Source organism: Mucilaginibacter sp. FW306-07-L (assembly GCF_058782065.1).
In genome coordinates this window covers 842,086-899,756 of the sequence record NZ_JBYSXI010000002.1, presented here as the reverse complement: position 1 = coordinate 899,756, position 57,671 = coordinate 842,086, and the positions used below count along the sequence as shown (strand labels likewise).

At 41.5% G+C, this 57,671-nt stretch carries 44 protein-coding genes and 5 tRNA genes (1 of these 49 running past the window's edge); 45 read left to right on the top strand and 4 right to left on the bottom strand.

The window, feature by feature from the left end:
* Both AC3WJC_RS14160 and AC3WJC_RS14155 read left to right on the top strand, forming a co-directional pair.
* Positions 1-733 carry the 3' portion of a DUF3108 domain-containing protein gene (locus AC3WJC_RS14160; protein WP_492399755.1) on the top strand. 47 nt of this gene lie to the left of the window's left edge, so 733 of the gene's 780 nt are visible here — the last part of the coding sequence; its start codon lies beyond the left edge, outside the window; the stop codon is at positions 731-733.
* 9 nt (positions 734-742) lie between these two features.
* Positions 743-1,309, top strand: coding sequence for a DUF3109 family protein (locus tag AC3WJC_RS14155; RefSeq protein ID WP_492399924.1), 567 nt, complete (start codon positions 743-745; stop codon positions 1,307-1,309).
* A gap of 43 nt (positions 1,310-1,352) precedes the next feature.
* Here the strand turns inward: AC3WJC_RS14155 and AC3WJC_RS14150 are convergent, their stop codons facing one another.
* Positions 1,353-1,571 (bottom strand): PLDc N-terminal domain-containing protein, encoded by a 219-nt coding sequence (locus AC3WJC_RS14150; RefSeq protein WP_492399754.1) that lies wholly within the window; start codon positions 1,569-1,571, stop codon positions 1,353-1,355.
* 167 nt (positions 1,572-1,738) lie between these two features.
* Here AC3WJC_RS14150 and gmd point away from each other — a divergent pair, with 167 nt between their 5' ends.
* Both gmd and AC3WJC_RS14140 read left to right on the top strand, forming a co-directional pair.
* Positions 1,739-2,875: a GDP-mannose 4,6-dehydratase gene (gene gmd / locus AC3WJC_RS14145; RefSeq protein ID WP_492399753.1), complete on the top strand. Its 1,137-nt coding sequence runs from the start codon at positions 1,739-1,741 to the stop codon at positions 2,873-2,875.
* Positions 2,876-2,894: 19 nt separating this feature from the next.
* A complete protein-coding gene (locus AC3WJC_RS14140) occupies positions 2,895-4,532 on the top strand; it encodes a gliding motility protein RemB (protein ID WP_492399752.1) in 1,638 nt (545 codons plus the stop codon).
* A gap of 6 nt (positions 4,533-4,538) precedes the next feature.
* On the opposite strand, the gene AC3WJC_RS14135 is transcribed toward AC3WJC_RS14140, so the two are convergent.
* Positions 4,539-6,371 (bottom strand): glycoside hydrolase family 15 protein, encoded by a 1,833-nt coding sequence (locus tag AC3WJC_RS14135; RefSeq protein WP_492399751.1) that lies wholly within the window; start codon positions 6,369-6,371, stop codon positions 4,539-4,541.
* Between the two features lie 113 nt (positions 6,372-6,484).
* Positions 6,485-8,416: a 1-deoxy-D-xylulose-5-phosphate synthase gene (gene dxs, locus AC3WJC_RS14130; RefSeq protein WP_492399923.1), complete on the bottom strand. Its 1,932-nt coding sequence runs from the start codon at positions 8,414-8,416 to the stop codon at positions 6,485-6,487.
* A gap of 139 nt (positions 8,417-8,555) precedes the next feature.
* On the opposite strand from dxs, the gene AC3WJC_RS14125 reads away from it, so the two are divergent.
* From AC3WJC_RS14125 to AC3WJC_RS14080, 10 genes are all read left to right on the top strand, one after another.
* Positions 8,556-9,314, top strand: coding sequence for a segregation and condensation protein A (locus AC3WJC_RS14125; RefSeq protein ID WP_492399750.1), 759 nt, complete (start codon positions 8,556-8,558; stop codon positions 9,312-9,314).
* Between the two features lie 91 nt (positions 9,315-9,405).
* A complete protein-coding gene (gene glyA, locus AC3WJC_RS14120) occupies positions 9,406-10,692 on the top strand; it encodes a serine hydroxymethyltransferase (RefSeq protein WP_492399749.1) in 1,287 nt (428 codons plus the stop codon).
* Between the two features lie 7 nt (positions 10,693-10,699).
* Positions 10,700-13,828, top strand: a complete 3,129-nt coding sequence (locus AC3WJC_RS14115; protein WP_492399748.1) for a PAS domain S-box protein — start codon at positions 10,700-10,702, stop codon at positions 13,826-13,828.
* A gap of 106 nt (positions 13,829-13,934) precedes the next feature.
* On the top strand, positions 13,935-16,334 hold the full coding sequence (pheT, locus tag AC3WJC_RS14110) for a phenylalanine--tRNA ligase subunit beta (protein WP_492399747.1): 2,400 nt from the start codon (positions 13,935-13,937) through the stop codon (positions 16,332-16,334).
* 117 nt (positions 16,335-16,451) lie between these two features.
* Positions 16,452-16,742, top strand: a complete 291-nt coding sequence (locus AC3WJC_RS14105; RefSeq protein WP_492399746.1) for a hypothetical protein — start codon at positions 16,452-16,454, stop codon at positions 16,740-16,742.
* Positions 16,743-16,764: 22 nt separating this feature from the next.
* Positions 16,765-17,058: a cell division protein ZapA gene (locus AC3WJC_RS14100; RefSeq protein ID WP_492399745.1), complete on the top strand. Its 294-nt coding sequence runs from the start codon at positions 16,765-16,767 to the stop codon at positions 17,056-17,058.
* A gap of 219 nt (positions 17,059-17,277) precedes the next feature.
* Complete coding sequence (gene rny, locus AC3WJC_RS14095) at positions 17,278-18,840, top strand: ribonuclease Y (RefSeq protein ID WP_492399744.1); 1,563 nt, start codon at positions 17,278-17,280, stop codon at positions 18,838-18,840.
* Positions 18,841-18,882: 42 nt separating this feature from the next.
* A complete protein-coding gene (locus AC3WJC_RS14090; RefSeq protein ID WP_492399743.1) occupies positions 18,883-19,416 on the top strand; it encodes a DUF962 domain-containing protein in 534 nt (177 codons plus the stop codon).
* A 105-nt stretch (positions 19,417-19,521) separates the two neighbouring features.
* Positions 19,522-22,332: a TonB-dependent receptor gene (locus AC3WJC_RS14085; protein WP_492399742.1), complete on the top strand. Its 2,811-nt coding sequence runs from the start codon at positions 19,522-19,524 to the stop codon at positions 22,330-22,332.
* Positions 22,333-22,440: 108 nt separating this feature from the next.
* Positions 22,441-23,808, top strand: a complete 1,368-nt coding sequence (locus AC3WJC_RS14080) for a beta-helix domain-containing protein (protein WP_492399741.1) — start codon at positions 22,441-22,443, stop codon at positions 23,806-23,808.
* Between the two features lie 59 nt (positions 23,809-23,867).
* Here the strand turns inward: AC3WJC_RS14080 and AC3WJC_RS14075 are convergent, their stop codons facing one another.
* On the bottom strand, positions 23,868-25,622 hold the full coding sequence (locus tag AC3WJC_RS14075) for a bifunctional lysophospholipid acyltransferase family protein/GNAT family N-acetyltransferase (protein WP_492399740.1): 1,755 nt from the start codon (positions 25,620-25,622) through the stop codon (positions 23,868-23,870).
* An 87-nt stretch (positions 25,623-25,709) separates the two neighbouring features.
* Between AC3WJC_RS14075 and AC3WJC_RS14070 the strand changes: the two genes are divergently transcribed.
* From AC3WJC_RS14070 to AC3WJC_RS13920, 31 genes are all read left to right on the top strand, one after another.
* Positions 25,710-26,543, top strand: coding sequence for a ComEA family DNA-binding protein (locus AC3WJC_RS14070; protein WP_492399739.1), 834 nt, complete (start codon positions 25,710-25,712; stop codon positions 26,541-26,543).
* Positions 26,540-27,067 carry an adenine phosphoribosyltransferase gene (locus AC3WJC_RS14065; protein ID WP_492399738.1) on the top strand — a complete coding sequence of 176 codons (528 nt, stop codon included), beginning with the start codon at positions 26,540-26,542 and terminating at the stop codon, positions 27,065-27,067. The genes AC3WJC_RS14070 and AC3WJC_RS14065 overlap by 4 nt, the downstream gene beginning before the upstream one ends.
* A 107-nt stretch (positions 27,068-27,174) precedes the next feature.
* Entirely contained in the window at positions 27,175-27,369 is a 195-nt protein-coding gene (rpsU, locus tag AC3WJC_RS14060; protein WP_492399737.1) for a 30S ribosomal protein S21, read from the top strand.
* A 72-nt stretch (positions 27,370-27,441) separates the two neighbouring features.
* Entirely contained in the window at positions 27,442-28,353 is a 912-nt protein-coding gene (locus AC3WJC_RS14055; protein WP_492399736.1) for a tyrosine-type recombinase/integrase, read from the top strand.
* A gap of 12 nt (positions 28,354-28,365) precedes the next feature.
* Positions 28,366-28,713 (top strand): ribosome hibernation-promoting factor, HPF/YfiA family, encoded by a 348-nt coding sequence (hpf, locus tag AC3WJC_RS14050; RefSeq protein ID WP_492399735.1) that lies wholly within the window; start codon positions 28,366-28,368, stop codon positions 28,711-28,713.
* 255 nt (positions 28,714-28,968) lie between these two features.
* Positions 28,969-29,041 (top strand) — tRNA-Thr (locus AC3WJC_RS14045).
* Between the two features lie 31 nt (positions 29,042-29,072).
* Positions 29,073-29,153, top strand: a tRNA-Tyr gene (locus AC3WJC_RS14040).
* A gap of 84 nt (positions 29,154-29,237) precedes the next feature.
* A tRNA-Gly gene (locus AC3WJC_RS14035) sits at positions 29,238-29,310 on the top strand.
* 121 nt (positions 29,311-29,431) lie between these two features.
* Positions 29,432-29,503, top strand: a tRNA-Thr gene (locus AC3WJC_RS14030).
* Between the two features lie 52 nt (positions 29,504-29,555).
* Positions 29,556-30,743 carry an elongation factor Tu gene (gene tuf, locus AC3WJC_RS14025; RefSeq protein WP_492399734.1) on the top strand — a complete coding sequence of 396 codons (1,188 nt, stop codon included), beginning with the start codon at positions 29,556-29,558 and terminating at the stop codon, positions 30,741-30,743.
* Positions 30,744-30,845: 102 nt separating this feature from the next.
* Positions 30,846-30,916 (top strand) — tRNA-Trp (locus tag AC3WJC_RS14020).
* Between the two features lie 26 nt (positions 30,917-30,942).
* The gene (secE, locus tag AC3WJC_RS14015) at positions 30,943-31,137 is read left to right on the top strand and encodes a preprotein translocase subunit SecE (protein WP_228951084.1); all 195 of its coding nucleotides are present in this window, start codon (positions 30,943-30,945) and stop codon (positions 31,135-31,137) included.
* Between the two features lie 13 nt (positions 31,138-31,150).
* Positions 31,151-31,693 carry a transcription termination/antitermination protein NusG gene (gene nusG / locus AC3WJC_RS14010; protein WP_492399733.1) on the top strand — a complete coding sequence of 181 codons (543 nt, stop codon included), beginning with the start codon at positions 31,151-31,153 and terminating at the stop codon, positions 31,691-31,693.
* 185 nt (positions 31,694-31,878) lie between these two features.
* Entirely contained in the window at positions 31,879-32,322 is a 444-nt protein-coding gene (gene rplK, locus AC3WJC_RS14005; RefSeq protein WP_194102315.1) for a 50S ribosomal protein L11, read from the top strand.
* Positions 32,323-32,343: 21 nt separating this feature from the next.
* Positions 32,344-33,042, top strand: coding sequence for a 50S ribosomal protein L1 (gene rplA, locus AC3WJC_RS14000; protein ID WP_492399732.1), 699 nt, complete (start codon positions 32,344-32,346; stop codon positions 33,040-33,042).
* Positions 33,043-33,044: 2 nt separating this feature from the next.
* The gene (gene rplJ / locus AC3WJC_RS13995; protein WP_492399731.1) at positions 33,045-33,566 is read left to right on the top strand and encodes a 50S ribosomal protein L10; all 522 of its coding nucleotides are present in this window, start codon (positions 33,045-33,047) and stop codon (positions 33,564-33,566) included.
* Between the two features lie 63 nt (positions 33,567-33,629).
* The gene (gene rplL, locus AC3WJC_RS13990; RefSeq protein WP_492399730.1) at positions 33,630-34,013 is read left to right on the top strand and encodes a 50S ribosomal protein L7/L12; all 384 of its coding nucleotides are present in this window, start codon (positions 33,630-33,632) and stop codon (positions 34,011-34,013) included.
* A 171-nt stretch (positions 34,014-34,184) separates the two neighbouring features.
* Positions 34,185-37,988 (top strand): DNA-directed RNA polymerase subunit beta, encoded by a 3,804-nt coding sequence (gene rpoB / locus AC3WJC_RS13985; RefSeq protein WP_492399729.1) that lies wholly within the window; start codon positions 34,185-34,187, stop codon positions 37,986-37,988.
* A gap of 102 nt (positions 37,989-38,090) precedes the next feature.
* Complete coding sequence (gene rpoC / locus AC3WJC_RS13980; protein ID WP_492399728.1) at positions 38,091-42,377, top strand: DNA-directed RNA polymerase subunit beta'; 4,287 nt, start codon at positions 38,091-38,093, stop codon at positions 42,375-42,377.
* A gap of 108 nt (positions 42,378-42,485) precedes the next feature.
* Positions 42,486-43,232 (top strand): tyrosine-protein phosphatase, encoded by a 747-nt coding sequence (locus AC3WJC_RS13975; protein ID WP_492399727.1) that lies wholly within the window; start codon positions 42,486-42,488, stop codon positions 43,230-43,232.
* A 277-nt stretch (positions 43,233-43,509) separates the two neighbouring features.
* A complete protein-coding gene (locus tag AC3WJC_RS13970; protein ID WP_492399726.1) occupies positions 43,510-44,907 on the top strand; it encodes a UDP-glucose 6-dehydrogenase in 1,398 nt (465 codons plus the stop codon).
* A 197-nt stretch (positions 44,908-45,104) separates the two neighbouring features.
* Entirely contained in the window at positions 45,105-45,893 is a 789-nt protein-coding gene (locus tag AC3WJC_RS13965) for a polysaccharide biosynthesis/export family protein (RefSeq protein ID WP_492399725.1), read from the top strand.
* A 9-nt stretch (positions 45,894-45,902) separates the two neighbouring features.
* On the top strand, positions 45,903-48,296 hold the full coding sequence (locus AC3WJC_RS13960) for a GumC family protein (protein ID WP_492399724.1): 2,394 nt from the start codon (positions 45,903-45,905) through the stop codon (positions 48,294-48,296).
* 28 nt (positions 48,297-48,324) lie between these two features.
* On the top strand, positions 48,325-49,785 hold the full coding sequence (locus tag AC3WJC_RS13955) for a lipopolysaccharide biosynthesis protein (protein WP_492399723.1): 1,461 nt from the start codon (positions 48,325-48,327) through the stop codon (positions 49,783-49,785).
* Positions 49,782-50,843, top strand: coding sequence for a nitroreductase family protein (locus tag AC3WJC_RS13950; protein ID WP_492399722.1), 1,062 nt, complete (start codon positions 49,782-49,784; stop codon positions 50,841-50,843). The genes AC3WJC_RS13955 and AC3WJC_RS13950 overlap by 4 nt, the downstream gene beginning before the upstream one ends.
* A 5-nt stretch (positions 50,844-50,848) precedes the next feature.
* Complete coding sequence (locus AC3WJC_RS13945; RefSeq protein ID WP_492399721.1) at positions 50,849-52,012, top strand: polysaccharide pyruvyl transferase family protein; 1,164 nt, start codon at positions 50,849-50,851, stop codon at positions 52,010-52,012.
* Positions 52,012-52,875, top strand: coding sequence for a glycosyltransferase family 2 protein (locus AC3WJC_RS13940; RefSeq protein WP_492399720.1), 864 nt, complete (start codon positions 52,012-52,014; stop codon positions 52,873-52,875). The genes AC3WJC_RS13945 and AC3WJC_RS13940 overlap by 1 nt, the downstream gene beginning before the upstream one ends.
* A 156-nt stretch (positions 52,876-53,031) precedes the next feature.
* On the top strand, positions 53,032-54,114 hold the full coding sequence (locus AC3WJC_RS13935; RefSeq protein WP_492399719.1) for a hypothetical protein: 1,083 nt from the start codon (positions 53,032-53,034) through the stop codon (positions 54,112-54,114).
* A gap of 52 nt (positions 54,115-54,166) precedes the next feature.
* Positions 54,167-55,249 (top strand): glycosyltransferase, encoded by a 1,083-nt coding sequence (locus tag AC3WJC_RS13930; RefSeq protein WP_492399718.1) that lies wholly within the window; start codon positions 54,167-54,169, stop codon positions 55,247-55,249.
* 11 nt (positions 55,250-55,260) lie between these two features.
* Positions 55,261-55,968: an acyltransferase gene (locus AC3WJC_RS13925; protein ID WP_492399717.1), complete on the top strand. Its 708-nt coding sequence runs from the start codon at positions 55,261-55,263 to the stop codon at positions 55,966-55,968.
* Positions 55,961-57,085, top strand: a complete 1,125-nt coding sequence (locus tag AC3WJC_RS13920) for a DUF1972 domain-containing protein (protein ID WP_492399716.1) — start codon at positions 55,961-55,963, stop codon at positions 57,083-57,085. Before AC3WJC_RS13925 ends, AC3WJC_RS13920 begins: the two co-directional genes overlap by 8 nt.
* The last annotated feature ends 586 nt before the right edge of the window (positions 57,086-57,671 follow it).

Sequence of the window (57,671 nt, the reverse complement as noted above, 5' to 3'; positions counted from 1 at the left end):
TCCGGGTTACTCTCAAACGCTTAATAATTTGGATAAGGCCGTTTTTGGCGTAGGCGAGGAGTTGAACTACAAACTTAAATACGGCATTTTTACCGCTGCGGAGGCCAACTTAAAGGTTACGGAAAGTACCCAGAAGTTTGATGGCAAGCCCGCTTACCATATTATTGCCGATGGTAACACCGCCGGTACTTTTAATGTGTTTTACAAGGTACGCAACCGGTATGAAAGCTTTGTTGATAAAACAACGCTGATGCCTTATTACTACACCGAAACTCGTAAGGAAGGGAGTTACAAGCATACCGATAAGGTTACCTTTAACCATACAACCGGTAAAATAAAGGCTGATAAGGGCGAGTATGAATTTAAAGGGCAGATGTTTGATTTTGTATCAGCGTATTATTTTGCCCGTTCACTTGATATTTCAAAAATAAAGGTTGGCCAAACCATTGATATGCCTTACTTTTTAGAGGATGGCATACACAAGCTAAGCATAACCTACATGGGTAAGGAGCAGGTAAAATGCTCAATGGGTACGTTTAACTGTTTGAAGTTCAACCCAACTATTATTCCCGGTAAAATATTTAAAAAGAATAGTAAACTGTATCTTTGGATAACGGATGATGCCAACCGTATACCGGTAAGGGCGCATGTTGAAGTAATAGTAGGTAGCCTTACAATGGACCTCACCGGGGCAAAGGGGCTAAAATATCCGCTGAATCCTGTAAAGAAGTAATTAATAATGATGATTGAAGTTGGCAGCGTGCTGGTGCATGAGGATGTTGTGCGTGAGAATTTTGTTTGCAACCTGAACAAATGCAAAGGCGCGTGTTGTATTGAAGGCGATTCGGGTGCGCCGTTATTGAATGAGGAACGCGCTATACTGGATGAGATCTACCCGAAGGTAAAACCTTACATGACGGCCAAAGGCATTGCCACCGTTGAGCAGGATGGTACTTATGTAACCGATTTTGAGGGTGACTATACTACACCCTGCGTTGATACCAATAAGGAGTGCGCTTATGTGATCATGGAGAACGGCATAACCAAGTGCGCTATCGAAAAGGCTTATGAAGCCGGTGATATCGACTGGAAAAAACCTATCTCATGCCACCTGTACCCTATACGCATCACCGCTTACCCGGAGTTTGATGTGTTGCATTACGACCGCTGGAGTATTTGCAGCGATGCCTGCACCTTTGGCGATCAGCTTAAAGTACGTGTACATGAGTTTTTAAAAGGCCCGCTTATTCGTAAATATGGCGAGGTGTGGTACAAAGAGCTGGAAGAAGCTGTAGCTGCCGAAGTATAAAGATTAAACAAGAGCGATGAATAATATTTATCGCTCTTGTTGTTTACATGTACTTGCTTACCTTTTGGCTCCTGCCGATCGCAAAGTAAACTAAGCATCCTATAAAAGGGGCAAGCAATACGATCAGCACCCAAAGCAGCTTGGTAAACTGATCCTTAAAGTCTGACCGGACAATATCTATCAAGGTTAAAAACGGAATGATCACGGCAAAGAAGATCAGAATGATCTCTGGTGTACCAAGGTTTAAAAATGCGAGTTCCATAGGTTTGTAATTAATGTGATGTATTTATCTAAGATACAGCAAACTAAATATTGTTACACGCTACTCTAATCAGGATTGATTAATTTAATAAGATGAACGCTTAGCTGATGTTTACAGGGTTATTTACAATTAATTTAAATATTATTGTAGCATAATAGGCATATCGCATGAAAATAGCTTTGATTACTGGTATAACCGGGCAGGATGGCGCTTACTTAGCCGAATTTCTGCTAAAAAAGGGTTATACCGTGCATGGGCTAAAACGGCGGTCATCCTTATTTAATACCTCCCGTATTGATCATTTATATACTGATCCGCATGAGCGGGAAGTAAAGTTCAGGCTGCATTACGGTGATCTGACCGACTCAACCAACCTCATCCGCATTATTCAGGAGGTTCAGCCTGATGAGATCTATAACCTGGCTGCTATGAGCCACGTTAAGGTTAGTTTTGATACGCCCGAATATACGGCCAATGCCGATGGTATTGGCGTGCTGCGGGTGCTGGAGGCTGTGCGCCTTTTGGGTTTAACAAATAAAACCCGTGTTTACCAGGCATCCACATCCGAATTATATGGTTTGGTACAGGCGGTGCCGCAAAGTGAAACCACACCTTTTTATCCGCGTTCGCCTTATGCGGTGGCCAAGCTGTATGGTTACTGGATAACCGTAAACTATCGCGAAGCCTATAATATGTATGCCTGCAACGGCATTTTATTTAACCACGAAAGCCCTGTTCGCGGCGAAACCTTTGTTACCCGTAAAATAACCCGTGCCGCGGCACGCATAGCCATGGGATTGCAAAGCAGCCTGTATGTGGGCAACCTTTCGGCCCGGCGCGACTGGGGCCACGCTAAAGATTATGTAGAAGCTATGTGGCTGATGCTGCAGCAACCCCAACCGCAGGATTTTGTGATAGCTACCGGCGTTACCACCACCGTGCGCGACTTTATCAGGCTGGCTTTTGCCGAGCTGGGTATTGAAGTAGAATTTAGCGGCCGGAACGAAAACGAAAAGGGCGTTATTATTGATATAGATGAGGAGCGCCTTGCCGAATTAAATATTGACGCGGCCAAACTTAAATTCGGGCAAACGGTTGTAAAGGTTGATCCGAAATATTACCGCCCAACCGAGGTTGAATTGCTGATAGGCGATGCTACCAAAGCCCGTGAAGTACTGGGCTGGATACCAAAGTATGATTTAAATGCCTTAGTTGCCGATATGGTACAGGCCGATCTGCTTGAGGTTAAAAAGGACGATCACCTGAAAAAGGGTGGATTTAAAACACTGAATTATTTTGAATAGGTAATACAATAAACCTCAAATGAAAAAAATATTTACGCTTGTACTTTTTGTTGTTTCATCTGCTCTTATTACCAGGGGGCAATCAGTAATTCAGCCGTACTCCTACCAGTTTTATCAAAAGCTGAATGCTGATGTGTACTCCACTAAAACCCGTGTACATAGCGCCATGAAACCATTTATGGTTGATGACAGTCTGCTGCGCCGCAGTTACGATTCGCTGATGAATTATGGCAGCGATGGTGAGCACGGTGCCGCGTACCGTAAGCTATTTACCGAGCATCAGATTGATGTTAAGAGCCCGAATAGCACATTTTACGCTGACCTGCTGCCTGACCTGGTAATTGGCCGGGATGTGCGCCAGTTTAAGAGAACCACACGAATTACTTCTGTAGGTTTACAGGTAGGCGGTACTTTTGGCGATAAGGTATCATACAATGTAAGCGGGTTTTTAAACCGTGCCCTGTTCCCGGAGTACCTTAACACTTATATAAACCAGGTAGGTATTATACCCGGCCAGGCGTATGACCGCAGCCCGAACAGTGATACCAAGGATTGGTCGTACATTACAGCTAACGTATCCTACACACCCGTAAAATATCTGAATATATCTGCCGGGCGCGACCGTACTTTTATAGGCGACGGTTACCGGTCGTTATTATTGTCTGACTATTCTTCACCTGCCACTTATTTCAGGCTGACAGGTACACTGGGTAATGTGCGCTATATGTCTATGTGGACCAACATGAGCGACCCAATGAACCCTGATCTCAACAACTACACACATAACAGGCGCAAATGGGGTATTTATCACTTTTTAGACTGGAATGTAAGTAACCGCTTGTCGTTAGGATTTTTTGATGCTGTTGTTTGGGCCGGAGAAGATGACGCGGGCCACCAACGCGGATTTGATTTTAACTACATCAATCCCATTATATTTTTGCGCCCGCTCGAGGCATCCAGCGGCTCGCCGGATAATGCCGTTATCGGTTTAACCGGTAAATATAAGGTGAGTGACCACCTTACCGCCTACGGTCAGTTTATGCTGGATGAGTTTGAGGCTGATAATTTTTTCTCAGGCAATGGCAGCTCACGTAATAAATTCGGTTGGCAATTAGGCGTACGCGGCGCGAACCTGTTTAGCGTACAAGGATTAAATTACTTGTTAGAAACCAACACCATCAGTCCGTACACTTTCTCAGAACGTTCTGCTGCCATTAATTATACCAATAACAGCGAACCATTGGCGCATCCATGGGGCGCGAATTTCAGGGAAGTTGTGGGGATGCTTAACTATTCGTACAAGCGTTTTGATTTTTCGGGTGAGTTTGATTTTGGCCGGTATGGCCTGGATGAAAACGGCTTGAATTACGGTAAAAACCTATTTGATGATTATCGCCAGCCCGCGCGCCTTACCGGCAACTGGACAGGCCAGGGACTTACCACCAACATGCTGTTGTTTGAAGGTAAGGTCGCTTATCTGATCAACCCTAAATACAACCTTCGTATTGAACTTGGCGGCCTTATTCGTAATGACAAGAACGACCAGTTCAACAGCCGTACCGGCATGATCAGTATAGGCCTGCGCAGCTCGTTCCGTAGCCTGTATAATGATCTGGCCAGCTTTAAAAGCCGCAACACCGGTTTAGTTATCGATTAAAGGCGCTTACAGGTTAAGCCCCTTAACGCGGCCTAACTGTTTATCCAATTCAACCGCGGCGCTGATGAGTGCCAGGTGGGTGAACGCCTGCGGAAAATTGCCCAGGTGTTCGCCTCGCTTACCTAACTCCTCGCTGAACAAACCGAGGTGGTTGGCATAACCCATCATCTTTTCAAAGTTCTCTACCGCGCGGTCAATCTCGCCGCCTTTGGCCAGTGCCTCAATAAACCAGAAGGAGCACATGTTAAAAGTGCCTTCCTCGCCATCTAACCCGTCAATTTTTTCGAGGTGGTTGCGGTAACGGTAAATGAGTACATCTAAACGCAGATCACGGTCAATCACCTTCATGGTTGATTGCCAACGTGGCTCCAGCGGTGCTATAAAGTGGGTGAGCGGCATCAGTAAGGCACTCGCATCAACCGTACTGGCGCCTTTGTATTGTACCCAGGCCTGCAGATCCTCATTCCAGAAATTGTGATAGATATCTTTATAGATCTCGTCACGCACGGCTTTCCATTCTGCTTCCGGGTAAGGGAATGAACGGTTCTCGGCTATTTTTATCGCCCTGTCCATAGCTACCCAGCACATGAGGCGGGTATGTAAAAATTCGCGTTTCATATTGCGTATCTCCCATATACCATGATCGGGCTCATGCCAGCGCTCAATAACGTGCTGTACCTGTTTTTCGATGATCTCCCAAAAAGCGAATGTGATGGGTTTGTATGATTTATTGTAGATGTAAATCGTATCTATCAATTCTCCGTAAATGTCTAACTGCGTTTGGTTGGCGGCCTCGTTGCCTATGCGTACCGGCTTTGAGCTTTTGTAGCCGTCCAAATGCTCAAGTTCCTTTTCAGTTAACGAACGGTTGCCATCAATACCATACAACAGTTGCAGGTTATTGTCTTTGCAAAGCGCGTATATCCAATCTAAAAACTGGGTGGCTTCCTCATTCATGCCCAGCCTTAAAAAAGCGTACATGGTAAATGCCGCATCACGTATCCAGGTAAAGCGGTAATCCCAGTTGCGGTTGCCGCCCACGGTTTCAGGCAGCCCGAACGTAGGTGCCGCCACCACTGAGCCAAACTCGGCTGAGGTAAGGAGTTTCAGCGTTATGGCCGAGCGGTAGATCACCTCGCTGTAACGCCCTTTATATGAGGCCTTGTTAAGCCAGGTACGCCATTGGCTAACCGTTTCGTAATAAGTATGGTCTGTATAGTAGCTGATGTGTTTCAGCTCTTTTTCGTCGCCTGTTTTTATAGATTCGAGTATGATGAAAGCATCTTCCGATTCATTGAGGGTAATATCGGCGCAACCGCTCTGTTCATCAATAGTTAAATCAAAATTAGCCATCAGGCGCAGCTTTGCACCACCATCATTTATACTGTTAAAAACCAGTTCGTTTTTGCTTTTGGCTTCAACCTCATGGTTTGCCAGGGCATAATCAAACCGGGGCACACAATTTATACGGAAGCTGATATTACCCCTCACTGTTTTAATGCGACGCACAATAGCGCAAACTGAACTTTTAGGATCACGGGCTATGGGCATGTAGTCGGTAAGTTCGGCAATGCCATCTTCAGAAAAAAAGCGGGTAAGCAACACGGCCGTGCCCGGTATATAAAGCTGGCGTGTATTATAATCCTGAAGCTGAGGCTCGATAGAGAAGTAGCCGCCTTTGTTTTCATCAAGCATGGAGGCGAACACGGTAGGCGAATCAAACCTCGGGAACGACATGAAATCAATTGACCCGTTGAGCGACACCAGGGCTACGGTTTTCATATTGCCTATAATGCCGTAATTCTCTATAGGTTGGTAAGGGCGTTTTTCATGCTCCATGCTGTAGTATGGTTTTAATACCATACCATAACCCAACTTGGTTATAAAAGTTTACCAATACAACCTGCAGGCAGGTATAAAACAAAAACGGGCGGTAAAAACCGCCCGTTGTATTATGATGCTATGGTATGTGTCGCGTCTTTTTTAAGCCCCATTAGGCGTACCTGTGTGGCAATGGCCGCGGCATCGTAACCGCATTCGGCCCAAAGTTCGGGTTGTTCGCCATGTTCAATAACCGCGTCAGGCATACCCAGGCGTTTAATTTTGGCGCTATAGCCATTATCGGCCATAAACTCAAGCACCGCGCTGCCCATGCCGCCTTCAAGGCAACCATCTTCAACGGTAATTACCTTGTCGAACTTTTGGAATACATTATGTAATAAGGCCTCATCCAAGGGTTTAACAAAGCGCAGGTCATAATGGGCAGGGAAGTAGCCCTCATTATTCAGTTCATTGATCGCTTTCGCGGCTTCGTTACCTATGGTACCAATAGTTAAAATAGCCACATCCTCACCATCGGTAACTAAACGGCCTTTACCTACCGGGATAGCTTTCATAGGGCGCTGCCAGTCAACCATAACACCGTTGCCGCGTGGGTAACGGATGGTAAATGGCCCCATGTTTTCCTGCTGAGCAGTATACATCAGGTTGCGCAACTCTTCCTCGTTCATAGGTGCCGACACGATCATGTTTGGGATGCAGCGCATATAAGCCAGGTCGTAAGCGCCGTGATGTGTAGGCCCGTCAGCGCCTGCAATACCGGCACGGTCAAGGCAAAATACTACGTTCAGTTTCTGTATAGCTACATCATGCACCACCTGGTCAAACGCGCGCTGCATAAAACTCGAATAGATATTACAAAAAGGCGTTAAGCCCTGCGTAGCCAAACCTGCCGAAAAGGTGACGGCATGCTGCTCGGCAATACCTACGTCAAACGCGCGGTGCGGCATAGCCTTCATCATCAGGTTAAGCGAACAGCCCGACGGCATAGCCGGGGTAATACCCATTATTTTAGGGTTTTGCTCGGCCAGCTCAATAATGGTATGGCCAAACACATCCTGGTATTTAGGTGGCTGCGGCTTTTCGTGGTATGTTTTTTTGATCTCGCCGGTTATTTTATCGAACAAGCCGGGAGCGTGCCATTTGGTCTGGTCTTTTTCGGCCAGGGCATAACCTTTACCTTTTACGGTAACGCAATGCAACAGCTTAGGACCAGGTATATTACGCAGGTCGCGCAGTACTTTTGCCAGATGCTTAACATCGTGCCCGTCAATAGGGCCAAAATACCTGAATTTTAGCGCCTCAAAAAAGTTGCTTTTTTTAAGCAGCGTGCCCTTAATGCTTTTCTCCAGCTTTTTAGCCAGCTTAAAGGCATCAGGCCCAACTGATGATAGTTTTGAAAGTACACTGGCCACATCATCCCTAAAACGGTTGTAAGGTTTTGAGGTGGTAATGTCTGTCAGGTATTCCTTTAACGCCCCAACGTTAGGGTCGATAGACATGTTGTTATCATTCAGGATCACCAGCAGGTTTGAGTTTTCAATACCCGCATGGTTCAATGCCTCAAAGGCAAGCCCGGCTGTCATGGCGCCATCGCCAATAACGGCTACGTGCTGGCGGTCCGTTTCGCCTTTATAGTGCGAAGCCACAGCCATACCCAGCGCTGCCGAGATTGAGGTAGAAGAGTGGCCTACGCCAAAAGTATCGTACTCGCTTTCGCCACGTTTCGGGAAACCGCTGATGCCTTTATACACACGGTTGGTGTGAAAAATATCGCGGCGGCCGGTTAGTATTTTGTGGCCGTAAGCCTGGTGGCCAACGTCCCATACCAACTGGTCATAAGGGGTATTCATTACATAGTGCAGGGCAACCGTAAGCTCAACCACACCCAGGCTGGCCGCAAAGTGCCCGCCGTTTACTGATACTACATCAATAATATACTGACGAAGCTGCTGGCATACCTGTTCCAGTTCATCTTCGCTAAATTGCTTTAAATCAGAAGGATTGTTGATTTTATCCAACAAATTACCTGCCGGTACCTGCATCGACATCAATTAGAATATTTAACCTGCAAATTACGTGAAATAATATGATAAAAAACAGGACAAGCCGCAACATATAATTGTTTTAAATAATTTGGTGCCTATTCATCATACCATCAATTTAATTAATTTTGAGCAGGTTATGGCCGATGAATTTTTTGAAATAAAGCTCCCGCAGTTTGAAGGCCCCTTTGACCTGCTTTTATTTTTCATTGAGCGTGATGAGCTGAATATTCACGATATACCCATTGCCCGCATTACCAACGATTTTTTGCAGTATATACATCACCTTACCAGCATGAACATGGAGGTGGCCAGCGAATTTATTTTTGTGGCTGCCACACTAATGCGCATCAAGGCTAAAATGTTGCTGCCCCGTTATGAAACCGATGAGGACGGCAACGAGGTGGACACCAAGGAAGAGCTGATAAGAAAGCTTATTGAATACAAGCGCTTTAAGGATTTGTGCGAAGAATTGCGGCCTATTGAAGAAGAGCGCTTTAAGCAGGAAAAGCGCGGTAATATTAAAGCCGACCTTGAAGGGATGGAAAAAGCTGTGCTCCCGGGTGAAGAACTTTCTGAACTTACCTTATACCGGCTGATGGTGGTTTATGAGCGGGTAATCAAAAGCTTTATGAGCCGCAGTGAGGAGGTAAAGCACACGGTGGTGCAATACCCATACTCCATTGAGCAGCAAAAAAAAGCTATTGATGATCTGCTGCGGATCAACCAGCGGCTTGATTTTAGGGCAATGGCTGCCGGTTCAGAAAACAGGGTACATTTTGTTTACAACTTTTTGGCCATGCTGGAGATGCTGCAGCAGGAATTGATAGATATACAAATAGGTTTAGGATATAATAATTATTGGATATCGCCCAAAAGCAGGACGGATGCGGTATAAGCTTACAGGTTTAGCCTTAACGGGTTTATCAAAACTGAAAGCTCATATCTAACATCTTATACCTAACTTAGGGGCGTTTTTTAGTTAACACATGAAAAGAGACAAAATAATTTTTAAACTGCTGGATGATGAGCAGCAACGCCAGGAAGAAGGCATTGAACTTATCGCATCTGAAAATTTTGTGAGCCGCCAGGTAATGGAAGCCGCAGGTTCGGTAGCTACTAATAAATATGCCGAGGGCTTACCCGGCAAACGTTATTATGGTGGCTGCCAGATAGTGGATGAAATTGAAACTATCGCTATTGAACGCGCGAAACAATTGTTCAATGCCGAGTGGGTAAATGTTCAGCCGCACTCAGGCGCGCAAGCCAATGCCGCTGTAATGCTGGCCTGCCTGCAACCGGGCGATAAGATATTGGGTTTTGACCTTTCACATGGTGGTCACTTAACGCATGGTTCGCCGGTTAACTTTTCGGGTAAACTATATGAGTCGCACTTTTACGGTGTTGATAAAGAAACAGGTTTGATTGATTACGCCCAGCTTGAAAAAGTAGCGTTAGAGCAAAAACCAAAAATGATCATCTGCGGAGCATCTGCTTACTCACGTGATTGGGATTATGAATTTATCCGCAAGGTAGCCGACCAAGTAGGCGCGCTGGTATTGGCTGATATATCGCACCCATCAGGCTTAATAGCCCGTGGTTTACTGACTGACCCGCTTCCGCATTGCCATATTGTTACTACCACAACCCACAAAACATTACGCGGCCCGCGTGGCGGCCTGATTATGCTGGGTAAGGATTTTGAGAACCCATGGGGCCACAAAACACCCAAAGGCGAAGTGCGCATGATGTCGTCATTGCTGGATATGGCTGTATTTCCGGGTACACAAGGTGGGCCGTTGGAGCACATTATCGCCGCAAAGGCGGTAGCGTTTGGCGAGGCTTTGAGCGATAGCTACATGAAATATATTGTACAGGTTAAAAAGAATGCCGAGGCTATGGCCGCGGCATTTGTGGCCAAAGGATATCAGATCATATCAGGCGGTACGGATAACCACCTGATGCTTATTGATCTGCGTAATAAAAACATCACCGGTAAAGCTGCTGAAAATGCTTTGGTTGCTGCAGATATCACCGTAAATAAAAACATGGTGCCGTTTGATGATAAATCACCGTTTGTAACTTCGGGTATACGTGTTGGTACCGCTGCCATCACCACACGCGGGTTAAAAGAAAAACAAATGGAAGAGATTGTAGAACTTATAGATGCTGTAATTGTTAATCCGGAAGACGAACATTCTTTAAAGAAAGTACGTAAAAAGGTACACAAACTGATGGCGGATTATCCTTTATACCGCGAAAAAGGAGCAGATTAAACTATAAGTGACAGACAATAAACCATTTGCAGATAATGAAGACAGGCGGCTGTCGGCTTTAGCATCATACCAGATACTGGATACTTTACCAGAGAAGGAGTTTGATGCCATAACACGCCTGGCCTCCTATATATGCAATGCGCCGATGGCGCTCATCACCCTGATTGATGAGGAGCGGCAATGGTTTAAGTCAAAAGTAGGGATGGATAGTACCGAAACATTGCGTTCGGATGCTTTTTGCAACTATACCATCATGAGCGACGAGATACTCGAGATCAACGACGCTACTACCGACGAACGTTTTAAAGACAATATATTTGTAACCGGTGCGCCCAACGTAAAGTTTTACGCTGGCGCACCGCTTATTGATCCTGACGGATACCGTTTAGGTTCGCTTTGTGTTATTGACAGCGTTGCCCATACGCTGAATGATCAACAAAAGGAAGCACTTACCACACTGGCCGGCGAAGTTATTTCTCACCTTATTCTTCGTAAACAAAAAAAGGAACTTGAAAAAAGCCTTGAGGCACACCAGGAATTTTATGTCCTGTTCAATACCTCATCAGAGATCCATTGCATAATGGATAAGGATTTTCGGCTGCAACTAATTAACAAGGCTATTGAACCCATATTGGGCTACAAACCCGACGAAGCTACCGGCCGCCCTATCTGGGATTTTTTTGTTGAAGAAAGTAAAGAGCAATCACTCCGCGAGATAAAAAAGGCGTTAGGCAGGCAACAGCGGGGTATAACGGTAGAAACGCAGGTAGCTACCAAAGCCGGTGCCATTAAATGGTTAAGCTGGTCGCTCACCTTTAATCACGATAAATGGTATGCCAGCGGGCGCGATGTTACGCATCAAAAGCAAGTTAACCGCGAGTTGCAGGAGCTATCGCTGGTAGCTAATAAGGTAAGCAACGGTGTGGTGATCAGCGATGCCGAGGATAACGTAATATGGACAAACAGTGCCTTTGAGAAAATAACAGGCTTTAACCTGGTCGATGTTGAAGGCAAACCCTTGCGAAACGTTATCCTGAAAGGAGGCGAGAACCATCCGTCAATAGCCCAGCTTAATGAGTTGATGGACAAAAAGCAATCTTATGAAATAGATTTGCTGATGACCACCAAGCAGGGCGAGGATATATGGATAAAGGTTGCAAACTCCATTGTATATGATGCTGACGGAAATATTGAGAAATACATCCGCGTAATTATAAACATCAACACCCGTAAACGTGCCGAGCACGATCTGGAAATACTATCATTCGCGGCACGCAAATCTCCGGGCGGCATCCTGATACGCGATGCCAACGGCCATGTTATGTGGATGAACGAAACCATGGAAAACCTTACGGGCTATACTTTTGCCGAAATGGACGGCAAGCAGTTTGGTACCATGTTGTTGGGCGAGGATAGCGATCTGTCTGTTTTTAAAGCGGCTAAAAAAGCTATTGACGAAAACAAACCGTACGAGGTTGAAATAAAGATATATCGTAAGGATGGTACGCCGGTATGGGTGTGGATATCAAACAGCCCGCTGTTTAACCAGGTGGGCGAGCTTGACAGGCATGTTGGCGTAATGGTTGATATTACTGAGCGTAAAAAAACCGAGCAGCAGCTAAAATTGCTTTCGTTAGTGGCCAGCAGCATTACCAGCGGCGTAATTATAAATGATAGCGAGGGCAATGTAGAATGGGTGAATACCGGCTTTGAAAAAATAACCGGTTATACTATTAATGATATCCACGGAAAACACCTGGGAGATATTGTTAAAGGCGAACTTACTGATATCGGCATAATTGAACGTAGCCGCGAGCTGTCAAAAAATAAGCAATCTTTTGAGGTTGACCTTTTAATTTACCGTAAGGACGGCCAGCCGCTGTGGATCTCGGTGATCAACTCCGTAATACTGGATGAGTATGGCCGGGTTGAAAAATATATTGAGGTAATTATTGATATTACGGTTAAGAAAAAAGTTGAGCTTGAATTGATTGCCGCCAAAGAGGAGGCGATACAGCTTAACCGGGCTAAGGATATGTTTATATCCGTACTAAGCCATGAAATGCGCACACCGCTTAACGCGGTTATCGGTATGTCGCATTTACTGATCGAGGATAACCCTTCTGAGTCGCAGAAGGAAAACCTTAACATCCTGAAGTTTTCGGCAGAGAACCTGCTGCGGCTTATTAATGATGTTTTGGACTTTACCAAAATTGAAACCGGCAATGTTGAGCTTGAAAAGTCAAGCGTTAACATGCGCGAACTGGTAAAAAGTGTTACCAGTTCGGTACAATATAAAGCCAATGAGAAAGAGATCTACGTACGCGCTAAAATTGACGATGATGTACCGGATTTCATCCTGGGCGACCGTACCCGCCTTATCCAGATCTTGCTTAACCTGGTGGGTAACTCGCTTAAATTTACTTCAGAGGGCGGCATCAGTATTGATTTAAAGGTAATTGAGCAAAATCAAAAAACCGTACGCATACGTTTTGCCGTAATTGACACCGGTATAGGCATTGCAAGCGATAAAATAAGCACTATTTTTGAATCGTTTAAGCAGGCTGAAGCTGACACTACCCGTAAATACGGGGGTACAGGTTTAGGTTTGCCGATCACCAAAAGACTGATTGAACTGCACGACTCACGTATAAACGTTGACAGTACGCCGGGGCAGGGCTCAACCTTTTGGTTTACCATAACATTTGATAAGGCCGAAAGCCAACATAACACGATGAACAGCGCTGTGGAAACTGCATTAAGTATAAACGTATTGGTTGTTGATGATAATCAGATCAACAGGTTACTGGTTAACAAGGTGCTTAAAAAGTGGGGTGCCGATGCTGACTTTGCAGAGAATGGCCAGGAAGCACTGGACAAAATCGAATCAAGCACCAAGTATGATGCTGTTTTAATGGATATCCACATGCCGGTAATGGGTGGTTTGGAAGCTACGCAGATCATCCGTGCAAAAAACGAGCATTATTTCCAGCAGTTGCCTATTATCGCCCTAACGGCATCTATGCTGAATACCGAAATTGAGCGCATAAACGAGGCCGGTATGAACGATTATATCCTGAAGCCGTTTGACCCGAAAACACTTTACAACAAATTAAGCCGCTACCAAAAACAATAGTTGCGAATTTAAGCTGAATACCCATCTTTTTTCAAGAGCAGGCTAAAGCTACGCCCTTGCACTACCGAAATCTTTATATCTTTGCCGATTATCATTTTCAGGCATAATGAAGATATCGTACAACTGGCTCAAAAATTTCATAGATACAGATAAAACTCCCGAGGAAATATCGAGGATATTAACAGGCACCGGCCTTGAGGTGGAGAGCCTTGAAAAGGTGCAGGCCGTACCCGGTGGGTTAGAAGGCCTGGTTATCGGTTATGTTAAAACCTGTGTTGACCATACCAATTCAGACCACCTGCATGTAACTACTGTTGATGTTGGTGGTGCCGAAGACCTGCACATTGTTTGCGGCGCGACCAATGTTGCCGCCGGCCAAAAAGTGGTAGTGGCTACCGTGGGTACCACCGTATACCCAACATCAGGTGAGCCGTTTGCCATAAAAAAATCAAAGATACGCGGCGAACTTTCTGAAGGCATGATCTGTGCCGAGGATGAAATAGGCTTGGGCCAATCTCACGAGGGTATCATGATCCTGGGAGATGATGCCGTGGTAGGCACACCGGCTAAAGAGCATTTTAAACTGAATGACGATTACTTGTACGAAATTGGCTTGACCCCCAACCGTGCCGATGCCGCTTCGCACCTGGGTACCGCGCGGGATATTGCCGCCTTTTTAAATATCGGCTTAAAAAAACCTGATGTATCGGCATTTAAGCAAGATGATAGCGCGCTTACCATCAACGTAAGTGTTGATAACAGCGAAGCCGCGCCACGTTACAGTGGTGTAAGCATTACCGGTGTTCAAGTTAAGGAATCGCCAAAATGGTTAAAGGAAAAACTGGCGGTAATCGGCATCCGTAGTATCAATAACATTGTTGACGTTACCAATTACGTACTGCACGATCTGGGCCAGCCTTTACACGCTTTTGATGCGGATAAAATAGCCGGTGGCAAAGTTATCGTGAAAACTACGGCCGACGGCACCCTGTTTAAAACGCTTGACGGTGTTGAACGCAAACTGACTGCTGATGACTTGATGATTTGCAGTGAAACCGAGCCGATGTGTATTGCCGGTGTTTTTGGTGGTATTGATTCTGGCGTGAGCGAGAGTACGACAAACATATTTCTAGAGAGTGCTTACTTTAACCCGGTATGGGTGCGCAAAACAGCAAAAAGGCACGGCTTAAAAACGGACTCATCCTTCCGTTTTGAGCGTGGTACCGATCCTGACAACACGGTGTTCGCCCTTAAACGCGCGGCATTGCTGATACAGGAAGTAGCCGGTGGTAAAGTATCATCAGACATCATTGATATTTATCCCGCGCCTGTTGAACCTTTCGCGATGGAGTTATCCTACAAAAATACTACGAGGCTTATTGGTAAGGATATTCCGCATAGCGAGATCAAAAGCATTATTGAAGCGCTGGATATCGAGGTGGTTGCTGAAACAGTAGAAGGCCTATCGTTAAAAGTGCCGCCTTACCGTGTGGATGTTACCCGCGAGGTTGATGTGATCGAAGAGGTGTTACGTATCTATGGCTATAATAATATCGAGATACCTACACAGATCAGGGCTTCGCTTAATGGCTCACAACGCCCCGAGCGAGATACGGTGCAAAACCTGCTATCAGACTTACTAACTGCTAACGGTTTTAACGAGATATTATCTAACTCGCTAACCAAGTCTGCTTATGCTGATGACCTGGAAACCGCGGTGAAGATATTGAACCCGTTAAGCAGCGATCTGGATATTATGCGCCAGTCGCTCCTTTATTCAGGGCTTGAAGCTATCGCCTACAATCAAAACCGTAAAAATGCGGACTTGAAGATATATGAGTTTGGTAAGGTATACAGCGTAGCGGAGGATAAATATAACGAGGTGCAACGCTTCTCAGTATTTATTACCGGTGCAAAAACTGTTGAACAGTGGAATGGTAAGGTAACAGCGGTTTCATTTTATAACCTGAAAGCTATTGTTGACGGTATTGTTGAAAAACTCAATGTTAAGGATTTAACGGTAGCTGATGCTGAAGGCAACGAGTTTGCTTACGGATTGCGATACAATCGTGGTAACAAAACACTGGTTAAATTTGGCGCGGTAGCAGCATCGGCACTTAAAAAGGTTGATGTTGATAAGGAAGTATTTTATGCCGACTTTAATTTTGATATGATATTAACGCTGGCTCGCAAAAATATCATTGTTTACCAGGAAGTATCAAAATTCCCCGCTGTAAGGCGCGACTTATCCATGCTGGTTGATAAGGCGGTTACCTTTGAGCAAATTAAGTACATAGCACAAAAAACCGAACGTAAACTGCTGAAAGAAATAAATGTGTTCGACGTTTATGAAGGAGATAAGTTGCCGGCCGGCAAAAAATCGTACGCGGTAAGCTTTATTTTGCAGGATGCTGAAAAAACGCTTACTGACAAGGCTATTGATGCCATAATGCAGAAACTAATATTTAACTTAGGCAAAGAAGCCGGAGCGGAGATCAGGAAGTAAGAGTTGCAGTTATTGAGTTAATGATTTATTGAATTATTGATTTGTCTTCAATGCGTCAATCAATATTCCTCATTAATTCAATCCCTCAATAATTCATTAAATCAATAATTAAAACGGATGCCACAATTAGGCGAACAGTTAAATTCAATAATTGATAAAACCGAAAGGTTGATGGAGCTTTGCGCTGCTTTACAGGAGGAAAATGACCTGATGCGGCTTGAAAATCAGTCGTTAAGTGTGGCGTTAACAACCAGTAAAAATAAATCTGCAGAGCTGGAAGAGAAGCTTCGTGTATTGAAAGTGGCCAGGTCGTTTTCAGAAACAAATGAGAAAAGCCTTGACATTAAACAAAAAATTAACGACTTTGTGCAGGAAATTGACAAGTGTATTGTATTGCTGAAAAAGTAATGCATAAATGTGAATAGCTCAAATGGGAGAGATCTCAATAAAAATAAATATTGCTGACAGAGTTTACCCTTTAAAGGTGAACATGGAGGAAGAGGAAATAATAAGGCGGGCAGCGAAATTGATTAACGACCGTATAAAAGAATATCAGGAAAATTATGCGGTAAGGGATAAGCAGGATCTGCTGTCAATGTGTGTGCTGCATTACGCAACATCATCATTAAAAGCAGAGAAAAAGGTTACGGCGGAAGATACCGAAGTGGCCGACAAAGTTTATCAGCTTGATCAGTTACTGGCTGACTTTTTCTCGAAGCAGTAATACATGTTCTTTACATAACATGAGCGAATTAAGAGTTAACCGTGGTTAAATCTTGAGTTTCACTATTAAAACTTAACGCTTCAATATCAGGGCGCCAATGGAAGCAAACGTTACTTCGTGTATTTAACGATAGCACCGGCCAAACAATCTGATGAGAGGTTTTTCAATACATGACACTTGAGATTTAGTTGCGGTTTTTTTATTTTATAAACTTAAAAGATGGATTTTTTATATGTTATTATCGGTCTGCTGATCGGTACCGGTATAGGCATTGTGGTTGGCCGTTTCCTTTTGCGTAAGCTTTTCAAAGAGCAGGAATTATCGGCGCAAAATAAAGTTAAAAAGATTTTAAAGGATGCCGAGAACAATGCGGAGATCCTGAAAAAGAATAAACTGCTTGAAGCCAAAGAGAAGTTTTTGGTAATGAAGGCAGATCATGAGCACGAGGTAAATCAAAAAAACAACAACCTCTCACAGCGCGAAAACGGTATCAAGCAAAAGGAGCAATCACTCAATTCTAAGCTGGAAAATGCCAGCCGTAAGGAGCAGGAACTTGACAATGTGCGCAAGAACCTTGAAAAGCAAACCGAGATCGCTGTTAAAAAGCAGGAAGAAGTTGACCTTTTGAAACAGGAGCACGTAAAACAACTCGAATCAATAGCCGGTTTATCTGCCGAGGAAGCTAAAAACCAGTTGGTTGATAACCTGCGCGAAGAAGCACGCAGCAAGGCTATGGCCCAAATTAAGGATATTGTTGACGAGGCCAAGCTTACCGCTACTAAAGAAGCTAAGAAGATTGTTATCCAAACCATACAGCGTACCGCTACGGAGGCTGCTATTGAGAATACCGTATCAATTTTCAATATCGAGAATGATGAGATCAAGGGCCGCATCATTGGTCGCGAGGGGCGTAATATACGTGCGCTTGAAGCCGCTACCGGTATCGAGATCATTGTTGATGATACGCCGGAAGCCATCATTCTTTCGGGATTCGACCCGGTAAGGCGCGAGATTGCCCGTTTGGCTATGCACCGTTTGGTTACCGACGGCCGTATACACCCTGCCCGTATTGAAGAGGTGGTTGCCAAAACCAAAAAGCAAATTGAGGAAGAGATTGTTGAGATAGGTGAGCGCACCGTAATTGATTTAGGTATCAATGGCCTGCACCCGGAACTGATCCGTATGGTCGGCCGGATGCGTTACCGTTCATCATACGGGCAAAACCTGCTACAGCACTCGCGCGAGGTAGCTAATTTTTGCGCCACTATGGCTGCTGAATTGGGCTTGAACGTTAAACTGGCTAAACGTGCCGGCTTACTGCACGATATTGGTAAAGTACCTGATGATAACCCGGAACTGCCGCACGCTATTTTAGGTATGCAGTTGGCCGAAAAGTATAAGGAACATCCTGAAGTGTGCAACGCTATTGGTGCCCACCACGATGAAGTGGAGATGACCTCGATGTTATCGCCTATCATCCAGGTGTGTGATGCCATATCAGGTGCCCGCCCTGGGGCGCGCCGTGAGGTAGTTGAAAGCTACATCAAACGTTTAAAGGAACTGGAAGACCTGGCACTCTCTTACCCTGGTGTTGAAAAAACATTCGCTATACAGGCCGGCCGTGAACTACGTGTGGTTGTGGAGAGCGAAAAAATAACCGACGCGCAATCAGAAGTGCTGGCGGCAGATATTTCAAACCGCATACAAACCGAAATGACCTATCCGGGCCAGATCAAGGTAACCGTTATCCGGGAAACCCGCTCGGTATCATACGCAAAATAATAACAAGCCCTTCGTTTAACGGAGGGCTTTCGCTTTACTACGGTGGCTAATAACAACAGATCAGTTTCAAATAAAAGTAATCCGAACCCCCTGCGCACAGTTGATGTGCTTTTTGCGGAATACAAAGCGGCGCATCAGCATCCGGTAAATAAACTGGTAAGCCGGGTGGCAACACCCTTGCTGTTTTTCGCGGTGTTCGCGCTGGTATGGTCAGTGCCTTTTCCGTATATCACTTTTTTAGGTAAGTATAATGGCTTTGTTAACTGGGCATCATTCCTGCTTGCCCTTAGCGTATTCTATTATTACCGCATATCGCCTGTGCTTTCCTATTTTATTCTGTTCACCTATTTCGCGTTCAGCTATTTTATCATCAGGCTGGAACATTTGGAAAAAGCGGGTGGCCCTGCGCTCTATGTAATTCCGCTGGTTATATTTATAATAACTATGGCGGCTTTATTTATTACCCAACGGCTCGAAAAAGTCAACCTCAGCTTATCAAAGCAAGTTAGAAATTTGGTTATCGCCCCGATATACCTATGGCACCTCATTCTAAAGGGTTTGCCGCTGAAATTCTAATCTGTTAATATTTAATTAACATTTATATCGAATTAAGGTAATGTCCCTGTAACATGCAGCTAACATTGGGTTAATAGTTTTGCGCTTGATTAAAATCAAGATCAAGTGAAAAAACTATTATCATTATTGGTTATCCTGCTTGCATTAAGCGTATCAGCAGGCAACTTATTTGCACAATCAACCGGTAAAATAGCTGGTAAGATCATCGATCAAAAAACTAACGAAACACTTATCGGCGCAACCGTAATGGTACAGGGTACCACTAAAGGCGCGGCAGCCAATGTGGAGGGCCGTTATGTTTTAGGTGGTTTAACACCGGGTAAATATACCGTTGAGGTTAAATATGTGGGCTACCAGCCTAAATTAGTGTCGGATGTTATGGTTAAGGCCGACGGGGTTACTAATCTGGATGTTACCCTTACCGAATCATCATCAAACGCCCTGGGCGAGGTAGTTATTAAGGCTACTTACAGGCAGGAGTCTATAGCATCGTTATATTCCCGTCAAAAAAACAGTGTACAGGTTACCGATGGTATATCAGCCGATATTATTCGCCGTTCACCGGATCGTAACACAGGCGATGTGCTTAAACGTGTAAGCGGTACAAGCGTTCAGGATGGTAAATTCGTAGTAATACGTGGTTTGGCCGAACGCTATAACGTAAACTTGCTAAATGGTTCATTGCTGCCAAGTTCGGAGCCGGATAGAAAGGCGTTTTCGTTTGATATTATACCGGCTTCGCTTATTGATAACATTGTAGTTTATAAAACAGCAACTCCGGACCTTCCCGGCGATTTTGCCGGTGGTGCCATCAATACCATAACCCGCGATATACCTGACACTAAATTTATGGAAGGTACCGTGAGCTTTGGTTACAACAGTAAATCAACCTTTAAGGATAATTTTATTGATCCGCAGCCAAACGGAAAATATGACTTTTTGGGTTTTGACGATGGCTCACGTAAGTTGCCAAGCGCTTACAGCAATGTAAAATCAAACTATACATCAGGTACAAGCAGCTTGCAAAAAATTGAGATCGCCAAGCAGTTTCCAAATACTTTTGGTTCAAGGCTGCAAAATACCCTGCCAAATTTAGGGTTGCAATTTGCTACAGGTAATTCAAAAACCCTTAAAAACGAAAACAGGTTGGGTTATAACTTCGCGTTTAACTACAATTCTGGTTTCCGTATAAGCGATGGTGACCGTACGCAGTACAACATTACAGTACGTGATCAGTTACCTCCATATAGCTTTGACCGTAATGTATTCACAAATTATAAAACGCTGGGTGGCTTGTTCACCGTGGGCTACACTTATGGCAAAAACAAGCTTGCTTTACGTACCCTGTTTAATAACGATTTCAAGATCGACTACGAAGAAACTACAAACGGTTTGATCCGTGGTGGCGACGATGCAACCCCTACATTCTATCGTGGTTTCTCAAGCGAAAGCACACAAAATGGTGTTTTCAATTCATTACTTGAAGGCCAGCATACCCTTAGCGATAACAAGTTAACCATTGATTGGGCTACATCATACGGCTTATCATACCGTAACCAGCCGGATCAGCGCATTGTAACCGTATTTACGCCCGAAAACGCGCCTGAGTATATTTCATTCTCAAGTGAAAATAGTCCGCTGCCGAATACATTAGGCCGTGTATACTCTAAGCTGAATGAAAATATTTATCAGGCTAAAGCAAATGCTACCTATATATTTAAATGGCTTGATGAACAACAAAAACTTAAAATTGGTGGCTTAGGCTACCGTCGCGATCGTGATTTTACTATTGACGCTCTTGGTTACGTTGACATAGTAGGCAATGGTAAAAGCATCCCGTTAACTAATGGTGTTACTGTTGGTAATATTTTTAGCCCGGAGAGCATACAGCAAAATAATATCGCGTTTTCAAGACTTGACCTTTCATCTACAGATTATAAAGGTACGGCCAATCAGGGCGCAGGTTATGCCATGTTGGATAATAAGCTGACAGAAAAACTGCGCTTAGTTTGGGGTGCCCGTGTAGAATATTATAATCAGCAACTGGATGCTAAAGGTAAAGCAGTACGCAAATATGTAAATACCGACCTGTTGCCATCAGCTAATTTAACCTACTCATTAAGTGACAAATCAAACCTGCGTGCCAGCTTTTCACAAACAGTGAACAGGCCCGAGTTTAGGGAGCTTGCTGAGTTCAGGTACTTTGATTATCAAACAAACTTTAACATCATAGGTAACCCTAACTTAAAAAGGGCTGTTATTACCAACGCCGATTTACGTTTTGAGTACTTCCCTACAGGTGGAGAGGTAATTTCGGTTTCCGCATTCTACAAAAAGTTTAAGGACCCGATTGAACAGATCAACCTTGATAATGATATCTTATCTTATGCAAATGCTGAAAGCGCTAAGGATTTTGGTGCTGAAGTTGAACTAAGGAAGAAGCTGACCTTCATTAGTGATGCTAACTTTTTCCGCGACATTACATTTTACCTGAATGCATCATATATTAATGCTAAAGTGAAATTTGCTGACAGGGAAGTATCTACTCCATTACAGGGTCAATCACCTTACCTGATTAACTCAGGCTTATACTACTCGCCCGAAAATAATAGCTTTTCATTCAACGTATTGTATAACCGTATAGGTGAGCGTTTACGTTTCCGTGGTGTAACCGGCAGTATCGATATTTATGAGAAACCACGTGATGTGATTGATTTCCAGATCAGCAAACGTATTCTTAATAAACGTGCCGAGTTGAAATTAACCCTGTCAGACTTATTGGCTCAAACCAATGCGCTGTACTATAACTATGGCGATCAAAGTAAAACGGCTTACAATGCAAGTGAAGACAGGATCATTCAAAACCGCTATTACGGCTTCAGTTCAACCCTGTCATTTAAATACAACTTTAAATAATCTTTATTCAGTTAACCTCCAGTTGATCTAAGCATAACGTTAAGATCAACTGGTGTTTAAATTAACTTAACATACTACAGAGATATTTGCATTAAATAGAAATAGAAAATGAAAAAACACTTTTATTTATTCGGAATTGCGGGTTTGATGGCATTAGCATCTTGCTCAAGCAGTAATAATGACGATCCTACACCTACGCCTCCTGCTGGTGGCAACCGTGATGTAAGAGGTACAATTACTAAAGATACCCACTGGACTGCCGAAAATACTTACCGTTTAAGAGGTTATGTATATGTTGATAATGGTGCAACTTTAACTATTGACCCAGGAACTAAGATCGTAAGTAACAAGGATTCAGCCGGTGTATTGATCATCTACAAAGGCGCAAAAATTAAAGCTGCCGGTACGGTTGATAAACCAATTGTATTTACATCAAACGAAACCGAGAAAAAACCAGGTGACTTTGGTGGTTTAGTACTGGTAGGTACTGCTAAAGGTAACGGTAACCACGGTGTAATTGAAGGTGGTGTTGATATTAATCACCAGGCTTTTGGTGGCGATAAAGACGATGATAACTCAGGTATCTTACAATATGTACGTATTGAATATGCCGGTAAAGCGGTTAACCCAGGTGATGAGGTTAATGGTTTAAGTATGTATACTGTAGGTAGCGGCACTACTGTTGATCACGTGCAGATTGTACGTGGCTTGGATGATGCTTTTGAATTCTTTGGTGGTTCATTCAACGCTAAATATCTTATCGCTTACAATTGTGCTGATGATGATTTTGACTTTGATGACGGATATCATGGTAAAATTCAGTTTGCTGTATCGGTAAAAGATCCTGCATTTACTGATAACAAAGGTACAAGCGGTGATATTTCAAATAACTTTGAGTTTGATAATACAACTGATGCTAAAGGTTACATGTTAACACCTAACACCTTCCCGTTAATGTCAAACTTTACCGCTATCGGCCCTAACAATGCTGCCGGTACATCAACTGATTACGGTAACAATGCCCGTTTCAGAAGAGGTGCTAAATTTATCCTGGCTAACTCGGTTGTAATGGGTGGTCAAAAAGCAGGTATCGTTATTGACAACGATGTAACTGTAGGTTACTATATATCTGGCGAAAGTGGTTTTAAAAACAGCTTGCTGCAATCATACGGTGCCAATTACAAAGTTGATAAATTAACCAATGCAGCTTTACTTGATGCCGCTGGTTTAAAAGCGCTTGTTGAAGGCCGCGACGGTACAAAATCATACGCTGATGCTGCCGCTGTAGGTTTAACTGATCCATTTAACAATGCAACGCCTAACCTGGCTCCAAAAACAGGTACGCCAGCATTAACTACTGCTGCTAAATTTGAAGGCTCAATTAACGATGCTTTCTTTACCAAAGTAACTTACCTTGGTGCTGTTGATCCGGCAAACGACTGGACAAAAGCTGCATGGGTATCTTGGAGCAGATAATTAGTTTCAAACAATACTATAAATAAAAAGGGTTGGCAATTTGCCAACCCTTTTTTGTGTTATGAGCTTTTTGCCAGTTTCTCCAGCATTTCCTGCGGAACCTTTTCCAGGTCAAGCACCAGGAAGCCGTCGAGCGAGTCGGCAAACTTAGGGTCAATGTTAAAGCAAATGATCTTGGCATTTAAGCCGATGTACTGGCGCAGCAATACAGGCACCTTCATACTGCGTACCTCAATGTCCGATATGATACTGTCCAGCATCTTAAAATTATCTTCGCCACCTTTTAGTATATCGGTATCAACGCTCGAAAAATCTACCTTGAACTTTTTACGGGGCTTTACATATTGTGCCAATTCATGGTCGAAATGATTACGGTTGATGTAATCTACAATAAGTGATTTAGACAGCTTTGAAAACGAGTTGCTGATGCTTACCGGGCCAATAAGGTAACGGTAGCGCGGGTTCTCGATCAAAAAGCGGAATATGCCTTTCCACATCAAATAAAGCGGCAGCGGTTTTTGCTGGTACTCCTTACGGATGAATGAGCGGCCCAGTTCCAGGCTTTTGCGTAGTACAGGCAATAGCTGCGATTTAATTTTAAACAACTCGGCTATGTAAAATCCGCTTTTACCCATACTGTAAAAAATCTCATCGCCTAAACCAATGCGGTAGGCACCCACTATTTTTTTGGCATCCGTATCCCAGATAAACAGGTGGTGATAATAAATATCATATTCATCCAGGTCAACCTTTTTATTCGTTCCTTCGCCAACCTCACGAAAGGTGATCTCACGCAAACGGCCGATCTCCCTGATGATACAAGGTATGGTTGATGGCGGCGCTATAAATAATTCATAAGTACCCTCGGCAACGTACCGGTAGTTTTCGCGCAGTGCAGCCACTTCTTTTTCAATAATAGCGGCATCTGTTTCCGCGACTATCTGCTCCGGTGTCTTGCGTATTTTAAACAGGTTACTCGGGCTGAAAAGTTTTTTCTCTTCGGCAAGGCCGGCACCCAGGGCATAAGTTTTAGCCCGTAAAAAATTTAAAAGTTTTGGGCCGTTGTTATTGTCGGGTATATCAGCATATTGTATCGGCTTGCCTATCCGCAGTTTGATGGTATGGCCTTGCTTATTAAATAATTCAGAAGGTAATTTAGCCGTACGCAGCGTGGGGTGGATAATGCTGAGCAAGTTAAACAGCAAACCATTATTACCATGAAAATAGATAGGTACAACAGGCAGTTTTGCTTTGGCTATAATTTTACCAACAACCGGGTGCCAAAGGCGGTCAGTAACCTCGCGCTTTTCAAGCTTAAAGGTTGATACCTCGCCAGCCGGAAAGATGCCCAGTGGCGTACCGCTGTTTAAAAGCTCAAGCGTGTTTTTTAAACCACTAATGCTTGATGAATGCTCCACGTTTTCAAATGGGTTCACCGCTATAAAGTAATCGGCCAGGTTAGGTATCTTTTTAAGTAAAAAGTTAGCCATTATTTTGGCATCAGGCCTAACGGTGCAAAGTATTTTGAGTAACACCATGCCTTCAATGCCACCATACGGGTGATTGGCAATGGCGATAAAGCCACCATCTTTCGGAATGTTTTTCAGGTCGGCTTCATCATACTCAATGGTTACGCCGCAGCCTTTTAGTATGGCATCTACAAAATCAGGCCCTTGTTTAGGTTGGGCCTGGGCAAATAAATCATTTACCTGGTTTATTTTCATCAACTCCATCAGCAATGCAGCCAGGCCGGGCATTTTTAGTTTATCCAGCTTAGTTGCTTTTGCAAATTCGTCGGTTGTTATTATCTTCATCAGTCGCTATAATCGATGCTCTATGCTACAAAAAAAACTAAATATCCGCAATTTTATCCAAATAATGGTTGCTGAAGGCGTGCTATAATGGTATATCGTACAAATCATCTGGCAATAAGTAAAAAAACGTGGAACGGCCTGGTGGTATTGTTCGTTTTGATAATAGCGGTCATAATAGTTAAGTACAGTTTGGCGAAATACGCGGCACCGGTAACTGATAAACAGCGAATAATCGCCTTATCAAAACGGATGAATAAGGTCAGCCCGGGTGAAGCGGCTGATGTAAAGATCACAGCGAAGTTTAATCCTGACACGCTTTCATTTGCGGGCTGGCGTAACCTTGGTTTGAGCGACAGGCAGGTAACCGTAATTATGCATTATAAAGATAAAGGTGGCCGGTTTTACAGCAAAGTTGATGTAGCGAAACTTTACAGCATATCTCCGCAAAAGTATAAACAGCTTGAGCCGTATATCGATCTGCCTGATCGCGGAACCTCATATCCGCGTAAAACAAAACTTACCGCTCCCGTTGAGCTCAATTCAGCCGATTCCGCAGAGCTAACAAAGGTGTACGGTATTGGCCCTGCGTTTGCCTCGCGAATTATCAAATACCGGAAGCTGCTTGGCGGCTACATTAATAAACAGCAATTAATGGAAGTTTACGGCCTCGATGCAGATAAGTACGTGGAGATAAGCCCCCAGGTAAAGGTAAACGCCGCTGCCATCATCAAGATCAATATAAATATGGTTGAGGCTGATGCGCTAAACCGCTTGCCGTACTTGAGTTACAAGCAGGCAAACGCCATTGTTCAGTACCGTTTGCAGCATGGCAAATATTTAAGCGCTGATGATTTGACAGATATTGCGATATTAGATGCGCGAACCATAAATAAGATTAAGCCATATCTTCAGTACCAATGATAGAGCAGCAAATAAAGCAAGCCATACGTGATATACCTGATTTTCCGAAACCGGGCATCGTTTTTAAAGATATTACACCTATATTAAAGGATGCCGGTTTATGCGGCAGAATAACAGATGAATTTGTAGCCAAGCTGATAGGGCAGCAAATTGATGCGGTGGCGGGTATTGAAAGCCGTGGTTTTTTATTCGGCCTGACGCTGGCTAATAAGTTGGGCGTGCCTTTTGTACCCGTGCGTAAGGCAGGCAAACTGCCCGCTGCCGTAACGCAAAAAGTGTATGAACTGGAATATGGCAGCGCTACTATAGAGCTGCATACCGATGCCTTTGAACCAGGCTGCCGCGTACTGATACATGATGACTTGCTGGCAACAGGTGGTACAGTTAGCGCCGCCAGTGAGTTGATACAGGAAATGGGCGGGGAGATAGTAGGTTTTACCTTTGTGGTAGGCCTTGGTTTTTTAAATGGGCGGGAGCGTATAGCGCCGCTTAGCGACACCATAATTATGCTTGCTGAGTATTAATTGCACAAGTGTTTATAAGCCAATAAAATAAAACCAAACAAGCATTTTAAAAAATGAAATATTATATCTACCTTCGTCGTCCCTGAAAGGAGGTATTTAAGGAGCATATGATTATAATCAACGTTAAAGAAGGCGAATCATTAGACAAGGCGTTAAAACGCTTTAAAAAGAAATTTGAAAAAACTGGTGTTCTTAGAGAACTTCGTAGTCGTCAGGCTTTCGAAAAAAAATCAGTTACCCGCCGTACAGTAGTTAAAAACGCTGTATACAAACAAGGTTTAAATTTAGATACTACTGCGTAATTTTAGCCGAAAAGCGAAAATCTCAGTTTTCTACAAAACATATTAAAAACTATTTGTACATTCAATTAAAGGATGTTTCAAATAGTTTTTATGTTTTTAGAGCGTTTTATAAATTATTTACAGTTTGAAAAAAGGTATTCGCCGCACACCGTTGCAGCCTACCGTTCAGACCTGGAGCAATTCTTCGCTCACCTGACAGGAGAGGGGCATCCGCCCGAAAGCCCTGCTGAAATTACCCACCATGATATTCGCGGCTGGATGGTTACGCTGATGGATGCGGATAAACGCAGTCCGCGCAGCATTAACCGTAAAGTAGCCACCCTGCGCAAGTATTTTAAGTTTTTAGTACAGGAGCAGCTTATAACTACTAACCCCGCTGCAAAGGTTAACACGCCCAAAATACCCAAAAGCCTGCCCGTTATTGTTGAGGATGAAAAACTGGCCCGGATGCTTGACAGCGATACGGTATTTGAAAAGAACTTTGAAGGCCTGCGCGATAAGCTGGTTGTCGAGCTTTTATTTGGCACCGGCATCCGTTTGGCTGAGTTGTTAGGACTTAAAGACAGTGATTTTAATGCCTATGAGGGTACCATCAAAGTTTTAGGTAAGCGTAATAAAGAGCGTATTATCCCGGTTAATCGCGAACTGTCATTATTACTGACCGACTACCTGGAGGTAAAGAAAAATCAAAATTTTGATAACAATTTGTTAACGTTAATCGTTACAAATAAAGGAGCAACATCATATCCGAAACAAATTTATTTGATAGTGCAAAAGTATCTCTCCTATATATCAACTCAAAAAAAACGCAGCCCGCATGTGTTGAGGCATACTTTTGCTACTGCCTTATTAAATAACGGGGCGGATCTGAATTCCATTAAAGAGCTTTTGGGCCATGCCAATCTCAGTGCGACCCAGGTGTATACACACAATTCTGTTGAACGATTAAAGTCTATTTATAAACTCGCCCATCCCAAGGCATAAAAAGGAGGAAACATGAAAATTACAGTGCAATCAATCCATTTTACCGCAGACAAAAAATTGTTAGACTTTATCCAGAAGAAGGCCGACAAACTTGACACGTTTTATGACAACATCGTGAGCGGCCAGGTTTACCTGAAATTGGAGAATGTTGAAGACGAAGCCAACAAGGTTTCGGAGATAAAACTGCAGCTTCCGGGCAGCCAACTGTTTGCCAAGGAGCAATGCAAGACCTTTGAAGAAGCCACCGACTTGGCCATTGAAGGTTTACGTAAGCAGATTGAAAAACATAAACAAAAGAAAAATGCAACCGAAGCAGCGGCTAAAAAAGCTATTTTAACCAATGCTGAGTACGAATCATAAATTATAAAATACTGTAAATCAAACAGCCAATCGGCGGGTAATTTACCCGCCGATTTTTTTTGTTAAAAAATTTGGTGCGGCGTTAAAATTTTGTAAATTTGCAGTCCCTTTCAGAAAGGTAATTAATGCGCCTTGTAAACTGAAAAACAGATGTTCTTTAAAATGTAAAATAAAAGTTTGTAATTAATAAACCATTGATATCTTTGCACCCACAATTGAGGGTAGATGCAGAGAGGATAAGGTTGAGAAATATAAGCCTCCTTAGCTCAGCTGGTAGAGCAACTGACTTGTAATCAGTAGGTCATTGGTTCGATCCCGATAGGAGGCTCTTGTAATTTCAATAACATTGAATTGCAAATGGGGGGATACCAGAGCGGTCAAATGGGACGGACTGTAAATCCGTTGCTTCGGCTACGAAGGTTCGAATCCTTCTCCCCCCACATTATTAAATTCTAAAAATCTAAATACCAAATCCAAAAGATAATACTTAGGGTTAGGGATTTAGATTTTAGAGTTTAAAAAAAGCGGAAGTAGCTCAGTTGGTAGAGCGATAGCCTTCCAAGCTATAGGTCGCGAGTTCGAACCTCGTCTTCCGCTCAGTTAAATGTCGGATTTCGAAATATCAAATTCGGGATCTAAATAAAGCGATCAAGGAGTAACGATTATAAATGGAGATAAATTCGAAATTGAAGATCCGAAATCCGAAATCAAAAAATAAGCCGACGTAGCTCAGGGGTAGAGCACTTCCTTGGTAAGGAAGAGGTCATGGGTTCAAATCCCATTGTTGGCTCAGGTAAGAGAATTATAAAAGATAAATTAACCTACAAAAATTAATATAAATCATGGCAAAAGAAAAGTTTGACCGTAGTAAGCCGCACTTAAACATCGGTACTATCGGTCACGTTGACCACGGCAAAACCACCCTTACAGCTGCAATTACAAAAGTATTGGCAGATGCGGGTTTATCTGAAGCTCGTTCTTTCGATTCAATCGACTCTGCTCCTGAAGAAAAAGAGCGTGGTATCACTATTAATACTGCACACGTTGAGTACTCAACTGCTAACCGTCACTACGCACACGTTGACTGTCCAGGTCACGCGGATTACGTAAAAAACATGGTTACCGGTGCTGCTCAAATGGACGGTGCAATCATAGTAGTTGCTGCTACTGATGGTCCGATGCCGCAAACCCGTGAGCACATCCTGTTAGCCCGTCAGGTAGGTGTACCTGCACTTGTTGTTTTCATGAACAAGGTTGACATGGTTGATGATCCGGAATTATTAGAATTAGTTGAAATGGAAATTCGTGAATTATTATCATTCTACGAATATCCAGGTGACGATATTCCAGTTATCCAAGGTTCTGCTCTTGGTGGCTTGAACGCTGACCCTCAGTGGGTTGGTAAAATCATGGAGTTGATGGATGCTGTAGATAACTACATTCCAATCCCTCCACGTTTAACTGATCTTCCATTCTTGATGCCGGTTGAGGACGTATTCTCAATCACTGGCCGTGGTACAGTTGCTACCGGCCGTATCGAGCGTGGTGTGATCAACTCTGGTGAGCAAGTTGACATCCTGGGTATGGGTGCTGAGAACTTAAAATCAACCGTAACAGGTGTTGAGATGTTCCGCAAGATCCTTGACCGTGGTGAAGCTGGTGACAACGTAGGTTTATTACTACGTGGTATTGAGAAAACCGATATCCGTCGTGGTATGGTAATTTGTAAACCAGGTTCAGTAACTCCTCACACAGACTTCAAAGCAGAAGTTTACGTATTGTCAAAAGCTGAAGGTGGCCGTCACACGCCGTTCTTTAACAAATACCGTCCGCAATTCTATTTCCGTACAACTGACGTAACAGGTGAAATTTCACTTGCAGAAGGTGTAGAAATGGTTATGCCAGGTGATAACGTAACGATCACTGTAAAATTGATCAACGCTATCGCTATGGAAAAAGGCTTACGTTTCGCTATCCGTGAAGGTGGCAGAACAGTAGGTGCTGGTCAGGTAACTGAGATCTTAAACTAATCTCTCCTTATCCTGCAATAGCAGTAAAAGGTTAGGTTAATTATAAAACAAAGTACTCGGAAGCAATTCTGAGTACTTTGTTTAATATAAAAAACTAAGTACACGGGAATAGTTCAATGGTAGAATAGAGGTCTCCAAAACCTTTGATCAGGGTTCGAATCCTTGTTCCCGTGCTTATACAGAGAGAGCAAACACTAAAATGGCTAACGTAACTGAGTATATAAAAGAGTCGTACATAGAGTTAACCGAAAAGGTGACCTGGCCAACCTGGAGAGAACTGTTAAACAGCGCTATATTGGTGTTGGTTGCAGCGATCATCATCGCCGCGGTAATTTTTGGTATGGACCAATTAATTGGTTACATCCTTAAACAATTCTATAGTTCACTGGCTTAATTTTTTGAATAGGATGAGTGATCAGTTAAAATGGTACGTAGTTAGAGCCATAAGTGGTAAAGAAAAAAAGGTTAAGCAATATATTGATGCTGAAGTTAGTCGCTTAGGTATCTCTCACCTTATACCGCAGGTACTTATACCTACCGAAAAGTACTACCAGATGCGTGATGGAAAAAAGATCGCTAAAGAGCGTAACTATTTTCCAGGCTATGTTTTAATGGAAGCCGCTTTAGACGGTGAGCTGGAGCACATCATCAAAAATATAAACAGCGTAATAGGCTTTTTAGGTGATAAAGCCGGTAACGCTATCCCTTTACGCCAGGCAGAAGTTAACCGTATCTTAGGTAAGGTTGACGAAATGACCGCCCAAACCGAAACCATTAACGTACCCTACTATGTGGGCGAAAATGTTAAGGTCATGGATGGCCCTTTCAATGGCTTTAGCGGTGTAATTGAAGAGGTAAACGAAGAGAAAAAGAAACTGAAAGTAATGGTAAAGATATTCGGACGCCGTACGCCGCTTGAATTGAATTACATGCAGGTAGAGAAAGAATAATAGTTAGCGGTAATGTAAGGGCATTGAACTGTGCTCTTTTAATCGTTAAATATATAAAGAAGTTGGGTGAATGTTTTAAGAGATAATGGGTTTAACCACTCACTAATCAAAATTCACCACTCATCAACAAAATGTTACATAGCTTCCACTTACTAACATTGAGTAATTATTAAAGTAAATTTAAAATGGCAAAAGAAGTCGGTGCGTTAGTAAAACTACAAGTTAAAGGCGGCGCTGCAAATCCATCTCCTCCAATTGGCCCAGCATTGGGTGCAAAAGGTGTGAATATAATGGAATTTTGCAAGCAGTTTAATGCACGTACCCAGGATAAACCTGGCAAAGTGTTACCTGTGGTTATTACTGTTTACGTAGACAAGTCTTTTGATTTTATCATTAAAACCCCTCCTGTAGCTATCCAGTTGCTTGAGGTATCAGGTTTAAAAAGCGGCTCAGCAGAACCCAACCGTAAAAAAGTTGCAACTGTAAGCTGGGATCAGGTTGAAACCATCGCTAAAGATAAAATGACTGACTTAAACGCGTTCACAGTTGAATCGGCCATGAAAATGGTAGCAGGTACTGCGCGCAGCATGGGGATCAACGTATCAGGTACGGCTCCCTGGAACAATTAATTTATAAATCAGTTTAAGACAGTGGCAAGATTAACAAAAAATCAAAAAGCGGCACTATCCAAAATTGAGGCCAATAAAGCATACTCATTACAGGATGCATCTGCTTTGGTAAAGGAAATTTCCTTGACCAAGTTTGACGCATCAGTAGATATAGATGTACGTTTAGGTGTTGACCCGCGTAAAGCCAATCAAATGGTGCGTGGTATAGCAACACTACCTCATGGAACCGGTAAAACTGTACGTGTACTGGTACTTTGTACGCCTGACAAAGAGCAGGACGCAAAGGACGCAGGTGCAGATTACGTAGGTTTGGATGATTATATTGCCAAAATTGAAGGCGGATGGACTGATGTTGATATTATCATAACTATGCCAAGTGTTATGGCTAAGGTAGGTCGTTTGGGTCGTATATTAGGCCCTCGTAACCTTATGCCTAACCCTAAATCAGGTACAGTAACTACCGATATCGGTAAAGCTGTAACTGAGGTTAAGGCTGGTAAGATCGACTTTAAGGTTGACAAAACCGGTATCATCCATGCCTCAATAGGAAAGTCATCTTTCCCTGCTGAGAAAATTTATGAGAATGCTCTGGAAATTTTACAGACCATTTCAAAATTAAAACCATCAGCAGCAAAAGGAACATATTTCAAGAGTATCCACCTCTCTGCAACTATGTCGCCAGGAATTGAAATTGAAACCAAAACAGTAGCGGGGATCTAATCATGAATAAAGAAGAAAAATACGAACTTGTTCTTGCCCTTACTGAGCAAATCAAAGAGTACGGTAACTTTTATATTACTGATACTGCTGATTTAACGGTTGCAAAAATCAATGATATCCGTCGTCAGTGTTTTGAAAATGACATCAAAATACAAGTAGCTAAAAACAGCTTGATCAAAAAAGCTATGGAAGCTGCAGGCGGAGATTTCGATCCGATATATGATGTATTAAAAGGTTCATCATCAATACTTTTCTCTAAATCAGCAACAGCTCCGGCTAAGTTGATTAAGAAACTGAGAAGAAAAGGTGACAAACCGGTATTAAAAGCAGCATATATTGATTCGGCGGTATTTATTGGTGACAACCAACTTGATACTTTGACCAAACTAAAGTCAAAAGAAGAGTTGATTGGCGAGATAATAGGATTACTGCAATCACCAGCAAAGAATGTTGTTTCAGCGCTACAATCAGGCGGAAACATACTGGCAGGCATCGTGAAAACATTACAAGAGAGAGAAGGTTAACGAACACCTTATTTAAGTTCGCAATTAAAACATACAAAGCATTAAAGTAAAAATTTAAATACAATGGCAGATTTAAAAGCGTTTGCTGAACAGTTGGTAAACTTAACAGTAAAAGAAGTAAACGAATTAGCTCAGATTTTAAAAGACGAGTACGGCATTGAGCCTGCTGCTGCAGCTGTTGCTGTTGCTGCTCCTGCTGCTGGTGATGGCGATGCCGCTCCAGCTGCTGCTGAGAAAACAGCTTTCGACGTTATCCTGAAAGAAGCTGGTGGTCAAAAATTAGCTGTAGTGAAATTAGTTAAAGACTTAACCGGTCTTGGTTTGAAAGAAGCAAAAGATCTTGTTGATGGTGCACCAAAAGAATTAAAAGCAGGTGTATCTAAAGAAGAAGCTGAAGCTCTTAAAAAACAATTAGAAGAAGCCGGAGCGGTAGTTGAGGTTAAATAAGTTAACCCAACACACAATAGCATCAGACTCCGACCGTTTTAGGTCGGGGTCTATTGCTGTTTATACAGGTTTTAGATTTGAGAGATCAGATATGGCCGCACAGGCGATGCTCAAATTTTTATAATCAGAAATATCATATCTGATAGTATAATTAAACTAAATTTTAATCCCTTGGCAAACACAAAAAATCAAAGAGTAAACTTTGCAACCAGCCGTAAGGTATTGGAATACCCGGATTTCCTGGATGTTCAGTTACAATCTTTCCGGGAATTTTTTCAATTGGAAACAACTTCAGACAACCGTTATAAAGAGGGGCTGTTCAAAGTATTTGCCGAAAATTTTCCTATATCAGATTCAAGAAACATCTTCGTTCTTGAATTTCTTGATTATTTTATTGATCCGCCGCGTTACGATATACAAGAGTGTATTGAGCGTGGTTTAACTTATAGCGTACCGTTAAAGGCCAAGCTAAAGTTATCATGTAATGACGAGGAGCATGAAGATTTTGAAACGATAGTACAGGACGTGTACCTGGGTACCATCCCGTACATGACGCCTAAAGGTACCTTCGTTATCAACGGTGCAGAGCGTGTTATTGTATCGCAGCTTCACCGTTCACCAGGTGTGTTCTTCGGCCAAAGCCGCCATACCAACGGTACTAAACTTTACTCAGCCCGTGTAATTCCGTTCAAGGGATCATGGATCGAGTTCGCTACTGACGTTAACAACGTTATGTACGCTTATATTGACCGTAAAAAGAAATTCCCGGTTACTACGCTGCTTCGCGCCATCGGTTATGATTCAGACAAGGACATCCTTGAGCTCTTTGAACTGGCCGACGAGGTTAAGGTAAGCAAGTCAGGCCTGAAAAAATTCATTGGCCGTAAGCTTGCCGCAAGGGTGCTTAAAAAATGGGTTGAAGACTTTGTTGATGAAGATACTGGTGAGGTAGTGTCTATTGACCGTAATGAGATCATCCTTGAGCGCGAAACTATACTGGAAGACGATCATATTGATATGATAATCGATGCAGGTGTGAAAACAATCATCCTGAATAAGGAAGATGCTTCAACCAGCGGTGATTATACCATTATATATAATACCTTACAAAAAGATACTTCAAACTCGGAGAAAGAAGCGGTGGAGCACATCTATCGTCAACTACGTAATGCTGAACCGCCTGATGAGGAAACCGCCCGTGGTATCATCGACCGTTTGTTCTTCTCTGATAAAAGATATGATTTGGGTGATGTTGGCCGTTACCGCATCAACCGCAAGCTTAAATTAGATACTTCTGACGAGATCAAGGTATTGACCAAGCAGGATATCATCGCTATTGTTAAATACCTGATCAAACTGATCAACTCAAAAGCAGAAGTGGATGATATTGATCACTTGTCAAACCGTCGTGTACGTACCGTAGGTGAGCAGTTATATGCTCAGTTTGGTGTAGGTTTAGCGCGTATGGCCCGTACCATACGTGAGCGTATGAACATTCGTGATAACGAGGTGTTCACGCCAACCGACCTGATCAACGCGCGTACATTATCGTCAGTTATCAACTCATTCTTTGGTACCAACCAGCTATCGCAGTTTATGGACCAAACCAACCCATTGGCGGAGATTACGCACAAGCGTCGTCTTTCAGCTTTAGGTCCCGGTGGTCTGTCCCGCGAGCGTGCAGGTTTCGAGGTTCGTGACGTTCACTACACCCACTACGGTCGTTTGTGTACCATCGAAACTCCCGAAGGCCCGAACATTGGTTTGATCTCATCACTTTGCGTACACGCCAAAATCAATAACCTGGGCTTTATTGAAACACCATACAAACGTGTGGTTGAAGGTAAAGTAGCGGTTGATGAGCCTGTGGTATACTTATCCGCAGAGGACGAGGACGGCAAAACCATCGCGCAGGCTAACGCCATGTATGATGATAAAGGTGTTTTTGAAACTGCCCGTGTTAAAGCACGTTTTGAAGGTGACTTCCCGGTAATTGAGCCTGAAAGGCTGGATTATATGGACGTTGCGCCAAACCAGATCACATCAATCGCGGCATCGTTAATTCCGTTTTTGGAGCATGATGATGCTAACCGTGCATTGATGGGCTCGAACATGCAACGCCAGGCTGTGCCGCTTTTACGCCCTGAGGCACCAATTGTAGGTACAGGTTTGGAAGGCCGTGTAGCAAAAGACTCACGTACACTGATCAACGCCGAAGGCAATGGTGTAGTGGAATATGTTGATGCTAACGAGATCCGTATTAAATATGACCGTAACGAGCTTGACCGCCTGGTATCATTCGATGGTGATTCACAATCATACCGTTTAACCAAGTTCAAGAAAACGAACCAGAGCACTACCATGAACCTGAAGCCGATTGTTAAAAAAGGCGAAAGAGTTGAAAAAGGACAGGTGCTTTGCGAAGGTTACGCAACACAGGATGGTGAACTGGCATTAGGCCGTAACCTTAAAGTGGCATTCATGCCTTGGCAAGGTTACAACTTTGAGGATGCGATCGTGATCTCAGAGCGTGTGGTATCTCAGGATATCTTCACTTCATTACACGTTGAGGAGTTCGAACTTGAAGTTCGTGATACCAAACGTGGTGAAGAAGAGTTGACTGCCGATATTCCTAACGTATCTGAAGAAGCCACCAAAGACCTTGACGAAGACGGTATCATCCGTGTTGGTGCCGAGGTTAAGGAAGGCGATATATTGATCGGTAAAATTACCCCTAAAGGCGAGTCAGACCCTTCTCCGGAAGAGAAATTGTTACGTGCCATATTTGGTGATAAAGCCGGTGATGTTAAAGATGCTTCCTTAAAAACTCCGCCGTCTATCAGCGGTGTGGTAATTGATACCAAATTATTCTCTCGTGCTAAAAAAACTTCAAAAGCTGAAGAAAAAGCGCAATTAGAGAAATTGGATGTTAAGCATGACAGGGCACTTAAAGAGCTTAAAACCACTTTAATTGACAAGCTGTTTGAGATTGTGAACGGTAAAACCTCACAAGGTGTTTACAACGTTTACAAGGAACTGTTTGTACCTAAAGGTGTTAAGTTTACCCAAAAGATACTGACCGAACTTAATTATGATAACATCAACCCAACTAAATGGACAACTGATGATGATAAGAACGATCAGATCAAAACCCTGCTGCATAACTACAACATCAAAATAAACGAAGAGCTTGGCGCTTACCGTCGTGATAAATTCGCGATCAGCGTTGGTGATGAGCTTCCATCAGGTATCGTACAGATGGCTAAAGTTTACATCGCTAAAAAGCGTAAGCTTAAAGTGGGTGATAAAATGGCGGGCCGTCACGGTAATAAAGGTATTGTTGCACGTATTGTACGTGATGAGGACATGCCTTTCCTGAGCGATGGAACACCGGTTGATATTGTACTTAACCCACTGGGTGTACCTTCGCGTATGAACCTTGGGCAAATCTACGAAACCGTATTAGGCTGGGCCGGTAAAGAGCTTGGTGTAAAATTCGCTACGCCTATTTTTGATGGTGCAACCCATCAGGAGGTAGAGGAGTGGATTGAGAAAGCAGGCGTTCCTGAGTCAGGACAAACTTACCTGTACAACGGCTTAACAGGCGATCGCTTTGACCAGCCAACTACAGTAGGTATTATCTATATGCTTAAACTTGGCCACATGGTTGATGATAAGATGCACGCCCGTTCAATCGGCCCGTACTCACTTATTACACAACAACCATTGGGTGGTAAGGCTCAATTTGGTGGTCAGCGTTTTGGTGAGATGGAGGTTTGGGCACTGGAAGCATTTGGTGCAGCCAACATCCTGCAGGAGATACTTACCGTTAAATCGGATGATGTTATCGGCCGTGCTAAAACTTACGAAGCCATTGTTAAAGGTGAAAACCTGCCTACACCATCAGTTCCTGAATCATTCAACGTACTGGTTCATGAGCTTCGCGGCTTAGGTTTAGATATCACGCTGGAGTAATTATAGAATTATTGAAGCACTGAATTATTGATTTAATTCAGTGCTTTAAAAAATCAATAATTCAGTAATTAAATCCTTCAATAATTAAAATCAAAGGGGACTATGTCTTACAAAAAGGATAATAAAATCAAAAGTAATTTCACCAGCATTACGATCAGTCTGGCTTCTCCGGAGTCAATACTTGAGCGTTCAAGCGGTGAGGTTTTAAAGCCGGAAACCATCAACTACAGGACTTACAAGCCTGAGCGTGATGGTTTATTTTGCGAACGTATCTTCGGTCCGGTTAAAGATTATGAGTGCCATTGCGGTAAATACAAACGTATCCGTTACAAAGGCATCGTTTGCGATCGCTGCGGTGTTGAAGTAACTGAGAAGAAAGTACGCCGTGAGCGTATGGGCCACATTAACTTAGTGGTTCCGGTTGCGCACATCTGGTACTTCCGTTCATTACCAAATAAAATAGGTTACCTTTTAGGTTTACCAACCAAAAAGCTCGACCTTATTATATACTACGAAAGATATGTAGTAATACAGCCGGGTATTAAAGAAGGTGACGGCATCCAGAAAATGGATTTCCTTACTGAAGAAGAATACCTTGACGTATTAGATACTTTACCGAAAGAGAACCAGTACCTTGACGATAAGGATCCACAGAAATTTGTGGCCAAGATGGGTGCCGAGGCGCTTGAAGAATTACTGAAACGCCTTGACCTGGATTCACTTTCATATAACCTGCGTCATCAGGCAGCAAACGAAACTTCACAACAACGTAAAAACGAGGCATTAAAACGCCTGCAGGTTGTTGAGGCTTTCCGTGATGCTAAAACCCGTATTGAGAATAACCCGGAGTGGATGATCGTTAAGATCGTTCCGGTTATCCCGCCTGAATTGCGTCCGTTAGTACCACTGGAAGGTGGCCGTTTCGCAACGTCAGACTTAAATGACCTTTACCGCCGTGTAATTATCCGTAACAACCGTTTAAAACGTTTGATCGAGATCAAAGCACCGGAAGTGATCTTACGTAACGAAAAACGTATGCTGCAGGAAGCTGTGGATTCGTTATTCGATAACTCACGTAAAGTTAACGCGGTAAAAACTGAAGGTAACCGTGCCCTTAAATCACTTTCAGATATCCTGAAAGGTAAACAAGGCCGTTTCCGTCAAAACTTATTAGGTAAACGTGTGGATTACTCTGCCCGTTCGGTAATTGTTGTAGGGCCAAACCTTAAATTACACGAGTGCGGTTTACCTAAAGATATGGCGGCCGAGCTGTTTAAACCATTTATCATCCGCAAAATGATTGAGCGTGGTGTGGTTAAAACAGTAAAATCAGCCAAAAAGATTGTTGACCGTAAAGACCCATTAGTTTGGGATATATTAGAGAACGTACTTAAAGGGCACCCTGTATTATTAAACCGTGCGCCAACGCTGCACAGGTTAGGTATCCAGGCATTCCAGCCACGTTTGGTTGAAGGTAAAGCTATCCAGTTGCACCCTTTAACCTGTACCGCGTTCAACGCCGACTTTGACGGTGACCAAATGGCGGTTCACGTGCCGCTGGGTAACGCGGCTATTTTAGAGGCCCAGGTATTGATGCTTGCATCACACAACATCCTGAACCCTGCTAACGGTACGCCTATCACCGTACCATCTCAGGACATGGTGCTTGGTTTGTACTACATAACCAAAGGCCGTAAAACTGATGAAACACGCGTGGTTAAAGGCCAGGACTTGTCATTCTACTCTGCCGAAGAGGTAATTATCGCTTATAACGAGAAGAAGATCGACCTGCACGCCTTTATTAAAGTTAAAGCTAACGTTAAAGAGCGCGATGGCAGCATCGTAAATAAATTGATTGAAACTACTGTAGGCCGCGTACTGTTTAACCAGCATGTGCCTGAAGAAGTAGGTTATATTAATGAACTGCTTACCAAAAAATCATTACGTGATATTATTGGTGAGGTAGTTAAAAACACCGGTATGGCACGCGCCGCCCAGTTCCTTGATGATATTAAGGAGTTAGGTTTCAAAATGGCATTCCAGGGTGGTTTATCATTTAACCTGAAGGATATCAATATTCCGGAAGAAAAAGTTACGCTGATTGAACAAGCTTCAAAAGAAGTGGAAGAAGTTATGGGTAACTATAATATGGGTTTTATTACTAACAACGAGCGTTACAATCAGATCATCGATATCTGGACACGTATCAACAACCGTTTAACGGCGAATGTAATGAACATCCTGTCTACCGATAACCAAGGCTTCAACTCTGTATATATGATGCTTGACTCAGGTGCACGTGGTTCTAAAGAGCAGATCCGTCAGCTTGCAGGTATGCGTGGTTTGATGGCCAAGCCTCAAAAATCAGGTTCAGGTGGCGAGATCATCGAAAACCCGATCCTTTCAAACTTTAAAGAAGGCCTTTCGGTATTAGAGTACTTTATCTCTACCCACGGTGCCCGTAAAGGTTTGGCGGATACGGCGTTGAAAACGGCGGATGCGGGTTACTTGACCCGTCGTTTACATGACGTTGCCCAGGATATGATCGTAGGTGAAGTGGATTGCGGTACTTTAAGAGGTATCTACACCACAGCGCTGAAAGATAACGAGGATATTGTAGAGCCATTATACGATCGTATTTTAGGCCGTACCTCACTGCATGATGTTACCGACCCTATTACTAACGAATTGTTGGTATCAGCCGGTCAGGACATTACTGAGGAGATCGGTAAAAAGATCGAAAATTCACCGCTTGAAGGTATCGAAATACGTTCGGTATTAACATGCGAAAGCAAACGCGGTGTGTGCGCGCTTTGCTACGGCCGTAACCTTGCAAGCGGTAAGCGCGTGCAAAAAGGTGAAGCTGTGGGTGTAATTGCCGCACAGTCAATCGGTGAGCCGGGTACACAGTTAACACTTCGTACCTTCCACGTGGGTGGTACGGCATCAAACATCGCGGCTGAATCACAGATCAATGCTAAGTTTGATGGTGTAATTGAATTTGAGAATGTTCGTACGGTACAGTATGAAACAGAAGAAGGACCGGTTGATGTGGTATTAGGCCGTTCTGGCGAGTTCCGCATTATTGAGGCCGGAAGCAATAAAGTGATCATGACCAACAACATCCCTTATGGTGCATACCTGTATGCTAAGGATGGCAGCAAGATTACTAAAGGCGACCGTATCTGTTCATGGGATCCGTACAACGCGGTTATTATATCGGAGTTTGCTGGTACTGCCAGGTTTGAGGCCGTGTTAGAAGGCATCACTTTCCGTGAAGAATCTGACGAGCAAACCGGTCACCGTGAAAAAGTTATTATCGATACCAGGGATAAAACCAAGAACCCGGTTATCCAGGTAGCTGATAACAAAGGTGAGATCATCAAAGGATATAACATCCCGGTTGGTGCGCACATCGCGGTTGATGAAGGTGAGAAGCTTAAAACAGGACAAGTTATCGCTAAGATCCCACGTTCAACAGGTAAAACACGAGATATTACAGGTGGTTTACCACGTGTAACCGAGTTGTTTGAAGCACGTAACCCATCAAACCCTGCCGTTGTAACTGAAATTGACGGTGTGGTAACTTTAGGTGGTGTTAAACGTGGTAACCGTGAGATCAGCATTGAATCAAAAGATGGTCAGGTTAAAAAATACCTGGTACCACTTTCAAAGCACATCCTTGTACAGGATAATGACTTTATAAAAGCAGGTATGCCATTGTCTGACGGTTCAATATCTCCTGCCGATATATTGGCCATTAAAGGCCCTGCAGCAGTGCAGGAGTACCTGGTGAATGGTATACAAGAGGTTTACCGTTTGCAGGGTGTGAAAATTAACGATAAGCACTTTGAGGTTATCGTTCACCAAATGATGCAAAAAGTATCTATTGAGGATGCAGGTGATACCCGTTTCCTTGAAAGAGAATCTGTTGATAGCTGGGATTTCATGCTGGAGAATGACGACATATTCGATAAGAAAGTTGTTGTTGAGCCGGGTGATTCAACCACGCTTAAAGCCGGTCAGATCATCTCATTACGTAAACTGCGTGATGAAAACTCCGCGCTTAAACGCCGTGATATGAAACTGGTAGAGGTGAGGGATGCCATCGCGGCAACATCAAGCCCTATACTGCAAGGTATCACCAGGGCATCATTAGGCACTAAGTCGTTTATCTCGGCTGCATCGTTCCAGGAAACTACCAAGGTTCTGAACGAGGCTGCAATCGCTGGTAAACGTGATAAAATGCTTGGTTTGAAAGAGAACGTTATCGTTGGTCACCTGATCCCTTCAGGTACCGGTTTACGCGAGTACGAAAATATCCGCGTAGGTTCCCAGGAAGAGTTTGACCGCCTGATGGCCTCTAAAACAGAGGACGTTGAAGCATAATAACTTTGCCGGATAATTATTTAACAAAGCCTTCCGTTTATATGGAAGGCTTTGTTATTTTTAGGGTAATAAAAACCTAAATGTAACTTTCCAGTTTTATTAGAATTTATGTTCAGTTTTTTTAAGAAAAAGGCGTTGCCTGATGTGCGGTTTGACTGGTTGGGTACAGATATTCACTCTCATTTACTGCCCGGAATAGATGACGGATCGCCTGATCTGGAATCAAGCATCACTTATATAACGGCGCTAAATCAGCTTGGCTTTAATAAATTTATCTGCACGCCTCACATCTTTATGGAGGTGCATCCTAATAACCGTAATACCATAACGGGTGCGTTAAACAAGGTACTGGCTGCTGAAGAGATCAAACACCTTGGCGTAAGCGTATCTGCCGCGGCTGAATATATGGTTGATAATGATTTTGGCCCGTTGATGAACGCCGAAGAAAGTATGATGGAGTTGCCTAACAAGCATCTGCTTATCGAAATGTCATACCTGTCTGAAACGCCGGATATTGAGAGTTATGTTTTTGAATTGAATGTTCAGGGCTACAAGCCTATTCTCGCTCACCCCGAGCGTTATAACTTTTACCACCACAAACCCGAAAAAATAAAGCGGTTTAAGGATATGGGCTGTTTACTGCAACTCAACCTGCTTTCAGTTACCGGATACTATGGGCGTGAGGTTAAGCAGACTGCCTTACGTTTGCTTAAAGAGGGCGTTTACTCACTTGCCGCTACTGATTTTCACCACGACAAACATTTACAGGGCTTCCAGGATGCACGCTTATGGAAGGATGTTTATGACGAGGTGAAAAATTACGAATTCCGTAACCAGGAATTATTTGGTGTGTAATACATATAACAATAATATGGCCCTGTTTACAACAAAGTGTTTATTATTACGTATACTTATCGAGCATTGGTTTAAACACCCGTGTTTGCGATATTGATAATTAAACAAGCATAAAAATAAATTTATTTTGCTTTTTTTTCTGCTTTAGTGAAAATATTTAATTTAATATCTATCTTAGCGCAGTCGTACCATGCTTATTTGCATTGCTTAATAAATTGATAATAATTATTTTATACAGTAATATACCTCAAGCTTTATAAATCACTTCAATCTATATATGAACAAGAAAATTACAAAAATTTGCTGTATTGGTGCCGGATACGTAGGCGGGCCTACAATGGCGGTAATAGCGCAAAAATGTCCGCATATTAAAGTTACCGTTGTTGATCTTAACGAAGCGCGTATTGCCGCGTGGAATGATCCTGATACAGAAAATATTCCTGTTTATGAGCCCGGCCTTTCTGCCGTAGTTGCTGAGGCCCGTGGCCGCAACCTGTTTTTTTCAACTGAAGTTGATAAAGCTATAGATGAAGCTGAATTAATATTTATCTCAGTAAATACACCTACCAAAACCTATGGTGCCGGTAAGGGTATGGCTGCAGATTTAAAGTACATTGAACTTTGCGCGCGCCAGATAGCACGTGTTGCAAAGGATGATAAAATAGTGGTTGAAAAATCAACGCTTCCGGTACGTACTGCCGAAGCGGTTAAAAATATATTACAAAACACCGGTAACGGTGTAAACTACCAGATACTTTCAAACCCGGAGTTTTTGGCAGAAGGTACCGCGGTAGAGGATCTGCACGCGCCTGATCGTGTACTGATCGGTGGCGACACAACTCCGGAAGGACAAGAAGCCCTTAACGCGCTTGTTGATGTGTATGCAAACTGGGTACCGCGTGAGCGTATTTTAACTACCAATCTTTGGTCGTCTGAATTATCAAAACTTACCGCGAACGCTTTCCTGGCGCAGCGTGTATCATCTATCAATGCACTGTCTGAACTGTGTGAGCGTACTGGTGCTGATGTAACCGAGGTTGCCCGTTCTATCGGTACCGATAGCCGTATCGGCCCTAAGTTTTTAAAAGCATCAGTAGGCTTTGGTGGTTCATGTTTTCAAAAGGATATTTTAAACCTGGTTTACATTGCCCGTTCATACGGTTTGCAAGAGGTTGCTGATTATTGGGAGCAGGTGATCATCATGAACGATCACCAAAAAAGCCGTTTTGCCAATAATATTGTTAAAACACTGTACAATACCGTATCCGGTAAAAAGATAGCATTTTTAGGCTGGGCCTTTAAAAAGGACACTAATGATACCCGTGAATCAGCTGCTATTTATGTTGCTGATGCCTTGTTGAACGAAGAAGCAGGTATTGCGGTATACGATCCGAAAGTGCCGGAATCTCAAGTGTTTTTTGACCTTGATTACTTAGGAACACGCCCTGCTGAGAAAAACAAGCAACTGGTTACTAACTTCAGTGATCCGTATGAGGCTTGTAAAGATGCGCATGCCATTGCTATACTAACCGAGTGGGATGAGTTTAAGGGATATGACTGGAAACGGATTTTCGACAACATGAAAAAGCCTGCTTTTGTATTTGACGGCCGCAGTATTATAGATTCGTCTGCATTAACGGAGATCGGTTTTAAAGTTTATACAATCGGTAAATAAATGTTATGTGACTTTTAGTATAGTCAGCTTTAGTGCAAAGTATTAAATAGGAAAAGAATTTTTGCACATAATTGAGTTATTGTTTGTTTCATCTTCTGTGAAAAATGATGAAATTTACTATGTTGTAATCGAAGTAAAGGTGACTATAACCTGTCAAATTATTATTTATTATTTACTATTTAATATCGATCTTTTACATGAATAAAATATTTTTTAATGCGCTATTGTGGCTGGGACTGCTGAGCATCTTTTCTTGCAAAACAAATAAAAATGTTGTTTACTTTAAAGATTTGTCAGATACATCAATCTTGAGAGAAATTGCTTCAGCTCCATATATTGATCCAATTATTCAATCAGATGATATATTAAACATTACCATTCAATCTGCTGACCCATCTGCGACAAACAGCGTCAATCAAGGTAATACAGCTAGTTCGGTTGGTACTAGTACGGCTGGTACTATTGGTAATCAAATGATCACGGGCTTTTTAGTGGATCGAGAAGGTTTTATAGAATTTCCGTTGATTGGGAAAGTAAAGGTAGCTGGATTAACTACCACCCAGGCCAGAGATTCTATACGTAAATTAGCTGAAAACGAATATAAAAAGCCGGCAGTGCAGGTTAGATTTGTAAACTATAAAATTACGGTACTTGGTGAAGTAAATAGACCTGCGACTTACACAGTTCCAAATGAAAAGGTAAGTGTTTTGGATGCACTTGGCCTAGCAGGTGATTTAACTATTTACGGAAAACGTGAAAATGTAATGTTAATACGTGATAATGGAAATGCAAAACAGATAGTTCGATTAAACTTGAATTCATCAGAAACTTTGAAATCCCCTTATTTCTACTTGAGACAAAAAGATGTAATATATGTTGAACCCAACGACGCTAAGGTGGCTGCAAACAACGCCGCCAGAACACAAACTATTGCGATCGCTGGTACTGTATTATCGGTGCTTATTGTCTTAATATCTCGTTTATAATCAAAAAAAATGCCCAAGTCAAATATCGCTGGAAATTCATCTGTTAATGAAGAAGAGGGTTTCGATGTTGTTAAATATCTATCACGAGCACTAAATGATTGGTGGATATTTCTATTAAGTGTTTCAATTTGCTTGTTTTGCGCATTCATTTATCTAAGGTATAAGACGCCTCTTTATAAAGTAAACGCCAGTTTACTCGTGACTGATGATCAAAAGGGTGGGGCGATGGCGTCAAACGAAATTCTGGGAGATCTTAGTGGCCTGATTAATAGCAAGAGTAGTGTTGATAATGAAGCAGAAATTTTAAAAACAAGGTTTCTGATTGAGCAAGTTTGCAAGGAACTAAAACTCAACTTTACGTATTATGAAGTTGGTCATATCGGTCAGCAGGAGTTATATGAAGCGCCCGTAATAATCGATGGAATACAAACTAGAGATTCTATTTTAACCACGGAAATTTTTTTAACTGATTTAACTAAGCCGACTTTTAAGGCGACTTATGTCGATAGTGCATCTAAAAGCGAAAAGTCCCAAAATTTGAAATTCGGACAGCATTTTACAGTTCCAGGTGTAGGTGTCATAAGCGTGAGGATAAATCCTAAACTCATTACAAAGTTTAAAGGCGATTTGAAAGTTAGAATTGCTTCCTTAGATCGGACAGTCGATGATTTAAGGACTAACCTTAAAGTTGAGATTCCAAATAAACAGGTCAGTGTAGTTAACCTTGTAGTTGATCATCCAATACCAAAAAAAGGTGAAGATATATTAAATAAAATAGTTGAGAAATACATACAACAAAATATTCAAAATAAAAACCGAGTTGCAGATAGTACGATCACGTTTATACAGAATAGACTATATCTAATAAGTAAAGAATTAGGAGATGTTGAAGGTGATATTCAGGGTTTTAAACAACGTAATAACCTAGCTGATATAACTGAGCAATCTAAGCTTTTAGTTACCAATAGCAGTGAATATCTTAATAGACTTGCAGAAATCGAAACGCAGATTAGCATTTTCAACAGCTTGGAGCAGTACTTGCAAGATGATAAATTGAACAAAAGAGTACTCCCGGCAGCTGCAGTAGCAGGAGATATTGTATTTACAGGTTTAATCGAGCGATACAATAATATGATGATTGAGCGGGAACGGCAATTGTTGTCATATTCAGAAAATAGTTCTGTCATACAAAATCTAGACCAAACAATTGCTTCAATTAGAGGGGATATGTTGTCTAATCTACGAAGCTCAAAAAAAGCGCTGATCATCTCTCGTCAAAGATTGAATGCAACCAACAATAGGATGGAAGCTGGCATTCGTAAGGTTCCTGCTCAAGAAAGAAATTATTTGAATCTCGCTCGACAACAAAACTTGAAACAAGCGATCTATTTAATTTTGCTCCAGAAGCGTGAGGAAACGGAAATTTCGAAAATGTCTAACATTTCAAACGGTCGCTTAATAGATCCGCCGAAATCTGAATACGAGCCTTTTGCACCGAAGCGAACCATGGTATGGTCTATTGCTTTAATTTTAGGATTTTTGCTACCATTGGCCAGAATTTATATAAATGAATTGTTAAATACAAGGATTCAGACTAAAGACGACATTGAAAAAGTTGTTTCTATTCCGATAATTGGTGAAATTAGTCACGCTGATTCAACCGATAGCATTGTTGTAAAAACTAATTCAAGGTCAATTATATCAGAGCAATTCCGTGGACTTCGTACAAACGTACAGTTTTTGCTCTCACAGGGTGAAAAAAATATATTATTCACTTCAAGTATGTCAGGAGAAGGCAAATCTTTTACTGCAGTAAACCTTGGAATGGCCCTAGCCATATCAGGTAAAAAAGTGTTGGTTATGGAACTAGACTTGCGTAAGCCCCGGTTATCCTCAAATTTAGGGTTAGTTAATGATCGTGGTATTAGTAATTATATAGTATCTAACCAGGATAATTTCAAAGATTACATATTGAGTTCCGGAGTTAGCGAAAATCTTTTTGTGTTTGCTTCGGGCGCTATTCCTCCCAATCCAGCTGAGTTATTGATGAGCGAAAAAATGTCTAAATTAATGATGGCGCTTGCGGCAGAGTTTGATTATATCATCATGGACGCGCCGCCGATAGGGTTAGTAACCGATGCACAAATATTATATAAGTTTGCCCATAGAACCATTTATTTAATTCGTCAAAAGTATACTTATAAACATCAGTTGCAAATCATTAGAGACCTATCAGACAATGGAAAAATGGATAAGATGGCAATTGTTGTTAACGACATTATAACAAGCGGCGGTTACGGTTACGGTTACGGTTACGGTTACGGATATGGATATGGATATGGTTATGGTGTCAGTGAAAACGAGCGAAAAACCTTATGGGGCAAAATTTTTGGTTCTAAATAATGATGCAATTCAGTAATTGTTTAACGAGATGAAAAACCTGCGAAATAAAGTATTAAGCGGGATAATCTGGAATGGTGTCCAAGTGGTCGTCAATCAGGGCTTTTCATTTATTGTCCGACTAGTTCTAGCTAAAATATTATTTCCAAAAGAATTTGGAGTTGTAGGTATGGCAACTGTAGTGATTGGATTGGTTCAAGTGTTGAATGATCTTGGCGTCGGCGCAGCGCTTGTTCAACGTAAAGAAGAGGACATTAGAAATGAACATTACCATACAGCCTTTTGGACAGGTATTGGATGGTCGATTTTTCTTTTTGTATTGATTTCATTTGGTGTCGCTCCATTTGCGGCGAATTTTTATAAAGAACCCGTGCTTTCAAAACTAATTCCCATACTTAGTATTGGCATTTTGGTTGGACCAATGAATTTGGTTAATAAAGCGCAGTTGACTAAATCGATGGATTTTAAAAAAATGGCGAAAATAGACACTATGTCTAGCTTTGTTGCCGGTGTTCTTGCCCTAGTTTTAGCTTACTCTGGAGTGGGGATATGGTCATTGGCTGTTAATGCGCTTGGAAGCGTAATAATACCAGTGCCATTTTACTTTTTAGCCACTAATTGGTTTCCTTCTTTTAAATGGGACAAAATCGCCTTTAAAGATATTTTTGGTTTTGGGATATTCACCACAGGCACGAATGTAATTAATTACTTCATTAATAATATCGATTACTTGTTGATAGGAAAAATGCTCAACGCGGAAATGCTAGGCGTTTATACGCTGGCATTTACGTTAACGGATACCTTTAGATCCCGTTTAATGAGCGTTATAAACAATGTAATGTATCCTTTATACGGTAAAAAGCAGGATAATGTTGATTCATTGAAACTAGCTTATTTAGCGGTCATACGCTATAATGCTGTGGCGATCTATCCGATCATGATGTGGTTTTTAGTTCTAGCAAAGCCGATTATTCTACTTTTTTTTGGGAATAAATGGATGGCTAGTATTTCCCCGCTTGAGATCCTTTCTGTTTCCGTAATGATTCACATGCTTGTAAACAGTAATACAGCATTGATTCGAGGTATTGGTAAACCTAAACTCGAAATGAATTTACAAATTCTTAAAGCAGTTATCTTTATTCCTTCTTTGACATTCGGCATCGTTTTTTACGGGATCATTGGAGCTGCATGGGCAATATTAATCAACAAAATAATCGCGGTAATCATAGCACAATTCACTTTTAAGTTGTTTTTAAGCCTTAAAATTAACTCATTCGAACTTCTTGCGTCCATCAAGGAACCTAGTCTTGCTGCGCTCACAAGTGGAGGGTTTGCCTATGGAGGCTATTACATTCTGCATTTAAATTTTTATTTAGTATCAGTTTTTTTTGCAGTGCTTTACTTGACCATACTTTGGCTGATGATACATAAGGAAATCAAGAAATTAGTCAGACAAATAAAATCAGGATCTTTTAAACCACAATTGACATGATAAAAAAGATTTTACGCCCAGTGAAGCGTACCATTACAAAAATTGTACAGGAAGACATATCGAGATTATGCTATAGAAACCGTTACTTGTCGATGCTCTACTACATTATTTTTGATCAATCTTTTATTAGAGAATGCCAGGCTGTGCTTAGCGGGAAAGTTAAACATATAGAAGAGGCAAAAAGATTAAAAGCCAATTATTTTTTGCTTGTTAGAAACACGCATAGACTAGAAAAAGGCTTATTAATGCGACCCAAGAGAAACGTTTTTGGAAAAGATTATATTCAGGAGACCTTAGATAGTTTTTTAGGCCTTTATGATGAGAAGCTTATTGCTGATAATAGGCAAATGAAATGGTTCAAAGACGTCTTAACTGAATATTTTCAATCTGCTTCCGAAGATCCGGAAATAAAAAAGCTAGGTGAATGTTTTTACGAGAAGGTGGGAAAAAAAGATTTATCAATTACGGTTGAAGAAAATGAAGCTAAATTTATACCCTATTATCGCTCCCCTAGGGGTGCCGATATTTCTTTTGATGAATTCTACAAACTGACGAAACAACGAAGATCGGTTCGTTGGTTCCTCTCTGACTGTGTCCCTCGTGAATTAATTGACAAGGCAATCTTGGCAGCTAACGAAGCTCCTAGCGCTTGCAATAGGCAGCCATTTGAATTCCGTGTATTTGATGACACCGAGCTCGTTAAAGCGGGAGTTAATCTACCTATGGGTACAAAAGGTTATGGCCATAGTGTACCTGTGTTTGCAGTACTCGTGGGCAACCTCGATGCTTATTTTGATGAACGTGATCGACATGTAATTTACATTGATGCGTCGTTAGCTGCAATGTCATTTATGCTCGCGCTTGAAACAATGGGATTGAGCAGTTGTGCCATTAATTGGCCGGACATAGAAAGTCGGGAAAGGAAGATGCACAAGTTTTTGAAACTCAAAAGTCATCAACGACCTATTATGTGTATGGGGATCGGCTATCCAGATCCTGAAGGATTGGTAGCGTATTCAGCTAAGAGACCTTTAACCCAGATCAGGACTTATAATTAAAATATATGAAAACAAAAAATGAATTAGTCATTGAGTTGAGGGGTGTCGAGTTTGTAAATAAAGGTGCTGAACTCATGCTCTTTGCAATAGTTGAACAAGTAAAAAAACAATTTCCTCAAGCCAAATTTGTCTTGGAGGATACAGCCAGAGCACCAAGAAAAAAGCATTTAGAAAACGGATTTTATACTAAAACTTATAAAAGAAAGTATAAAATAAATATTGGATTCTGGTTGTCTTTAATGCCTGGTACTTGGCTAAGAGAAAATAGTTATATTCGTCCAAGTGAAATTGACATTGTGTTTGATGGATCTGGTTTTGCATTTGGTGATCAATGGGGTGCAAAAAAGGCCGGTCAAAGGCTTGGTGACTTCATTGAAGGTTGGAGAAGAGAAGGAAAAAAGATAATTATGTTGCCACAAGCACTTGGCCCGTTCACAAATTCTGATCTGATCAGTCAGATGAAGACTATCACAGCAAATGCGAATTTGATATTTGCCAGAGATGAAATTTCTTTAGATTATATCAAACAACTATCTCCACAAGCCAATAACATTTTCTTAAAGCCGGATTTTACCAATCTTATTAAGGGAATCGTACCTCAAGATTTCGATAGAAATGTAAATAAAATTGCTATTATTCCTAACAGTAAAATGATTGAGACGGCATCAGAGGATAATGGCGGAGCATATTTATCCTTGCTAAAAAGCGCGGTCCAAAAGATTCAACAGCGTGGAGGCAAGCCATTTTTCTTGATTCATGAAAGTAAAATGGATGTAGGCATTGCCAATCAGATAAATCAAGAGCTGTCGGTTCCAATTCCCGTTATATCTGAAAGTGATCCATTAAAGGTTAAGGGAATAATCGGTGCTTGCGAAGCCGTAATTACTTCAAGATTTCATGGATTAGTGAGCTGCTTGTCGCAGGGCACGCCATGTTTAGCCACTGGATGGAGCCATAAGTATCAAATGCTTTTAAAAGATTATAGTTTCTCGGAAGGCTTAGTGGATGTAAATGTATCGGATACAGGCCTAGACGAAAAATTAGATTTAATTTTAGATCCTGCGAGAGCAAGTGCTCTGTCCGACAAGTTGAAAAGCGAAGGGGTTAAGCAAAAGGATCTATCCAAGTCAATGTGGAAAATGGTTTTTGAACTTATTGACCCAAAGTGATGGATGTAGCAAGGCCTTTTGTTTCCGTAATCATTCCAACTTATAATGACTGGGAACGATTATCATTCTGCTTAAATGCATTATATAAACAAAGTTATCCCGCTACATCATTCGAAATCATTGTAGCCAATAATAACCCTTTGAATCCTGAACCTGAAAATTATTGGAAGCCGTCGAATTGTTTTGTAATTGATGTGGAAAAACCAGGGTCGTATGCAGCTAGAAATGCTGCAATAAATTTGGCAAAAGGTGATGTTTTTGCATTTACAGACTCTGATTGTAAGCCTCGAGAAGATTGGATAAGAAACGGGATTGCATTTTTTAATAAGAGAACAGATTTATCACGAATAGCGGGACGGATTGTACTTTTTTATAAAAGAGATAAGTTAACAAATGCAGAATTATACGAGAAAGTGTTTGCTTTTAGGCAGCATCTTTCTGCAAAAAAAGGGTACAGCGTTACTGGAAACATGTTTGCTCGAAAAGTTGTGTTTGATGTTATCGGAAACTTCAACGATAGCTTAATGTCAGGCGGGGACTTTGAGTGGTCTAAGCGAGCGCTTGATGCTAATTTCAAAATTGACTTTGGTGGAGAGGTAATTGTAGAGCATCCCGCAAGGCATGAAATGAAGGAATTAATTAAGAAGGAACGTCGGCGCGCAGGTTGGATAGGGGATAAGAGAACAAAAGCGATCTACCGACTAATTAAGTATTTATTGCCGCCGGTCAAAGTATTTCAACAAACAGAAATGCTGTCTTTTGCTGATAGTTGGTCTGTATTTGTGGTTCAATATATGTTAAACATTATTCGCTCGATAGAGGAAGTCAAAATTTCATTTGGTAAACCAGCAAACAGAGAATAATTGCATTAGAGCAGCGACTGTATGGTAAGATATAAACAGATTTTCTATTTCATACTTGTTTTTGTATTTATAATAGGTGGTTCACTGCAATATAAAGGCATCCTAAGTAATACAGTTGGAACGCTTTTGATTACAATGTTCCTTATCACACTTACTATGAGTAAAGGCCGAAAGTCTCATTTAAATTATAATCCATTTATATACTTGGCCTTTATAATTGTGGCCTCAGCTCTTTTAAATCGGACCCAATTTGCATTATTGGGATTGTATTTCATTATGTTTGCAATGGTTCCAATAGCGATATTTAGATTCGTTGCACAAAGAGTTATAAATCATATTGATGAAACGCAAATTTTAAATTTTTTTTTTGGGATTGGTCTCATTCAACTGCCGGTTATAATCTTTCAAAAAGCGTTTTCTTCACAAATAGCCAGCGGTGCAGCGAGAGATTTGCACGAAATAGATGTAGCATTCGGAACATTTTTTATGGCTAACGATCATGGTTTATGTTTTCTTTTAATTAGCTTAATCATTTATCTTTTGTTTCAAGTGCATGGGATGTCCGCCTCCAAAAAGAGGCTTTATATCATCTGGTTTACAGTAACAGTCGCGGTTAGCAATTCCAATATTTCTTTGTTTTTGTTACTTTTGGTTTTTGTATATTACTTCGCTTCCAAGATCAGTGTTGGTACTATAATTGTTTCCATGCTAAGTATAACGGCTTTGTATGTAATTGTTTTAGCTACCCCTGCACTCAACGAAGCTTTCAATGAAAGAGTTGAATTTTTTGATAAGAAGTTAGATCGAGAACAGGACGCTAACGATATTCAAAGAAAGGTCGATGCAAGAATTGCTGATAGGAATGAAATCGTTGCTTATTATGCGACTAAAGAAGTCTTTGTTTTAGGCAACGGTCCGTACGATTATTTTAATCCAATGACCGGACAATTTAAATCGGTTACAAATTTTAGTCAGTATATTTGGTTTTATAACGACATAGGAGTTTTGGGTGTTATCAGCGTTATACTAATTTATACAGCAGTTTATGTAAGGCATTATTCATTCAAAGATCATAGGCTGCTTTGGTTAGGATTAGTGTTAGTTTATTCGTTCTTCACAAACACATTGAGTGACCTTTCTTTCAATATAGTTTTGGCATTTTTTATTCTTAAAGATTCAAAATACTTTAAAACACATAAAAATGAACTTAGTTTGCATTCCGTATCACGACTGGCGTAAAATCGAGGCGGAAGGCTCGAGAACTCGTGATTCACATCTTGTTAGACATTTTATGTCCAATAAGGCAATTCATAATTTGATAATAGTTAATAGACCTACTTCTTTACCTGAGCTGTTAATAAATAAAAAGAAGCTTGAGATAAATGGCACCGTAATCTTGAAGAAAGGTGGCCTTAAACTTTATAAAATTTCTGAGAAAGCTTTTGTTATAGATTATATCACAACGGATATTATTACGCCGGTAACTGAAAAGAGGTTGTGGGCTCTTCGCAGCTTTGGCTATCGGGAATTATTTGATTTCTTCCAAGAATCAACGCGGTTGCTATCTATTACAGATTTTCAAATTTTTTCAAATAATATTTTTTCATATAGTTTCTTAAGAAAATTTCCTAAAGAAAATGTAGTTTTTGATGCGTATGATAATTTAATTTTCTTTCCCAATAACCGTAAAATCGTTGATAAGTTGGTTGTATTATATAACGAATTAGTGAGCGCTACGAGATGTTGGACAACGAATTCCACCAAAAATGTTGATTATTATAAAAAGAACTATAATCAACATAATTGCTTCCTAGTTAAAAATGGTGTGGATTTAGAATTATTTACAAAAGAATATGCCGTTCCTTCAGATTTGGTTCAAGTGAGAAAGCCTCGTATCGGATTTGGTGGTAAAGTAACTCATCTATTTGATTATGATTTGTTCAACTATTGTGTTGCAAATCATCCAGACAAAAGCTTTGTTATTGTAGGTCAGATACTTGATAAATTGGTTTTTTCCAAAATTTCCAAAGCTCCAAATGTTTATTACCTTGGAGACAAGCAATACGGACAATATCCATCTTATGTCTGCAACTTTGATGTTGGAATTGTACCGTATGTAACTAATCATCTTGAAAGTGGAGTAGATAGTATTAAGGTCTACGAATACATAGCTGCTGGGCTTAGTTCAGTTGGTACCACTGGCGGAGGTATGCCTGATGTTAAGGATTTTATTTTCATAGCGAATGATAAGGAACAGTTTTCAGCATGTATTACAAAGGCTTTAGAAAAAAAGGAAAAGGCCATCCTTCCATCAACGCATACCTGGAAATATAAAACTGATAATATTTTGGACTTGGTTTTCAAGAGTTTGTAATAAGTGCTTTTATGATAATCGAAAAAATCATTAAAAAAATAAAGGGTGATAATAACTATCGATGGAATAATAATTACTCCACTTATGATTTAATCATTATAGTTTCAGAAAGATTTTTACAAGCCATAAGAGGAATATTCCTTAAAATCTATCTGAAGAAATCTAAAGGTTTACTTTTTGTTGGCCACTCTACAGATGTTAAACATGCAAATAAGCTTCGCGTTGGAAAAAATTTTATATTAGGTGACTATTCGTTTATCAACGCTTTGTCCACTGAGGGAATTTCAATAGGGGACAATGTATCGATTGGTAGAAGTGCGACAATAGTTTGCACGGGGGTAATAGCCAATGTAGGAAAGGGAATAAAGATAGGGAATAATACGGGTATTAACGCCGGAGCTTATTTTGCAGGGCAAGGCGGTATAACTATCGGATCTAATGTGATTTTTGGTCCAGGAGTAAAAATCTTTTCTGAAAATCATATTTTTAATGAGTTGAACGTAAACATAAAAGATCAAGGTGTAACTCGATTAGGGGTTAAGATAGGAGATAATTGCTGGATAGGCTCTAATGTAACTATATTAGACGGTGTTATAATAGGTAAAGGATGTGTTATCGCAGCAGGATCAGTGGTAAACAAGTCACTTGAAGACAACAGTGTGGCCGCCGGCGTGCCTGCGAGAGTAATAAAAAATAGAGAACAATTTATTCATGCATAGCGAAAAGAAAATAAAGATAGCAATATTAGGTACTAGAGGCATACCCAATCACTATGGCGGATTTGAGCAATGTGCCGAATATTTAGCGTTAGGCTTGATAAATCGTGGTTTCGAAGTTTACGTTTATAACTCACATAATCACCCGTACCAACACAGTGAATGGAACCAGGTAAAAATAATACATTGTTATGATCCCGAAGAGAAATTTGGTACAGTTGGGCAATTCATTTATGATCTTAATTGTATACTTGATATCAGAAAGCGCAATGTCGATATCATTTTACAGCTTGGTTATACAAGTAGTTCCGTTTGGGGACGCTTGCTTCCAAAAAAAGCGCAAGTTATTACAAACATGGATGGTTTGGAATGGAAACGTACGAAATATCCGAATGCTGTTAAGCGATTTTTGAAGTATGCAGAATATTTGGGTATTAAATTCTCCGATCACTTAGTTTCAGATTCTATCGGAATACAAAAATACATTTTTGATACCTATAAAGAAGAGTCAACGTATATTCCGTATGGAGCAAATTTATTTACTAATAGCAGAAGCGAAATATTAAAAGAATATGGATTGGATGTATTTAATTACAACGTACTAATTGCAAGGCTAGAGCCCGAAAATAGTATTGAAGTCATTTTAGAGGGGGTTGTCAAATCAACTTCTTCCCGGAAATTTTTAGTGATAGGAAAGAATAACACCAAATACGGCAAATACTTGATGGACAAGTTTACTGATACTCGGGTAGTGTTTTTGGGCGGAATTTACGATATCGAAAAATTGAATAATATCCGATATTATTCTAATGTTTATTTTCATGGACATACAGTCGGCGGAACAAATCCATCTTTATTAGAGGCAATGGCTTCTAATAGCCTTATTTGCGCTCAAAATAATCCATTTAATCAATATATTTTAGAAGGGGATGCATTCTATTTTAACACATCTAGCGATATTTCAGCTATTTTAGATTCTACAGAAAAGGCCTCAGGTGTCTTTCAATTATACCTTTCGAATAATACAAGAAAAATTGAGAGCAAGTATTCTTGGGAAACTATTGTTGATCAGTACGCCAAATTGTTTGTTAAGGTAATGAAAAGAGGGATTAATAATTGAATGTTTTTTAAGTTATGATTGTTAAATATCTTACAAAGATAAATTTAAGTAAATTAGATTACAGCAGTAATTAAGTTTTTCGTTTACACATTAATTGTAAGAATTTAGAAAATCAGAATGATAACAATCTGCTGAGATTGATTGATTTAACAAACCTGACATACTTGCCACCGCATACAATTAGAAATCATAACAACGGATGGGCTATACGGTAAATTTAAATTTTGACATACTATAAGGTACCAATAACTCTCTTTTTTTCATGAGATTGATTAATTTACAATGGCAGATCGTGATTTTTTTATGCTTACTATTTGGCTCATTTCTAGCCGAGAAAAAAACGCATCTTTATCCTTCTTTAGTTTTTCCGTCTTTTTCAAATGCACCTTATATTGTAGAAACTGCAGATTTTTCTGTTGCGGAAGTGTATGGGATAACGGAACAAAACGTAGCGGTAGAGTTAAAGAAGGAAATTGTTTTTGACAACCTTTATTATAAACATATCAATTATGTTATAAATACAATAGTAGAAAGATCTTACCAAGGAAGTGGCATTTACAAGGAAAACTTGAAAAGATATTTACAA

Bases quoted from the DNA above. Each gene is read 5' to 3' on its own strand.
- tuf (WP_492399734.1), top strand. From the start codon at position 29,556: ATGGCAAAAGAAAAGTTTGACCGTAGTAAGCCGCACTTAAACATCGGT.
- AC3WJC_RS14135 (WP_492399751.1), bottom strand. From the start codon at position 6,371: ATGGAGCATGAAAAACGCCCTTACCAACCTATAGAGAATTACGGCATT.
- secE (WP_228951084.1), top strand. From the start codon at position 30,943: ATGGCTAACGTAACTGAGTATATAAAAGAGTCGTACATAGAGTTAACC.
- pheT (WP_492399747.1), top strand. From the start codon at position 13,935: ATGAAGATATCGTACAACTGGCTCAAAAATTTCATAGATACAGATAAA.
- AC3WJC_RS13930 (WP_492399718.1), top strand. From the start codon at position 54,167: ATGTCCAATAAGGCAATTCATAATTTGATAATAGTTAATAGACCTACT.
- AC3WJC_RS13965 (WP_492399725.1), top strand. From the start codon at position 45,105: ATGAATAAAATATTTTTTAATGCGCTATTGTGGCTGGGACTGCTGAGC.
- dxs (WP_492399923.1), bottom strand. From the start codon at position 8,416: ATGCAGGTACCGGCAGGTAATTTGTTGGATAAAATCAACAATCCTTCT.
- AC3WJC_RS13970 (WP_492399726.1), top strand. From the start codon at position 43,510: ATGAACAAGAAAATTACAAAAATTTGCTGTATTGGTGCCGGATACGTA.
- AC3WJC_RS13975 (WP_492399727.1), top strand. From the start codon at position 42,486: ATGTTCAGTTTTTTTAAGAAAAAGGCGTTGCCTGATGTGCGGTTTGAC.
- rplJ (WP_492399731.1), top strand. From the start codon at position 33,045: ATGAATAAAGAAGAAAAATACGAACTTGTTCTTGCCCTTACTGAGCAA.
- gmd (WP_492399753.1), top strand. From the start codon at position 1,739: ATGAAAATAGCTTTGATTACTGGTATAACCGGGCAGGATGGCGCTTAC.
- AC3WJC_RS14100 (WP_492399745.1), top strand. From the start codon at position 16,765: ATGGGAGAGATCTCAATAAAAATAAATATTGCTGACAGAGTTTACCCT.
- AC3WJC_RS14150 (WP_492399754.1), bottom strand. From the start codon at position 1,571: ATGGAACTCGCATTTTTAAACCTTGGTACACCAGAGATCATTCTGATC.
- AC3WJC_RS13920 (WP_492399716.1), top strand. From the start codon at position 55,961: ATGCATAGCGAAAAGAAAATAAAGATAGCAATATTAGGTACTAGAGGC.
- AC3WJC_RS13950 (WP_492399722.1), top strand. From the start codon at position 49,782: ATGATAAAAAAGATTTTACGCCCAGTGAAGCGTACCATTACAAAAATT.
- AC3WJC_RS14140 (WP_492399752.1), top strand. From the start codon at position 2,895: ATGAAAAAAATATTTACGCTTGTACTTTTTGTTGTTTCATCTGCTCTT.
- AC3WJC_RS14055 (WP_492399736.1), top strand. From the start codon at position 27,442: ATGTTTCAAATAGTTTTTATGTTTTTAGAGCGTTTTATAAATTATTTA.
- AC3WJC_RS13945 (WP_492399721.1), top strand. From the start codon at position 50,849: ATGAAAACAAAAAATGAATTAGTCATTGAGTTGAGGGGTGTCGAGTTT.
- nusG (WP_492399733.1), top strand. From the start codon at position 31,151: ATGAGTGATCAGTTAAAATGGTACGTAGTTAGAGCCATAAGTGGTAAA.
- glyA (WP_492399749.1), top strand. From the start codon at position 9,406: ATGAAAAGAGACAAAATAATTTTTAAACTGCTGGATGATGAGCAGCAA.
- rpoC (WP_492399728.1), top strand. From the start codon at position 38,091: ATGTCTTACAAAAAGGATAATAAAATCAAAAGTAATTTCACCAGCATT.
- rplK (WP_194102315.1), top strand. From the start codon at position 31,879: ATGGCAAAAGAAGTCGGTGCGTTAGTAAAACTACAAGTTAAAGGCGGC.
- AC3WJC_RS13940 (WP_492399720.1), top strand. From the start codon at position 52,012: ATGGATGTAGCAAGGCCTTTTGTTTCCGTAATCATTCCAACTTATAAT.
- AC3WJC_RS14070 (WP_492399739.1), top strand. From the start codon at position 25,710: ATGGTATATCGTACAAATCATCTGGCAATAAGTAAAAAAACGTGGAAC.
- AC3WJC_RS13935 (WP_492399719.1), top strand. From the start codon at position 53,032: ATGAGTAAAGGCCGAAAGTCTCATTTAAATTATAATCCATTTATATAC.
- AC3WJC_RS14065 (WP_492399738.1), top strand. From the start codon at position 26,540: ATGATAGAGCAGCAAATAAAGCAAGCCATACGTGATATACCTGATTTT.
- AC3WJC_RS14080 (WP_492399741.1), top strand. From the start codon at position 22,441: ATGAAAAAACACTTTTATTTATTCGGAATTGCGGGTTTGATGGCATTA.
- rny (WP_492399744.1), top strand. From the start codon at position 17,278: ATGGATTTTTTATATGTTATTATCGGTCTGCTGATCGGTACCGGTATA.
- AC3WJC_RS13955 (WP_492399723.1), top strand. From the start codon at position 48,325: ATGAAAAACCTGCGAAATAAAGTATTAAGCGGGATAATCTGGAATGGT.
- AC3WJC_RS13960 (WP_492399724.1), top strand. From the start codon at position 45,903: ATGCCCAAGTCAAATATCGCTGGAAATTCATCTGTTAATGAAGAAGAG.
- rpsU (WP_492399737.1), top strand. From the start codon at position 27,175: ATGATTATAATCAACGTTAAAGAAGGCGAATCATTAGACAAGGCGTTA.
- rplL (WP_492399730.1), top strand. From the start codon at position 33,630: ATGGCAGATTTAAAAGCGTTTGCTGAACAGTTGGTAAACTTAACAGTA.
- AC3WJC_RS14125 (WP_492399750.1), top strand. From the start codon at position 8,556: ATGGCCGATGAATTTTTTGAAATAAAGCTCCCGCAGTTTGAAGGCCCC.
- AC3WJC_RS14155 (WP_492399924.1), top strand. From the start codon at position 743: ATGATTGAAGTTGGCAGCGTGCTGGTGCATGAGGATGTTGTGCGTGAG.
- AC3WJC_RS14075 (WP_492399740.1), bottom strand. From the start codon at position 25,622: ATGAAGATAATAACAACCGACGAATTTGCAAAAGCAACTAAGCTGGAT.
- AC3WJC_RS13925 (WP_492399717.1), top strand. From the start codon at position 55,261: ATGATAATCGAAAAAATCATTAAAAAAATAAAGGGTGATAATAACTAT.
- AC3WJC_RS14105 (WP_492399746.1), top strand. From the start codon at position 16,452: ATGCCACAATTAGGCGAACAGTTAAATTCAATAATTGATAAAACCGAA.
- hpf (WP_492399735.1), top strand. From the start codon at position 28,366: ATGAAAATTACAGTGCAATCAATCCATTTTACCGCAGACAAAAAATTG.